Genomic DNA, 53,749 nt, shown 5'->3' with positions numbered 1-53,749 from the left:
GGGTCTTCAACCCGCCGACAATCAGGAAAGCGGCGCGCAGGCCCCGCTTGCTACCTCCGATTGGCTGATCCGCCGACCAGCGAATTCTCCAGCGATCGCGGCAGGTGGCTCGGTACAAGCGCTCCCTTTCTGACTGCAGCCAGGCGGTTGGCAAAAAATCCACCTCGCGTTAACCATGAATTTGCCTTTTCGCGGTAAGAGGGGGATCGGGCGCTAGCATGATCGATGAGGGCGCGGATCGAGGCGCATTGCCGAGGGGCTTTTGACCGGAATGAAGAATTACGTTGCCCAGCCCGACTGGTCGGATTTCGACGACATGTGGCTGTCGAATTACGACGATGCCAATTATGGCAACAGCCTCAGCGCGGGCGTGCTCGGCCGCACCCATTCGCTGATCGAAAAGGATAAGCGCCTCAAGGCGCATTACGGCACGGTGCTGGAGATCGGCGCCGGCACTATGGCCCACTTCCCGACCGTGAAACACGGGTTCGACCGTTACATCGCAACGGACGGCAATCCCAAGGTCGTCGATTGGCTCAAGCAGCGCGACTGGGATCCCCGGGTCGAAATCCTGCAGGTCGAAGGCGCAAAACTTCCCTTCGAGGATGACAGCGTCGACCGCGTCATCGCCACCCATGTGCTGGAGCATGTGTCCGAGCCGGTCGAGGCGCTGCGCGAATGGACGCGCGTGATCAAGCCGGGCGGTGTGCTGTCGCTGATCTTGCCGTGCGATCCCGGCTTCCTGTGGCGCATGGGTCGCTCGCTGGGCCCGCGCAAACAGGGCACCGAAGCGGGCCTGCCCTATGATTATTACATGGCCATCGAGCACCGGAACCCGATCCACAATTTGCGGCACATCGTCGGCTTTCATTTTCCCAAGCGGACCGAGAAGTGGTGGCCGCTGGGTATCGCTTCACCCGACCTCAACCTGATCTACGGCGTCAATTGCTACGTCTGAGCGCAGCCAGCCAATCGGGACACACGTCATCCAACTCCGCTATATCCTGTCCGCCGGACGTACCGGCACAGTCTTCCTCGAAGGACTGATCAACCGCCAGTTCGGGGCCGGCACGGCGCAGCACGAGCCGGGCGAGACGCGTTACCAGATGATGCTTGCCAATATGCGCAACGACTGGGGTGTGGGCGGCGCGATCCTGGCTCCGCTGTTCCGTCGCTCGCGCGATCGCAGGCTGGCAGAGCGGGGGGATAATTATGTCGAGATCAACCCCTTCCTGTGCCCGATGACCGACCTGCTGCCCGAAGACGGCAAGGCTCTGCATGTCGTCCACATGGTGCGCGAGCCGGGAGACTGGGCGACTTCGATCACCAACTTCAAGGCATCGACCCGCTTCCGCGACGTCATCGACCATGTACCCTTCGCCAAGCCCTATCCCTCGCCGCGCCCCGAAGGGTGGTCGGCCATGCCCGAGATCGAGCGGGCTTTGTGGCGATGGCAGTGGTGCAACTCGAATATCGCGAAAATAGCCCCTCGATGCGAAGCCTACTCGCTGGTGCGATACGAGCATCTGTTCTCCTCCGATCACGCAACGGTGCGGCACACGGTCGATACGGTCTCGCGCACTCTGGGCATGGCCCGGCCGCTCACGCTCGATCCGGCTGACCTCGACCGGCGCGCGAACCCATCGCAGGGCGATCAGGCACGCCCCGCGCAAGACGTGATCGACCGCATCTGCGGCCCGCAGGCGGCCAGATATGGATATTAGGCGGATCGCGTTCAGGACCGCCGCCGCGTTGCTTATTAGCGGCTTGCTGCTGGCGCTGCTGGTCCGTGTGGCGGACATAGAATGGCGCGACTTTGCTGAGGTCAGTCCCGGCGGTTTCGCACTGGTGCTTGCGTTCCACCTCCTATTGCTCGTCACCCGAGGCATACTGATGAGCCAGCTGGCGCGCTGCGGAGAAGGCCACCTTGCCAGCCATAGGGCGTGGATACGCCTCGCTGCGCGCCATCAGTTCCTGTTCACCATCTTGCCGACGGGTCTGGGAGACCTGCTCTTCCCCGCACTCGCCAGGCGCTTGGTAGGCCATTCGGCAGCCAGCGGTTTTGCGGTGATCGTTCAGATGCGCGCCCGCGACCTGATCGTCCTGCCCGCATTCGCGCTTGCCGGCGGGTTATGGATATCCGGCCTTGAATGGCTGGGCGTTGCCGTCGCCCTCACAGCCGCACCAGCCTTGTTCTTTGCCGACAAGCTGTTCCGGATAGCGCTGGAAATACTGCGCAAGCCCCTGCCCGAAGGCAGGATCGCCGGCTTCCTCGAAACCGCAGCGGGTCCCGGCCCCGCCGGTCCGCCGGAGAGGCTGCGTCTTGCTGCCACCAGCCTCTTGATCTGGATATTGGCCACTTGTGCGGTACTCGCAGCATTCTCTGCCATAGACGAACCGGTTTCGGTTGGCGTCGCGGTCCTCTTCCTCGCGGGAATCAATTTCTTCGGTGCGCTCGCGCTATCGATCGGCGGGCTTGGCGTTGCCGAGGCGGGAGGAGCTGCCGCACTGGTCCTGGCCAATCGCGGCGTAAAAAGCGCTTCTGCGCTGGCGCTGGTGGTGCGGCCCATGCTGCTGGTATCGATGCTTGCAGCCAGCCTTCTTGTCGACTTCGTCCTGACGATAGACAAACGGTTCGGCAGCCGTATCTAGTCCGGCTCGGCGAGCCGCTCCCGGTCCCGCTTCGCCAGTACCGTCAAGCTGCCCGCGCGCGAGTTCATAGTCTCGTTCGGACTCTTCGATATGTCGTAATGCAGGAATGACAGCAGCAGCTGGAAGCCGACCAGAACCGGGGTGACGCTGAGCATCACGGTGCCGGTGGTCGCGGGCATTCCGGTGCGCGAGCTTTCGATCCATTCGGCGATCCCGAAGACGAGCCCGAATGTGAGCAGGACCAATCCTGCCAAAAGGCTCAGAGAAGCGACGTCGAAATTGCGCAGGAGGTAGTTGTAGACCACCCGCTTGAAGAAATTGCGCAGGTGCAGCAGCGGAAATGTCAGCAACGAATGCGTGACGCTCAAATTGCTCTGCTCTTCGCCGTAGATCGCTTCCATCGGCTGGTCGACGACCAGCGCCCCGAAGGTGTTGAGACGGAACAGCATGTCGGATTCAAAGAAGTAGCGCTGGTGCAGCTTGCCTAGCGGCAGGATGCGTACCGCTTCGGCGCTGATGGCGGTGAACCCGTTGGTCGGATCGGACAGGTTCCAATATCCCGAGGAAAGGCGCGAGAAAAAGGTCAGGCCCGCATTGCCTACCAGCCGCATGACCGGCATTGCGCGGACGCTCTCGATATCGAAGAAGCGGTTACCCTTCACATAGTCCGCATGGCCCGCGAGTATCGGCTCTGCGAGGCGCGGGGCGAAGAACGGATCCATCTGCCCGTCGCTGTCGATCTTCACCATTGCTTCCGCGCCCAGTTCCAGGGCCTTTCGATAACCGGCTACCGTCGCACCGCCTACGCCGAGGTTCTTCTCGTTGGTAACGATCGCAATGCGCGGATCGGCTTTCGCCAGCTGCTGAAAAACCTCTGCCTGCCCGTCATCGCTCCGGTCATCGACGAGGACGATCGTGCCGATTTCGGACGGCACGGCGGATACCACTCGGGCAATGGTCCTGCCGGCGCGAAAACACGGGATGACCACGGCGATGTGATGCGCTGAAAGGTCCGGCTTGGTGGCTGCGATCATCGATCAGTTCCTGCGTCGCACATAGGCTTCGAATTCGGGGCTGGGCGAATCTATGCGCCGGTAGTCCTTCCACGCTTCGCGAAAATCCTCGTCTTCATTGTAGAATTCGAGGAAATCGAACGTGCTTGAACCAATTGCGTGGCGGATTTCGGCCTTATCGACAAGCACCAGCGCGGGTTTTCCCGCGATATCGCGGGCCATGGCCGCGCGCTCTTTCTGCTCGGCAAAGGCAAGGAGCTCGGCATCCTTTTCCGTGCCTTCGCGAAGCCTGACGACTGCGGGCAGGAATATCCGGCTGTTGCTCGCCGAACTCCAGCGGCGGTCTGCATAGATACTGACCGGAAAGCCCGGGTACGGATGGGTCGAAATGGCAAGGTAGGTTTCCTCGCGATCGACGTGATCCCTCACGAAATCGGTCAGTTCGGCTTTGGGCTCGAACAACTGCCCTCCCGGCTGGCTCGCTTTAAGCCACAGCACGGGCGTGACAAGATTGATGGCAAGAGCGAAGGCCACGACAACCCGCTGTATCCGCTGCCTTGAAGGATCGAGATTGCGCAAGAGCAATGCGTTGGCAATCAATCCGAGTGTGAATGCAGGGTAGAGGTGGTACGAATAGTATTTCGCCTGGATCACGGCTGCCAGAAGGAATGGCACGCTTGCCAGCAGGCAAATGAGAGCCATGCCCGAGATGTTTTGCCGCGAACTCCACGCCATCGCTCCGCCCAGACCCAGGGGTAATAGGTACTGGAGAGTGATCCTGAGCCAATGGCCCGGGGAAGCTTGTTCAAATGCCCAGTAGACCTTCGAAATGTCCGGTACTGCTTCGAACAGCCATTCTCGTGCGAAAAGCAGGATTGCTGCAGCATAGACAATACCCGACAGCACCGCGCCGATCGCTTCGGGCCGCCAGAGCAAGGCAAGCTGGCGTCGGCGCAACAGCAAGGCTGCTTCGACAACGAGGGGGACGAGCGCGAAATATGGCTTGAGTGCGATCCCGAGCCCCGCGGCTACTCCGATCGCAAAGGCGAAGCGGCCAGAGAGGACCGCCCCGTCATAACGCCTGCCCGCTGCCAGCAGGTAAGGCAGCGAAAGCATTGCGGTGATATGTTCCCTTTGTCCGAAATCCCTATACGCGCCCAGTGTGAAGAGAAGTGCGCAAAGCAGGAGGATCCCGCAGCGAAAAATACGGTTATGACCGCCTTCGCGCAGCAGCCGGTCCGCGGCAAGGAGAGAAAACAGGGCAAGAGCGACAATGAAGGCACGAAATGCGTGTTCGACAGGGAGGCCGGTCAACCGGGCCAGTGCATTCGGCACATGATATATCCACCAGACTAGTGGCGGGTTGGCCGCCACGATATCGCTGCCGAACCAGCCACCGTCGAGCAATACGCCCGAACCGTAAAGCACCCAGGACACATCGTGGTTCAGGAATGTCCGGCTAAGCAGCAGGACGCCCACAAGTATCACTATCAAGGGAATAACGATCAGACCGCCGAGCCGGTCCGCACCTCGCTCATCCCGCTTGCCTCTGAGAGACATTCAGCGTTCCTCCCTGCGACCCTTGGCGAGCCTGCATCGCCCGGATGGGCCCCACAGTGAATCTCTGCGCGGCTGCCCGTCCGAAGCCGGCCGGGCAGTCTCCCTAGGCAGGCTACATCCTGGATCGCTGCAGGACAGTCTGCACGCGTCACTTATACGCGAAAGATTGTAAAGGAAGCGTAGTCGTGGTGCTGTCCGTCAAATCGCAACTTGTCTCCGGTCGACGTAGCTATCCCCTACCCATGGAGCGGTCAGGCCATAATTTCGGGATCGAGGAAGGCGCAACTGGGGTACTGAAGCCTCCGAAACGTTTCGGTCACGGAGCCTGTGACGGAGCGGGGAGCTTGCGCCGATCGATCAATGCTTGGGTCAAACGCGCATTTGTTATTTCGCCGAATGGGGATCGATTTTGGACACCTCGACGATCTTGTCTGCCGGAATGCCCGCCATTTCGGCCGCTCTGCGGATGTCGTCGGGATTTCTTGCCTCGTAAAGACAGTAGGTCTTTGTCTGGTCAGCATTCAGGAAGGAATACAACCATTGAACTCCCGCCTGTTCGTTGATCCCGCCGATCGCCTCCACGCCTTCGGGCGTAATTTCCAGTTTCTCGGCGAATTGCCTTTCAATTAGAAACAAGGGCATTACTTGGTCCTTTCTTTTATCGGTCGGCGTCAAAGCCAGCGAGGCCCACATGTCGCGCATACGCCGCCGCGGCAGTACGGTTCTTGCTTTCTGTCTTACCCAGGATGTTACGGACGTGTGTCGCTACGGTCGGCAGGGTGATACCAAGATTTCGAGAGATCTCCGCATTGCTGGCACCGGCAGCGATTTCGCGCAAAACCTCAACTTCTCTCGCCGTCAATTCGTCAAACCCGTGCGAGCAACCCAATTTTCGCAGCGTAGCCGAAATTCGGGTAAAGCGGTTGACGAGAGAGGCCATGCCGGCCGAGTGCGCTAGGCCTGCAAACTTGGCTTCCAGGTCTCTCGCACGCTTGATGCCTGTAGGTGTCCCCTCGACCAGCAAGACATCGCAATAATCACATGCAACCCTCAATATCATTGGCTTGCTGTCCCAGCTCTCGGCTTGCTGCAATGCTCGTTCGAACAATTCTTTCGCGTCGGCAAATCTCCCCATGCTCGCGAGCAATTGCCCCAGGGCCCGATCGACCGGTCCAAAGCAGAGCGAAGCGGGTCCGGAGATGATCGCGTTGCCGGATTCCGCCTCCATCATGGAAAAGATATGCTCGCAGGGAGCCGAGGTCCGAGTATGCCAGATCGTTTCTGCCATAAACGCGAGGGTGAGTATGAACAGATCATCCTTGGGAATGGCATTTAAACCGCCCTTCAGAATATCGTCTAGCTGGATACGAGCCGCGTCGAGTTCATCGATTTCGGCGAGAAGGAGCATATATCCGGGGCGCCAGATGTTCTGTTCTGCATCTTTCCCGAGACTTCTTGCGAGACCTGCAACCTGCTGTAGCGCACCGCGCTCTCTTTCAATCAGGAACATCTGCATCCCATAAACACCCTGGGCGTTTGCGCCCGAGATCTTGCGTCCGATTGCCAAAGCTGCCGAGGCGGAGCGAATGGCTTCCGCAAGATCGCCCTCCAGCATTGCCAAGGTAGTCTCCCAGTGCTGCGAAACATACTGAAAGTGGGGCTGCGCCAGTTCTCGTGCGAGTCCCCTGAGTTCGAGGTGTGTCTCCCGCAGACTTTCAAAGTTACCGACTTGGGCCGAACAGGAGCCGAAATCGACCAGCATGGTGGCAAGCCGGAATTTGTCTTCGAGCTTACGCGCAATCGCAACGGCCTCGCGGCACACGGATAAGCGCAAATCGACCGATCCGGGAAGTGTGTTGAAGGCGCAGGTACCTTGGTCGAGCGCATCGCATAGCAAGGCTTGGTCACCCAGCTCGCGCGCCATTTCGATGGCGCGTAGCCCCTGCTCTCGTGCAGCCTCTAACCGACCGCTCCACTGTATGGCGCGAGCGAGACTGCAGTGCAGCTGTACCACGGTCTCGTCTGGAATCTCTTCGGCGTGGTTCAATGCCAGCTCAAGATGCTCGATGGATTCTTCGCTTGGCAGTCCCGGTTGCCATCGTGCGGCTTCATACTGCAGAGTCGCGGCAGCGAACCGCGGCCAGTCACCCGACGACCGCGCCCAGCCAGCTGCTTCGCGGGCTGTCCTGATTGCCGCGAGATTGTCCCCGGCAGACCTTTCGGCCTCGGCGAGTTCGAGTGCGACATCGATCTTGCCTGTCACATTATCGATCCCCGGAACCGAAAAGCACTCAAGCGCCAATCGAAATTGCGCGGCAGCATCGTCGTACGCTGTAACGCTCATCGCGTGTTTGGCGGCCTTGCGCGCAAGCTCAATGACCCTTTGCGCCCCAACGAAGATTTGTCCTTCAAACGCGTGATAGGCGAGCGCGGATAGGGAATGCGGGTTTTCGGACCCATAGACAGCTTCGATCGCCGCAGCGGCATCCGCGTGGGCCCGCAGCCGCTGGATGGGCGCCAAGCGATCATACAGCACCTCGCGGATCAGAGCGTGATTGAATTCCCAGCGACCAAGTGCTGCTTCGGTGGGGCGCGCAAGGCCGCACTTTGCTGCCTCGTCCAGAAGCCGGGGATGAAACTCTGTGTCGAGCCGCATGAGCACGAGTTGCTCGAAGGTCCGACCTAGTATGGCTGCATTCATGAGTGTCTGCTGACAGCGGTGGCTGACTTGCTCGAGTCGAATGGCGATCGCCTCGGTGATGCCCTCGGGCACGGTTATCCGATCCGGCAACACCGCAACGCCATCCGCAATATGTCCTTGGTCGAGCAGCGATTGAACGATCTGCCTGAGGAACAGTGGATTGCCTTCAGTTTGACGGTGAAGGCGCCTTATTATCTGTGCTTCGGGCGTCCATGACGCCAGCTCGCGGCAGAATTGAGCGGATTCCAGTTGGTCCATCCCGCGCAAAACCATACGCTGTGCCCGCAAGGCCAGCGTCGACTGACGCGCTGGTCGGCCGCGCCCAATGGAGGGTTGCGTTTCGCCATCGCGAAAGGTGATGACGATCAGGATCGGGTGGTGGCGTACCTCGCTGGCCACGATATCAAGAAGCTTGGCCGAGGCGATGTCGGAATACTGGATATCGTCGAAGAACAGGGCGAGCGGGTGCGATGCTGCCGCCTCCCTGAGGAGACGCAGCAAGCGATCGAATATCAGCGGCTGCGAACGCGATGTCGAACGAACCTCGCTTTGGGTCATCGCGTCCACCAGTGCCATGGCCTCCGGTGCACATCCAGTCGCGTCAAGTTGACGGCAAACCTCGATCCAGCCCCAGAATGGAGGACAATCGGATTGCTCGGGAAATCCGACCCAGCACGTCATGGCCCCACGATCCTCGGCCAGATGGCGGAAATGATTGACGAGGGCCGTTTTACCAATTCCCGCGCTTCCGGAAACAACGAGCGTTTCCCCGGAGCCCTCATTCAGCCCATCGAGCAAGGATTCGAACTGGTCGAACTCCGCGCTGCGCCCGACGAAACCGTGCCCCAAAATCATCTCATCTCCTCATACTGCGACGGGTCGACTGGAAGGTCGAATGGCAGGATAAACCAAAATAAATACAACACCTCATCATAATTGATGATGCGCCTGACCACGCCTCCGTCAACAGTTGCAGTGTTCTTCATCGATCACCCCGGCGTTTCATTTCAACGCCGAGGGAGACTGAAGAAGATGCAGGGAAACTCAGACCCTTTTGGAGGATTCAACTATGAAGAAGATGCTTATTCTGACCGGCGCCTTGGCAATGGCGGGTCCGGCTCTTGCAGACACCGGCGAGACGCAGGGCGGCGAAGCCGTGTTGGCCCCGGTGGTTCTCACTGACGAGGTGCTCGATCAGATCACCGCGGGCGATCTACTGCTGCCCAATGGCAAACTCCAATTCGAAGGAATCGACAATCCCGGCAAGGATGCAGACACGTTCATCTGCACCGACCTCGGTATGTGTCACCCGACATTTGGGCGTAGTCTGACGGCGATATTCGAACTGTTTGGCAAGGAAACAGGCTCGGGTGGCCAAGTCCCCGGGCTCGAAGGCCCTTGGGCAGCAGGTCGCAACGACAATCCGATCGAATGCGTGGACTGCCCCTAAGGTAGTCGGAACCGCTTTGGGCGCGGCTTGAATCCTCTGCGGGCCAGCCGCGCCAATTTCACAAAAGGAGTGAGACCATGCAGGGTTACCTTGCCGGTGCGGCGGGTTTTTTGTTGAGCCTGGGTGCGAGCTCACCTGCAAATGCCGACGCCGGACCGGTCCGCTCACTGGTCGAACTGCGTCAAACCGGCGTTGTAGTACAGCAATGGGACCTGAGTTGCGGCGCTGCGGCGCTCGCCACTCTGTTGCGCTACCAGCACGGAGAAGCCATTACCGAAAGAGAAGTGGCCGCGCTCCTTGTCGACCGGCCGGAATATCTTGAGCACCCGTGGATCGTGCGCGCTCGGCATGGCTTCTCGTTACTCGACCTGCGCAGGGTTGCCAGACGACTTGGCTATGAGGGCATCGGCCTTGGAGGATTGTCGCTAACTGAACTCGACAAACGCGCACCGGTGATCGTGCCGGTCAATCTCACCGGCTTTCCCCACTTCGTGATCTATCGCGGTCGTATCGGACAGGAAGTCCTGTTGGCCGATCCGGCCTTCGGCAACCGGACGATTGTGGCAAGCCGCTTTGAGCGAGCCTGGATCGAAAACGCACAATTGGGAAGAGTTGGCTTTGTCGTCCGACCTTATGGTCTCGCCGACAACGAAGCGCCCCACCAGGGTGAACTCGCACTCGACGAACGCGCCTTCACGATGGTGCGGCCATGAGGAGAATGCGCGAACTCTCAGCGCTTCTCGTTGTCGCGCTGTGCTTGGCCCAACCCGCGAGAGCACAAGACGAGCCCGGCGCGAACGCCGATCTGGCCGAAATGCTTGCACAGCGCGATGCAGTCATCGCCCAACTTTCCGCGAGGCTGGAGCGACTGGAGCGCCTCCTGCTCGTAACGCAGCAGGCCGAGCGACACCCCCCCTCCTTGCTCCCGACCGAACCCATTCCAGCAGACGTCGAGCGGGCACTTGAGAAGACCCTGATCCAAGGAGGAACGGCACTGATCTCCCCTGGCTCGATCGAGATCACGCCCTCGTTCGGCTACGCCTTCGACGCAAGAAGCGACCCGCTGCTGGTCATGGTCGGCGGTGTGCCCGAAGTGGTTTCGAGCGAACAGCGCCATTCCTTTCTTCAAGCTCGCCTTGGCGCCCGCATTGGCCTGCCAGCCAATTCACAGCTCGATGTCTCCATTCCCTATCGCTTTGCCTTTCGCGAGGACGTGCTGAGTCTGGCAGGTAGCCCGGTTGCCAATGTCGAGCGCAATGCATCGGCTATCGGTGATGTAACCCTTGGACTCAGCCACGTCATTTCTGGTCGCGACCGGTCCACTCCGCGCGTGATTGGGAGCGTCAGTGGCAATCTGGGTACAGCCGACAGGGAAGCCGGAGAAGGATTGCTAGGAGGAGGTTTCCCCGGCATCGGCGCCGGGCTTTCGGTTAGCCAGCGGCTCGATCCGCTCGTCCTCGCCGGACATGTTTCCTACGACTCGCGTTTTTCGGAGGGTGGGATCGATCCGGGTGATCGCTGGGGTTATTCGCTAGCGACCTATCTGGCAGCATCGCCCGAAACGTCGCTGCGGATACGCTTCGACCAGCAGTTCTTCGAGGATGTTCGCCTGTCCGGGCAGCGCGTCGAAGGCACAGGCGGAACCTCCGCCTCGGTCTCCTTCGGTGCATCGGTGATCGCCAGCCGACGGATGTTGCTGGATCTCGGGCTATCGGTTGGGCTCACCGAGAATGCTCCCGACCTCGCCGTTACCTTATCCGCGCCGCTGGAGGTCAAGCGATGAAAGATATCCTCGTTGCACCGGTGCTGGCTTCTGCCATTTCCTTGCTGGCTCAACCGGTACAGGCACAAGACGCTCCATCCACAGACGCAATCCTCGAGCGGCTTGAGCGGCTTGAAGAGGAGAACGCTTCCTTGCGCGAACGGATCGATACGCTCGAGGAAGAACGGGCGCAAAGTGAGCCGCTTTCCGAAGATTCGGCGACAGCGTCAGGGGCAGAGCAGCAATCCGATCGTCTAGTCGGCACCAACGCTTCTTATGCAGCGCGTATTCTCGATCATGCCGAAGGAATAACTGTGCGACCGCTGACGCAGTTGCAAGCCGTTGAGGCAGGAGAACTCGAACAGCTTGTAACTGTTTCGGGTGGACTGACGGTGCTTGCCAATTGGCAATCCAGCAACCGAGCCGACACCTTCGGCTATCTGATGCGTCATCCAACATCGAATAATCAGGTCGGCAAGCAGGTATCGGAAGCGGTGATCCACAGCGCTCAGCTCGCCGTCACCGCTCGTCTGCCGGGAGACTTCAACGGCTATGCCGAAATGCTTTATGACCCACAGCAGAGCTTCGGCAGCGGTACAATCACGGGGCTCACGCGCAACCAGATACAACTCAGGCGTGGCTGGGTGATGTGGGGCAACCTTGAGAAACGCCCGGTCTACGCCCTCATTGGTAAGCTTGACGTACCATTCGGGCTGATGGACACCGTCAGTCCGTTCACCAATTCGACCAGCTATCACGCCTTTGGTGGGCTCGCCTATGGCGCTCAATTCGCCTATTTCGATCATGGATTGCATCTGCGCGCCATGGCGGTGCAAGGGGGTGCCCAGTTCCGCGCGGCAAATGCGCCTGTAAGAGGCAGCGCGGTACCATCGAAAATCAATAATTTCGCGCTGGACGGTAGCTACACATTGCCCCTCGGCAACCGGGATACGCTGCTGGCCGGCGCAAGCTATCTTCATGGCAGCGCATATTGCCAGGCTTACCCGGTAGTGCACTTCATGCCCTGCGAGGACAATGTTCCGGCTTGGGCTGCCTATGCCAAGGTCCTTTCCGGCCGCATTACCTTGCTTGGCGACTATGCAAGCACGACGAAGGAATGGCCTGGCTCGGCGGTTCCCGAACCGACGAACCCGCTCAGCCAATATGCCGCGCGCAAGACCGAAAGCTTCACAATCGGTGGCCGGTATGGATTTGGCCCACCGACCGCACCTCTCGGCCAATATCGCCTGGCCCTCTCGGCAGAATTCAGCCGCTTCAGGGCCGGAGCCGACGGGGCCCCTTGGGAAAAGCAAGACCAGTGGGTCGCTGGAGTGTCATATTATCCCGCGGCAAGCGTCAACCTGTTTGCCGAATATATCCATGTCGACGGCTTCGTGCCCCTCAACTTCCTCAGCGGCGGAAACCTGCCAAATGGTGCAAGCTGGTCAAGCCAGGAAGCCAATACGGAGGTTCTTCTGCTAGGAGCACAGGTGAACTTTTAGAGCGGACTCGTTCGCTTTTCCATCATCCAAACTGGAAGAACCGGATCGTGTCGTTACCAAAGTGGCAGCTTTCTTTTCATGAAGCGCCATAAGCGGACGGTCCGCAAACAGCCCAAAAGCTGCCGTTGTGAGGGGCTATCGCTGAATGACTGGAATGGGCCAGAAGCGGACTTTCCGCTTCCGGCATGAGAATGGAAACTGGAGAAGGCGCGGCATGTCGGGATTGGTCCGCGCTAAGCCGCCTGTTCCGCAGTGAAGCCGCAATACCCTGTAAATAGATACTAGTGCTGGGGGTGGGTGGCGGAGAGGGAGTCCGCCTAACACCGTGTAGAGGGATTTGATTTTTGTTGATATTTTTTCAAGTGCAGGAAATTCTCCCACATTTTTTCCCACGCTACCGGCGCGTTACCTGCTAAAACGAGCCATCACGGCAGCCATCTCGATTGCGCATTGCTCATCCAATTTCCAATATTCGGCCAAATGGCGCTGCCACGTGCGCTCCCACATGCCCTTGGGTTTGAATATCGGCTGCTCCCAGCCCTGTTCGCATCCCAGCTTCTTTTGCAAGCGGAACAAACGCTCGAATGGTCGGTCGCGCGGCACATCCCGTTGCGACTGGTAGCCTAGTCTCCATGCTTGCCGAGACGCAAAGATGTCGCCGCCTTGCGGGAGGTAAAGCTTGCCAACGCGGCGGGCGCTCACAGGACACAGCATCCACCATCGCTTACCGCCGTAATTTGGAACCGTGTGCGTCAGATAGACCGTCTGTCGCTTTTCCAGCCGCTCCCCTTGGCGCGTATTCGTATAGGACAATTCCAGGCGCTCGCCTCCAACCTCGTGCATAAATGCCGTATAGCCAATCCAACCGGACGGCTGGTCGCCGCAAGTCCAGTGCAGCTCTCCACGGATTATGGAGCCTTCGCGCGCATGGTTCGTGCGCAACATCCATGCCAAATCTATCCTCAACGAGCTATCCGCTAAGGGTCGCCCGCTTTGCCGTCCCGATCCATATCCGCCCATGCTCGAAATCTAGCATCAGCGGACTCTCTGACCCAGTTATTTTCCTAAATCATCAACCAATTTCGACAAATGGGACGGCTGGGAGCAGACTTTCTGCTAACGACCCGATTGCGGACTTGACGATTGAGCGCCATTATCAGCCTGTGCCGCAACCTCCTAACAAACACGAGCGGATGGAAATTCGGAAGAAGCTTGGTTACCGCAAGGTCCAAGGGTTTACTCCGCCTGCAAGAGAAGGCGGCCCAGCCTATCTCACCGCTCACGCATGTTTCGATTGTCGAAAATCGTGGAAGCTTTCCGAAGAGAGCGAAGCCACCTGTCCAGATTGCGGTGAGGAAGCACACTATATGGGTCGATCCTTCAAAGCGCCGAAAAAATCGGACGTGAAACAATGGAGGAAGGTGGAGTTGCTTTGGTTAGCGGGCTTTCGATTTCACACGAACACCCGATCGCGTAAAATTGCCCCCTATCCCGAGCATCTCCGCGAGGTGGAGAAGTTCATTCTCGACAATCCGGACCATCCGTTCCGAGAGAAACGGTAGTGTCTGCTTCCCACCCAGTTCGTGACTGATTTGCCGAGCTAGCGCTGTGTCAGGAGCGGACGGGCTGGTGACGACTCGATTTTGGAAATTACGCGCGTAGCTCAGTGACATAGTTACTCAGAGCGTCGGCAACTTCATTTGCCCGTTGCTGAATGCCCGGTGCCTCGCCAAGGCCCATGTAATCAGTTTCGATACTGACCAAGTAGCTCGCCACTTCCTGTCGGCTCGCGCCGTTCCACAGGCGCCCAGCCGCTTGAAGTAGATAACGGTCGTATTCATCTTCGGGCCAACCTTCGGTCCCACTCATCCCGATTGGGTCCCACTTCGCCCAACCAATTTCGCGAAGTCTAGAAAGCTTGAACTTGGGGCGACCAGTCATCCGCAAATCGTACACGCTCGATGTCCGTTTTCCACCCATTTCGCGACTGATTTGCGGGGCATAACGCCAGCCAACAGCAGACAGTCGGCTAACGACCCGATTGCGGACATCGGCACTGGTGTCCAAAACATGGTAATGACTAAAGAAGATTCGCTCGACCGTTATTTAGCTCCCGGCACAATGGTTCGGTTGCGAAACCCGACTGACGGCGAATACGAACACGGTGTCGTCGTCCACTGTTGGGGTGACGACGACATTGACGCCTATGACTGCTTCGTTGCGTTCTTCGGTGCTGAGGTGCCGAGCCGCACGCCAAGCGATAAGCCTTACGTCCTTCGCTATGCGGCGAGTTCGCTGCAGGTCACCCAACCTTCACCTCACGCCCTGATGCTCCGCGACACCGTGATAGAAATGAAGGAGCATCTTGAGGGGCTGTCTGGTGAGACTGACTTCGACCGTGGCTACGCAATGGCTTACGACTTCGCCACGAAAACGCTCAAGCGGCAATGCGATGCTTTTGGTCTGCGCGAGGACTTGGGCTGGATGGAACCTGATGTGTCGAAGTGGCTACTCGATGACTAGCGTCCGCTTTCCACCCTTTGACGACGCTTTCCCCGAGCTAGCGGTGTACCAGAAGCGGACCAGCCGCTAACGACCCGATTGCGGTCATTAGCTTACTGAGGAAGCGCAGCTAGAAACTCGCTGATTTCGGTGCGCGCTGCTTCCTCCGCATTTTCCTCGGCAACAGTCTCACTGTAGTCGAACGCTAGATAGAACTTCCAAAACTGTTTCGGCTCTTCAACCTTTCGACTGCGATCAGTGCAAAACTCCATCAACACCCCGAAGAGGTCATTGGCTGCCGCATCGCAAAAATCCCAGTCAAAGTCGCGGTCCATATAGCCACGGGAGAGTAGGACTGCGATTTGATCGAACGTTTCTTCAATCGAAAGGTCGCTCTCTTTGGCCCAGAGTAGGACGTCCTCTTTACGAACGCATCCTCCCCAACCGGTTCGCGATACTCCTCCGTCATAGAGCACACGAATATCTCTCAATGCTTTATCGACCATCGGCTGAGCTTATTTCATTCGCAGAAGGAAGCAACGCAATGTCCGCTTCCCACCCACTTCGTGACAGCTTCGTCGAGCTAGCCAAGTCCCAGGAGCGGACGGGCCGTTAACGACCCGATTGCGGTCTTAGCGACGATTAGCTAGACCAAGTTTGGCTCTGACACGGTCGGCGTGGGCGAAACAGCAATGCTTCGTCTTGGCGGGTTCGACTCCCGCCCGTGAGTCCCTCCCGCTCAAAAATCTGCTGGTGCATATTCGTTCTGATGGATGTGTCGGCTTTCCACCCAATCTCGTGACGGTTTCACCGAGCTAGCGGTGCGCCAGGAGCAGACGGGCAGCTAACGACCCGATTGCGGACCTGAGAGTAGTGCGTGTAACCGCCCAGGTGCGACCAGTCGTATGCTGCGGGTATTGGCAGTGTTCGCTGCTATCTTGGGCATCACAATGGTTGCAATGTTTGTGGCGAGCTAGCACAACTCAAGGCCAATTGTTGCCAGCTGGGTGTGTCGACAGCTTTGGGGCGGAGTATTTAATAGATGAAACTTGAGGCAAATATATTTTTTTTGGCAACTAGCTTAATTGCTGCGGCATTTCTCAGTTTTTTCTCTGATAATTTGCCCCTAACATTACTTTTTGCTTTTTTCAGCGGCCTTTTTTCTGAGCGGGTTTCCAATCTTCTGACGGCCCGCAAAAATAGATGAATTATTGCCCTTCTAGGCGACGCTTTTACCGAGGTGCGAGGAGAAGACGATCGGCTGACGACCCGATTGCTGACCTCAAGTTAGGCCCGCTCCGTCAGGTCGTTGCCACATTTGGCGCAGGTTTTTGCGGGCCACGGATAAACCCAGAAGTAACCTCTGATAAACAGCGATCGGCGGCACTTGGGGCAGCTAATGAAGTAGAACTTCAATCCAAAATAGAGCACCCACATTATCGCGAGTGGAGCAATTATCCATTCGATATCGTCAAAATCGAAACCAGCTATGGAAGTCGCAATTGGGATGCCCCAGACAATGCCTAAACCAACCAGAATGGTCTGGAGAGAATGGCGTTTTCCTCTTTGGTAGGCGCTAGTTCCAGGTGAACTTTTCATTCGACTTCAATAGATCAAACTTGTCCGCTTCCCACCCAAAATCGGACATTCACGGCTTTTCTGGAAGGTTGAAAGCCGACCGTCCGCTTTTCCCCTCGCGCGCGGGCGAGAAACTGTATTAGCGATTTCGCTCGGGACTGGCACCGCTCCCGACATCTTTTGATCAGGAGATTATCCCTCCCCCCTCGCTTTCGCGCCGATGTTCTGCGTCCAGCCGCAGCGCTTGCCGATGATGCGCCCACCCATCCCCGAGCGGGTGAGGTCCAGTCGCTGCCCGGTATCATTGGAAGATGCTTTCAATAGATAGCGCACGACTTGGCTTGCGTTTCGTGTGTGGCGGTCTCCATTTTCCGCCTCTATTTTAGGGAGTACACCGCCGACTATCGTAATGCGGCTCACTCCATGTTGCCACTTACCGCCAGCCGCTTCGATCCAGCGCCTTGTGCGGCCGTGCAGGCGCATACCGGCTGGCAGGTGCATCAGGATGTGGACATGCTCGCCTTTGTCACTCGCACGCTCACGGACCCAAAGCGCGGTCAGAACTCCGTCCTCCCGCTTTGCCTGTTTGCTGGCAAGAGCAAGCACCTTGGAGACAAACCTTGCCCCGTTCTCGGCTTCAATGCCCGCCTTGCCGTAGTGGATTGTCCAGTGACGCTGGAACGTGCGGCCCGTCGAGATTGCATAGGCTGCAGCATCAAGAAGCGCTCGCACCTGCTCGTCAGTGAGATGGTCGCTGGCTCTGTCTGCCCTATTCCTAGCGCCTCCCCAGCCGCAATGCCGTTCGCAACTCGTAGTATAGCTATAGTTTGCAAGCGCCGTGCCAGATTGGCGCGGGTCGCGGTTATCTGCCGTTTGTTTATCGGCGCGCCCTTTTGTCGGCGGGTCCGTTCTGCCCATCACGGTCAAGTTTCAAGTTGAGGTTAGCGGGGCACACTGTCCGGCTGGATCGATGCGCCCCGCGTTTGGATTTAGCCGTGCGCCTTTCCATCCAGCTGGTCAGCATAGGACAGAAGGGCAATGGCGAGGTCGCGCACATTCTCAGGAGGAAGAGTCACGCCCTTCTTGGTCGGCTTGTCGCAATTCTCGCCTGTCCATAGACGAACTTCGAAGAATCGCTTGCCATGAAAGCTCCGCTCGCCAGCAATGAGATTGCCTTCATGCCGGGCAAGCTCCCACACTGGCTCGCCAGTAAAACCGGGGAGCGATCCGGCAGGCTTCCTCGCCTGTTCCTCGCCTGTTTTATCAGGCAATCGCTTGTTGCATTTTGCATCCGGTTTCCCGATACCACGGCGGTAGGCGGCTTCCACGCTTGTCGACACGCCCTCGGTCGTTGCCGCGACCGGGGGCATTTCGTTTCCAGCTTCTTCCAACATCACGCTGCCTCCCCACCGTAGCCGGGCAAATTGGCAGCCCAGCGTTCTGCATCCTTGCGAGCAATGCGTGTCGCAGAACCAAACTTGCGAAGCTTCAAGCGTCCAGCATTGACCTCGCGATAAAGCGAGGTGCGACCGATGGAGTAGCGGGAACAGAAGTCCGCCACGGTAAGCAGTTCCGGTATTTGAGTCATAGTCATAGTGACCTTTCGTTGTGCCTCGTTCGCCGCAGGAACGCAGCGGAACATCAAGGCAACATCACTATGAGAGTGATTCGGTCTGTAGGGAACCGGATGGCGCCAAGCGAATGAGGATAGCCATGTGGATAGATTCAAATTCCAGCGATCTTGCAAGCGAGCGCCACAAGGCCAAGCTGTGCTATCTATTATCGATTTCTCTAGCTGAAATATCTGTCAGACAACGATGCGAACGATCTTTTGATCGCCAATCCCGTCACAGTAGTCAGCCCAGGAAGCCATTAATTCTCTTCGCTTTTCCAACATAGTTCCTCGCTGGTAGGCGGCCACGGTCTTGTCGCTTACCGCATGGGCGAGCGCCGCTTCTGCCAGATCAGCCGGAAAGGTCGTCTGCTCCGCAACCCAATCGCGGAACGTGCTCCGGAAGCCGTGCGGTGTTTCGCTCCTGTCCATATCGCGCATCGCTTTCGTGAGAGTCATGTCGCTGAGCGGCTTGCCACGCTTCATGCCGGGGAAAACAAGGGCTGGACCGTCACCATCGCGCCGGTGCGCTTTCAAGCGTTTGAAGAGATCAACCGCTGGAGTGGAAAGCGGGACAACATGTTCGCGCCCCGCCTTCATGCGCTCGGCTGGAATAGTCCAGGTGGCGGCATCCAGATCGACTTCGTCCCAAGTCGCTAGCCTCACCTCGCCCGAGCGTGCGGCAGTTAGGATAACGGCCTCCAATGCCAGCCGCCCCATGCTCTCCGTTTCCCGTAAAACACGCATAAATACGGGAAGCTCGGCATAAGGCATCGCTGCATGGTGGCGGACCTTTGCACGCTGCTTTGGTAGCGCCTTGTCGATCACAGGCATTGCCAGCGAGCTATCGCGGTATCCCTTGGCGACTGCCCAATCGATCACTGTTCGTATCCTCTGCCGCAATCGGCGCGCGGTCTCCGGCTTGGCGAGCCATATTGCTGCCAAGGCATCGCGAACCGCAGCCGCGTCTATCTGCGCAACCGAGCGATCGCCAAATGCGGGGAAGGCATAATTCTCCAGCGTGGAGAGCCACTGCGCTTTGTGCTTCGCGTTCTTCCAGCTTGCCTTGTGCTCGGCATGCACGAGCTTCGCAGCTTCGCGGAACGTAGGAATACCAGCCGCCTTGCGGCGCTCGGCAACGGGATCGATTCCCGCCTCTACTTGCTCTCGAACCGCAATGGCCCGCTCACGCGCCAGCTTCAATGGAACCTTGCTGGCGCTACCCAGTCCGATGTCGCGACGCCGCCCATCTTTCTGGATTCGCACCATCCAGCTTTTCGCTCCGCCTTTGCCGACAAGCAGGAATAAACCGTCCCCGTCGCCATAGCGTCCCGGCTCGCTCGCTGCCTTCACCGCCGTCGCTGTCAGACTGCCCATACATTTGCTCCCACACTTTCTACCACACACTAGCGCGGCTGGGGAGGAACAGCAAGCAACAGGCCGGAACGAGAAGGGCCCGCAAATCCTAAGGATTGTATTGGCTGGGAGAACTATCAGGAAAAGCCAGAAAAGGCCGAATGGCGGAGAGGGAGGGATTCGAACCCTCGATACGGTTGCCCGTATACTGCATTTCGAGTGCAGCGCATTCGACCACTCTGCCACCTCTCCGCATGTCGGGTGCGCTTGATTGGGCCTTGGCCCCGGGTCGAAGCGAGCGCGCCCATTAGCCGCCCATATCGCCCTTGCCAACCCCTTTCGCATGCGAAATCGGGGGATCGTTCGCCCCGCACCCTTGCCTAATTGCCGCAGCGCACCATATTCTTTGCATTCATGGACAGGGCATCGTTTTTCTCCGCACAGGCCGGCCGCACTCTCGAGGCGCCGCGCCGTATCCGCACCCGTTTCGCCATCGGCGACGTTGTTCGGCACAAGGCGTTCGATTTTCGCGGAGTGATCTTCGATATCGATCCGGTCTTCGCCAATAGCGAGGAATGGTACCAGTCGATCCCCGAAGAGATCCGGCCGGACCGCAACCAGCCCTTTTACCACTTGCTCGCCGAGAGCGACGAGAGCGATTATGTCGCCTACGTCAGCCAGCAGAACCTGATCGCGGATTCGCTCGCCGGCCCCGTCTCGCACCCCGATGTGCACCAGTATTTCGAACAGTTCGAGCACGGGCGCTACCGCATGCGCCGCCGCCTCACGCACTGATTTCCAGATAGGCTGAACGGAATGGAGCCGGATTGCGCAAAGGCGATCCGGCCCCCTCCCGTGACGAATTCAGGGCTAGATCGTCCGCCCCGGGAGTACTCTTGCGCAAAAGCCGCCAGCTTGGGGTCCGGCAGCATGCGGAATTTCCGATAGGGAGCGTGGTAAGCTTCGAAGGTTAACGAGCCGCAAGCGCGCGCAAGAAAATTTGCGCTTATCGCTCCGTTCTATTTCGCAGCGCGGTCAGACCCGCGCGCCCTGGATCAGGCTTTCGACCACCGCCGGATCAGCCAAGGTCGAGACATCGCCAACCTTGTCCGGCTCGCCTTCCGCGATCTTGCGCAGGATACGCCGCATGATCTTGCCGGAACGGGTCTTGGGCAATGCGGGCGCAAACTGGATCGCGTCGGGCGAGGCGATCGGCCCGATCTCCCCGCGAACGAACTGGCGCAACTCCTGTCGCAATTCCTCGCTTTCGGGCTCGCCCGCATTGAGCGTGACATAGGCATAGATGCCCTGCCCTTTCACATCATGCGGCATGCCGACCACGGCTGCCTCGGCCACCTTGGGATGCGCCACGAGAGCACTTTCGACCTCTGCCGTTCCCATGCGGTGGCCCGATACGTTGATCACATCGTCGACACGTCCGGTGATCCAGTAATAGCCATCCTCGTCCCGCTTGCAGCCATCACCGGTGAAATATTTGCCGGGATAGGTGGTGAAATAGGTCTGGAAGAAGCGGTCCGCATCGCCCCACACCCCGCGCATCTGGCCGGGCCAGCTTTGCGTAATGCACAGGTTGCCTTCGGTCGCGCCCTCCAGCAATCCGCCATCGTTATCGACCAGCACCGGATAGACACCCGGAAGCGGTTTGGTCGCACTGCCGGGCTTGGTCTCGACCGCGCCGGGTACGGGCGCAATCATCGCACCCCCGGTTTCGGTCTGCCACCAAGTGTCGACGATTTCGCAGCGCCCCTCGCCCACGACCTCATGATACCAGTTCCAAGCCTCGGGATTGATCGGTTCGCCGACCGTACCGAGCAAGCGGATTTGCGAGCGGTCGTGGCGGGTGACCCAGTCGTCACCTTCGCGCATGAGCGCACGGATGGCGGTGGGAGCGGTGTAAAAGATGGTCACGCCAAGCCGGTTCGAAGTCTCCCAGAACCGACCGAAGTCGGGATAGTTTGGGACACCATCGAACATCACCGTCGTCGCTCCATTGGCGAGCGGTCCGTAGACGACATAGCTATGCCCGGTGACCCAGCCGACATCGGCGGTGCACCAGAAAATATCTTCATTTTTCGCGCCAAACAGCATGTCGAAGGTCAAGGTGACCCAGAGTAGATACCCGCCGGTGGTATGCATCACCCCTTTGGGCTTGCCTGTCGAACCGGAGGTATAAAGGATGAAAAGCGGGTCTTCCGCGTTCATCCTTCCGGGCGGGCAATCGGCGCTCACACGACTTCGCAGATCGTGCCACCAGCTGTCGCGGCCCTCGACGAAATTCACCTCGCCTCCTGTGCGGCGAACCATGATGACCGCATCGACCGGTGATTTCTCCAGCGCCTTGTCGGCATTGGCCTTTAGCGGGATCTTCTTGCCACCCCGCACCCCTTCGTCGGCTGTCACGAGCAGCTTTGCACCGCAATCGGCGATCCGGTCGGCAAGGCTGTCGGGCGAGAAGCCGCCGAAGACCACCGAATGGACCGCCCCGATCCGTGCGCAGCCCAGCATGGCGAATGCCGCCTCGGGGATCATCGGCATGTAGAGAACCACCCGGTCGCCCTTGCCTACGCCGCGATCCTTCAACGCATTGGCAAAGCGGCAGACCTCTTCGTGGACCTGCCTGTAGGTGAGCGAATAGCCCTCTCCCGGCTCGTCGCCTTCGAAGATGATGGCGGTCTTGTCGCCACGCTCGGCGAGGTGGCGGTCGAGGCAGTTGACGGTGACGTTGAGCTCCCCGTCCTCGAACCAGCGTATGCCGAAATCCGCCTCGTCGAACGAGCTACGATTGGCCTTGGTCGGGAAAGTAATCCAGTCGAGACGGCCCGCCTCCTTCAGCCAGTAGCTTTCGGGGTCGCTGTCGACTGACTGGTGGCGGGTGGCAAGTTCGCTGGCTTCCATTGCGCTCGTCTCTCCTTCTCGGCGACGATCATATCGGGAAGGTTGGGCCGCGCAATGGTGCAGGCTGGCAGTGTCGTACTACGCCTGCCACACTCCGTCGTGAAATGTCGGAAGTGACGTGAATTGCGACTGGAAGGATGGCGGAGCAGGAGGGATTCGAACCCTCGATACGGGGTTACCGTATACACACTTTCCAGGCGTGCGCCTTCGACCACTCGGCCACTGCTCCGCGTTCCCGTTGGGCCTGCCGCGCTTTGCGCCACTTGAGGCCCGGGTTCTCGAACGCGGGCCTCTAGCGACAGTTGATGGTACGCGCAACAGCGCGGCTGGGCCAAAATGCGACGAACCGTGGGAACCCGCCCACGCGCGCAGGCATTATTTCGGGTACACCCCCCAAGTTGCGGTGCTGCGCGGAATGGCATTCCCTGCGAACATCGCATCAGAGCCCCTTCCCGCCCATCAAAACGCGCGCGAAGGGGCTTTTCTTTTGTGGCAATGCTGGCAAGCTGCCGCGCCATGACCAACCACCTGATTTCGCTGGCTGCAGCGCTCGCCCTTGCCACTCCGCTCCTTGCGCAGGACGATGCCGAAGCGCCGCCGCCGGGACCTTACGAGATCGTCGAGCAGGCAGCTGCGGAGGAGTGGATTGCCATCCCTGCCGAGGACCTGCTGGTCATGACGCTGGCGCCCGACGCTGATGGCAATGAGCGCCAGGTTGTAATCCAGCTGATGCCCGCCCCATTCAGCGAGGACTGGACCGCCAATATCCGCACTCTCGCACGGGCCGGCAAGTTCGACGGAAATGCGGTTTTGCGGGTGCAGGACAATTACGTCACGCAGTGGGGGGACCCGGCCAGCATGGCGGACGATTTCGAGCCTCTGCCGACCGAAGGTCTGCGACCTACCAGCTCCGCCAATTACACAATACCTGCCGATGCGATCGGCCTGCCGCGCCTGCTCGCCGACAGCCAGCGCGCCCGCTCGCTCGAAACCGATGAGCCGGTGATTGCGGCCGACGCCACCACCGGCATGATCCTCGCCAACGGGCTGCTCGATTCCTATGCCCAGCTCTCGCTGCCCTACAAGGGCTGGCCGCTCGCTTCCAATTACGGGAAGGACGAGAACGAGGGCAATGCGCGGGTCTGGCCGGTCCATTGTTACGGCATGGTGGGCGTCGGACGCGGGATGGCACCCGATGCCGGCGATGGTTCGGGCCTCTATACGGTAATCGGACATGCGCCGCGGCATCTCGACCAGAATATCGCGCTCGCCGGGCGCATCGTGGAGGGCATGGAGCATTTGAGCGCCCTGCCGCGCGGCAAGGGCACACTCGGCTTCTACGAGGACGAAAGCAAGCGCACGCCGATCCTGACCGTGCGCGTCGCCGCCGACCTGCCCCAGGACGAGCGACCGAAGTTCGAATATCTCGACACCGAAGGTCCCAGCTTCGCGCGCTACGCCGATGCCCGCGCCAATCGCCAGCCGCCGTTCTTCATCGTGCCAGCGGGCGGCGCGGATATCTGCAATATTCAGGTGCCCGTGCGTCGCATGGCCGAATGAGCGAGAGGCTCTCCTGCGCCCTGCCGCTGTCGCGCTGGCAGGGCGATCGCGGGACCTATCACCTTGTGACGATCACCGGCGAAGCGGCCGCAGCCATCGCCATGCACGAGCGGCTGCACCGGCTCGAGTTCGGCGCGCGGCGCGGCTTCGGCTCGGTCAAGGTTCTGGCGCGTATTGGCGAGACGGATTGGAAAACATCGGTCTTCCCGCAACGCGAGAAATCCGAATGGGTACTGCTCGTCTCGAAGAAGGTAATGCGGGCCGAGGAACTCGCCGAAGGCAACTTGCTGGGACTCGAGCTGGAACTCTTGTGAGCGGTGGCCAACATCACAAGGGTCTCGCATGGGTTACTGCGGGAGGGTTGGCAGTCGCCGTGATTGCGGCGATCGGCGGGATCGCGATGCCTCCTGGCGAAACGCTCTGGCACCTGATAGCAGCACCTGAAGAGGACGGGGGTTGGGATTTCGTCCGGATCGATGGCATCGATGTCACCGATGAGAACTATTCCATCGGCATTAGATGGAGCGAGATCGTCGGCTATCACGACGGCTGCAATTCCTGCGGAGTTTCGGGCGAGAGCGAGGGCATATATCACATGCGCACCTGCACGCTGCAGGCCTGTGCCGAGCAGCCCAACGAAAGGCTGTTCCGGCTCTTCCTCGCAAGTAATGTGAGAATGCTACCTGCCGGCGATCGCCTGTTTCTGACCGTACCCGGTCACCGCGCAGAACTGGTCCGCAACAGTCACGACTAGAGCTTTTCCATCAGCTCGATGCGGTTGCCGAAGGGATCGGCGATATCGCCGCGGCGATAGCCTTCGAGATCCTTGCCCGGTTTGAAGGGCACGCCCAGCGCTTCGAGCTTGGCGACCAGCGCGCCGAGGTTCTTGACCAGTAACGCCGGATGCGCGCGGCGGGCGGGCAGGAAACCGTCCTCTACGCCGCAATGGATGGTAATACCCTCCGCCTCGAACCAGCAGCCTCCGTTGATGGCGAGATGGGCGGGCTTGGCGACTTCGGTGAGGCCCATCACGCCGGTCCAGAACTTGCGCGCATGCGGTTCGCCGCCATGCGGCATGGCGAGCTGGACATGGTCGATCCCTGTAAGAAGGCTCACAGTGCGGGCCTAGCGCTGCCGAGGTTTGAGTCAAAAAGGCTCAGGGCGAGAAGCGAAGGCGCAGGCAGATGAGCATCTTCCAAGCCTTTGCGCCGAAGCACTGGGCCTTTTTGGCCAAATCTCCTCGAGACGTCGGAATGGCTTCGATCTCGCACAGAACCCCGCTTGCCCGTGCGGCGTGCACGCGCTGCGCGAGCTTCCGCACGATATCTTCGCCATTCCGCCGCCTCGGCAGCGCTAGGTCTGCACTGTGAGCCTAAGCTCATGCGCGCTCCGCCTGCGCCACCGCATCGCTCGCGCGCAGCGCGCTCAGGATGCGCGTGAGGTGGGCAAGATCCTGTACCTCCAGATCGACCTCATAGGTGGTGAAGGGATGGTCGAGCTGCGTCTGCTCGAGGCTTTTCACATTGACCACGTTCTGCGCAAAGATGCCGGCCATCTCGGCCAGAGTGCCGGGCCTGTCGTATAAGGTAACGCGCAGGCGGCCGACGGCACCGCGTGACCGTCGGCCCCAGCTGAGATCTAGCCAGTCGCTGTCGATTCCGGTGGCAAGCTGGTGGCAGTCGATGGCGTGCACCTCGACGCCCTTGTCCTGCTTGCGAAGGCCTACGATCCGGTCGCCCGGTACCGGGTGGCAGCATTCCGCAAGGTCGTAGCCCACGCCGGGAGTAAGCCCGCGGATGGAAAGCGACTTGCCGCTACGCAGCCATTCATCGTCCTCGTCGGCCATGCCTTCGGTGGAACCCGGCATGAGCGCTTCCATCACCGCGCGGTCGGTAATCTTGGCAGCGCCAATGGCGTAGAAGAGGTCTTCATCTTCCTCCATGTCCAGCCGCTTCAGCGCGTCGCGCAGGGCCTTCTTGCCGATCTTGGCAGGCACTCGGGTGACGATCTCGTCGTAAAGTTTCTGGCCGATCTCGGCGACTTCATGGCGTTCCTTCAACCGTACTGCGCGGCGGATCGCAGCGCGCGCCTTGCCGGTGATGACGAAGCCCAGCCAGCTCATCTGCGGTTCGGCATTCTTGCCCTTCAGGATTTCGACGACATCGCCATTGTTGAGCTGGGTACGCAGCGGCATGTGCCGCCCGTTGATCTTTGCGCCCACCGTTTGCGTACCGAGCTCTGTATGGACGGAAAACGCGAAGTCGACCGCGGTCGAGCCCTTGGGCAGCTGGTGCAATGCGCCCTTGGGCGTAAAGGCAAAGATGCGGTCCTGGTAGATCGCCATACGGGTGTGCTCGAGCAATTCCTCGGCATCATGGCTCGCATCGACGATTTCAATCAGGTCGCGCAGCCAGCCGACCGCGCCATCGGGCCGGTCACCCTGCTTGTAGGCCCAGTGCGCGGCAAGGCCGAATTCGTTGGTCTTGTGCATTTCGCGCGTACGTATCTGAACTTCGACGCGCATCGACTTGCCATAAATCAGCGAGGTATGGAGCGACTTGTACCCGTTGGTCTTCGGGGTCGAGATATAGTCCTTGAACTTGCCCGGCAGGAACTGCCACGTCGTGTGAAGGACGCCCATCGCGCGGTAGCAGTCGGCCACATCCTCGCAGATAACGCGGAAGGCCATGATGTCGGTCACCTGCTCGAAGCTGACATGGCGCTCGGCCATCTTCTTCCAAATCGAATAGGGGTGCTTCTCGCGGCCCGAGACCTCGACCTGTAGACCTGCGTTGGCGAGCGCATGCTTCATGTCGAGCGCGATCGCATCGACCTGTCCGCCATCCTCGTCGCGGATCTGCTGGAGGCGCTTGGTGATCGTGGCGTAGGCTTCGGGTTCGAGCTGTTCGAAAGCGAGCAGCTGCATCTCGCGCATGTATTCGTACATGCCCACGCGCTCCGCCAGCGGGGCATAGATATCCATCGTTTCGCGCGCAATGCGCTGGCGCTTTTCGGGTTTCTTGATGAAGTGGAGCGTGCGCATGTTGTGCAGCCGGTCGCCCAGCTTCACCAAAAGCACGCGGATATCCTCGCTCATCGCCAGCAGGAACTTGCGCAGGTTTTCCGCTGCGCGCTCGTTCTCGGGCATCTGCTCGATCTTCGAGAGCTTGGTAACCCCGTCGACCAGCCGCGCGACATCCTTGCCGAAATTGGCCTCGATATCGTCGATCGTCGCCAGCGTATCCTCGACCGTATCGTGCAGCAGCGCGGTGGCGATAGTTTCCTGGTCAAGCTTCAAATCGGTCATCAGCCCGGCGACTTCGACCGGATGGCTGAAATAGGGGTCTCCGCTCGCGCGCGTCTGCGTGCCGTGCTTCTGCACGGTATAGACGTAGGCGCGATTCAGCATCGCCTCGTCGGCGTCGGGGTCGTATTCGAGGACCCGCTCTACGAGTTCGTACTGGCGCAGCATCGTGAGAGCACGATGGCGGAAAAGCCGGTTCTATTGCAACGCAAAAAGAGCGCTGTGACTAATCGCCTCCGCTCATCACCCGGTCGACATAGTCGCGCGTCACTGAATGGTAACTGCCACGCGTCTCGGCATAGATGCGGGTGGCTATCGGCCGGCCCCAGTCGCCCTGGTCCCACAAGACCTGGAACAGCGGGCGTACGAACTTGGCACGGCCTACGCGGGCAAGAAATGCCTCCGCCTGCGGGACTGCAGGTTCGTAGCGGTTTTCCAGCGCCATCTCGAGCCAGAGGAACAGGATTTCGTTATTGCCGGTGCCCGACAGGCCGAGTGCGATATCGAGGGCGGCCAACTGTTCGTGCGAAAGTTCGGCGGGAAGGTTGTCGAGGAAACGAATTTGCTCGGCTGCGGTCCAATTATCCCAGGCTGAAGGGATCGTGCCCGAGGCGGCATAGGCGGACACCGCTCCGTCCACTTCGGCAAAGGCTGCAGGGTCCGGCTTTGCTACATTCGACGGCAGACCGGGACCGAAAATCCATTCCCGCAGCATCAGCGCCCCTGCCTCGGCATCGGAACGAACGAGGTTTGCCATCATGTCTGCGAGGAAGAGCTCGCTGGTCGCGGGCTGGAAGGCGTGGTTGTCGAACCACTGCTGCAGCCAGGCATCGAAGCGCTCGCGCCCGACGATGCGCTCGACAGTGCGCAGGAAAAAGGCGCCCTTGTCATAGGCGATCGCGCTGCCGAGTTCGTACTGGCCATCGGTGCTGAGCGCCGTGCCGGGTTCGTTCATCCCGACCTCCTCGAGTACTTCCTGGATGTTGGCATACATCAGCGCGGCTTCCTGTTCGGCGCGCTTCTTGCCGTAGACTTCCTCCACGATGCGGTTTTCGAAATAGGTGGTGACGCCTTCGTTCAGCCAGCTGTCGCCCCACACGGCATTGGTGACCAGATTGCCCGACCAGCTGTGCGCAAGCTCGTGCGCGACGAGGCCGTTATTCGACCGGTCCCCCGCGATGAATGTAGGCGTGAGGAAGGTCATTACCGGGTTCTCCATGCCCCCGTAAGGGAAGGCCGGCGGCAGGACGATCATGTCGTACCGCCCCCAGCGATACTCGCCGTAAAGCTTCTCGGCGGCGACGACCATCTGCTCGGTATCGGCGACCTCGGCATGGGCGCGGTCGAGCACCGAAGGCTCGGCCCATACTCCGGTCCGCGGACCGATGGCGCGAAAGTCGATGTCGCCAGCAGCAAGCGCAATGAGATAGGGCGGGACCGGCTTGTCCATCGAGAAATAGTGCGAGATGCGATTGGGCGGCGGCGGAGTGGGGTCGGCCTTGTCGCCCTCGATCCCGCTCATCACTACATCGATTTCACCCTCGGCCGGGATGACCGTGCTGATCCAGGCCTCCCAGGTTTGGCGAATGCCGGGGCTATCCTGCGTCGGGATCCATGTCCGGTTGAGGATCGCCTGCCCTTGGCTGAAAAGGAACGGCAGCTTGCCGCCCAAAGTCTGCTCGGGCGTCAACCACTGTAACGCCTCCGCGTCGGGGCCGCTGCGATAGGCGATCTTGATCCGACGTTCATCGCCCATCCGGATCGTGAGCGGCGCGCCCTTGCCTTCCTCCTCGACATGGGCGCCGATCGTGAAGGGAAGCGCCTTGTCGCGCATGTCCGTGACGCTGACGATATCGAGCCCGTTGATATCGAGCACGATCTCGTGGGCATCGGGCCTAGCCAGCACATCGAGCGTTGCCGTGCCGGACACGCGCTGCGCTTCGAAATCGAGTGCCAGGTCGAGCGAGACATGCGTAACCCGCGCGATCTGCGGCTGGGCAAAGGTCAGCGTGTCGAGCGCTTCGGGCCCGGTCAGGATTGGCGCGACCATCGGCTCCGGAATGGCCGTCGAGACCTGCGGCTGGGTGGTTGCAGTGGTGCAGGCTGAGGCGGATAGCAGGATCGCAAGGCTGGATGTGAGGCGACGCATTATGATTTCTCTCCGGCAAATGTCACCGGCAGACCCGGCAGCTGTTTATACGCGCCGCGCCCTATCGGCGATCCCGGCACTCCTTTCCACCCCGATCATTGAAAACGTATCCAAGGGGCTGGCGCTTCGACGTCGGACCGTTAATGTGAACGTTCACAGATAAAAATCGGAGAGCCTGATGATCCGCAAAGCCATTTTCGCTGCAACCACTGCCGTCACACTGGGCCTTTCGAGCGCCGCCTGCGCACACGCGGACGATGCCGGCGCGGCCCTCGCCGAAGCGATCGCTCCGGAACGCGAATTGATCTTCGCGGATGAATTCGACGCCGGCAGCCTCGACCGCGACAAGTGGATCGTCATCGGCACCGATTTCTGGGTCAATAACGAACAGCAGGCCTATATCGATGATCCCTCCGTGATCGCCTTCACTGAGGACGCCACCGGTGCCGATGGCGGTGCGCTGGTCTTGCGCCCGGTCTTCAAACCCGGCGCAGACCCCAAGAAGGAGCGCAACGCGCCCTTCGTTTCCGGCCGCATCGAAAGCCAGGGCAAGTTCGACTTCATGCACGGTCGCGCCGAAGCCCGCATCAAGATGCCCGACAATGTCGGCGTGTGGCCCGCCTTCTGGCTGCTCGGTTACGACCAGTGGCCCGGCACCGGCGAAATCGACATCATGGAATATGTCGGCGAGAAGGACTGGATCGGCGTTGCGCTACACGGCCCGGGCTATTCGGGCGAGACCCCGCTGGTGAACAAGTTCTTCTTCCCCGAGGGCATCGACGTCACCCAATGGCACACCTACGCCGTGGAATGGACCGACAGCCAGATCGACTTTCTGATCGACGGCCACGTCCACTACCGAGTGACCAAGCCCATGGTGGTGAATTATGGCGAGTGGCGGTTCGACAACGACAAATACCTGATCCTGAATTTCGCCATGGGCGGCGCGTACCCGTTCAAGACCAATCGCATCGAGGAGCCCTATAATGGCATCCCGCAGGAGACGGTCGACGCGGTTAAGCGCGGCGAGGTCGAGATGCTGGTCGACTGGGTGCGGGTGTACGCGCCGGTGGCTAGGTAGATGCGCGGCCGATGGTTGGCCCCGGTAGCGCTTGCGTCACTGTCGCTGGGTGGCTGCGGCGGCGGTAGTGGCAATGCGTCAGGACCGGTATCCACTGCAACGCCTGCGCCCACGCCGACGCCCTCGCCCACGGGAACCCCAACCGAAGTCTTCGCCGACGAATTCAATGCCGCCGAACTCGACCGTTCGAAGTGGAACGTCGTGGGCATGGATTTCTGGGTCAATAGCGAACAACAGGCCTACCTCGACACGACTGACACCATCTTCATTCGCAGCGATGCCGAAGGGGCCGAGGGCGGCGTGCTGGTCCTCAAGCCCATCTATCGCCCCGGGGTCGATACGCGAAGCGATCGCAACGCCGATTTCATTTCGGGCCGCATCGACAGTTCGGACAAATTCGATTTCGAGCATGGAAGGGCCGAGGCGCGTATCCGCATGAGTGATGCGCAAGGGTTCTGGCCGGCCTTCTGGCTGCTGGGATATGGCGCATGGCCAGACAGCGGCGAGATCGACATCATGGAATATGTCGGCGAGAAGGAATGGGTGAGCTCGGCACTCCACGGCCCCGGCTATTCGGGCAACACCCCGATCAACGCCCGTTATACCTTTCCTGCGGGGCAGGATGTGACCGCATGGCACACCTATGCAGTCGAGTGGGATTCCAATCGCATCGTTTTCGAGGTCGACGGCAACGCCTATTACACCGTCACGAAAGCCGACGTCGAACGGTATGGCGCGTGGAGATTCGACAACCGGAAATATCTCATCCTGAACGCGGCGCTCGGTGGGACCTATCCGAATGGCGTGAATGCGGTGACCACGCCCTATTTCGGGCTTCCGCAAGCCAGTGTGGACAGGATCAAGGCAGGCGAAGTCGAGATCGAGATCGACTGGGTCCGCGTAACCCAGCTGCGCTAGGTCAGCTCCAGGTCGCCTCGGGCGGCAGGCTCATCAGGATGGCGTCGATATTGCCACCGGTCTTGAGGCCGAACAGCGTGCCGCGATCGTAGACGAGGTTGAACTCGGCATAGCGACCGCGCCATTCCAGCTGCTGCTGCTTGTCTTGCGGCGTGAACTCGCTTTCCATGCGGCGGCGAACCAGCTTGGGGAAGATGTCGAGGAATGCCTCGCCAACATCCTTGGTGAAAGCGAGATTGCGCTCGAAACCGGCTTCGTCCTCGCATTCGAGGTGGTCGTAGAAAATGCCGCCCACACCGCGGTGAACGCCGCGGTGGGGGATGTAGAAATACTCGTCCGCCCACTTCTTGAAGCGTTCGTAATAGGTCGGGTTATGCGCAGCGCAGGCGGCGCGGAAGCGCGCGTGGAAGTCCTCGGTGTCCTCTTCGTAGGGCAGAGGCGGGTTGAGATCCGCCCCGCCCCCGAACCAGGCGGCCTGCGTCGTGAGGAATCGGGTATTCATGTGGACTGCCGGCACATGCGGGTTCGCCATATGCGCGACAAGGCTGATGCCGGTGGCGGTGAAGCCGGGGTTTTCGGGCGAAGCACCATTGATCGAGGCGGCGAATTCGGGCGCGAAATTACCACGCACGGTCGACACGTTGACGCCTACCTTCTCGAACACCTTGCCCTTCATCAGGCCCTGCACGCCGCCACCGGGATCGTCGTTACCGGCCTCCTCGCGCTCCCACGGCGTGTACCGGAAGGCAGCTTCGCTTCCCGCCTCGCGCTCTATGCTTTCGAACTCGGCGCAGATGCGGTCGCGCAAGGTCTCGAACCAGTTGCGGGCAGTTTCGGTCTGGGTGGTCCAATCGGTCATAACGAAGCCCTTGCCATCGCGATAGCAACGCGGCAATAGCACCCGCATGGTTCCCCTTTCGTTCGCTGGCGAGGAATGGCTCCTCACCGAAGGCCGTGCGCTTTACTGGCCGCGCGAACGCGCGTTGCTGGTCGCCGATCTGCATCTTGAAAAGGGCAGTTTCTTTGCGGGCCACGGGCAGATGATCCCGCCCTACGACAGCCGCGAGACGCTGGAGCGCGTGGCGCTCGCCATTCGCGAAACGGGTGCGCGGCGGGTGATTACGCTGGGCGACAACTTCCACGATTCGGATGGCTCGGCGCGGCTGGAACCCTACGCCTGCGGGATGCTGGAGGCACTGACCAAGGCCGTCGACTGGGTCTGGATCACCGGCAACCACGATCCCGACATGGAAGCGCGGTGCGGCGGCACGCTGGTCGAAGAGATCGAGCTGAACGGCACTATCCTGCGCCATCGAGCCAGGAAGGGCGAGACGCGGCCCGAGCTGTCCGGCCACTACCACCCGCGCCTGCAGCTCAAGATCCGCCAACGCATGATCCGTCGCCCCTGCGCGGTCGTCAGCGCCAATGAAGGGGCCGACGGCAAGCCTTCGGGCCGCATGATCCTGCCCGCATTCGGGGCATATACCGGTGGGATGAACGCCGCCGACCCGGCCATACTGAAGGCACTGCAACCCGCAGAAAGGATCGATGCGGTAGTGCCTGCGAAAGGCAAATTGGCGCGCTTCAACCTCTGGTCAAAAGCCGCCTAAGTGCAACTCACGCGCGTAAAACCGCGCGCGTTTACCCTAACCCCCTTCCGAATCTGCGGAACAGCGCCTACATGGGCGCATTCTGAAGAGGCACCAAAAGGAGATAGCCCCATAGCCCGTCCACCCCGGCGCAGCATGCAAATGCCCGTAAAAAGCGGCCCGCGCTACGATAACATGATCAATGTCCCCAAGGTCCGCGTGATCGATCACGAAGGCGAGAACCTGGGGGTGATGTACACCCGCGAAGCGACCGAGCAGGCCAACGACCTCGGCCTCAACCTCGTCGAAGTGTCCCCCAATGCGGACCCGCCGGTGTGCAAGTTCCTCGACGTCGGCAAATATCGCTACGAGGCGCAGAAGAAGGCGAATCTCGCGCGCAAGACGCAGAAGACGCAGGACATCAAAGAGGTCAAGATGCGCCCGAACATCGACGATCACGATTACGACGTGAAAATGCGTAACGTGAACAAGTTCATCGAAAACGGCGACAAGGTGAAGTGCACGCTGCGCTTCCGTGGCCGCGAAATGGCGCACCAGCAGCTTGGCATGGACCTCCTGAACCGCGTCCGCGACGATGTGGAAGAGATCGCCAAGGTCGAAAGCTTCCCGCGTCTCGAAGGTCGCCAGATGGTGATGGTGCTCGCGCCCAAGTAAGGGCCGCAACTGATTGAGACAATTGAAGGGCAGCTATCCAATTAGCTGCCCTTTTTATTAAATGTTAAATTATCACAGACGCCAAACCCCCGAATAGTTGAGGTTGTACAACCGCGTGCGAAATATCCACGTCGCGTTTCGCTACATCTCTAGACAAGTTGGACGTCTTATCTAACGATCGCACGTCGCATGCTGCGGTGCAAAGTTACAGGGGTCGATACATGGAATTCAAAGGGATTGCGGCGATGCTACTCGCCAGTGTGGCGCTTGCCGCTTGCGGCGGTGGTGATAGCTCGGGCAGTGGTGGCGGATCGATCGGCTCGCCGTCGCCTTCGCCATCTCCTTCACCATCTCCTACCCCAACATTCAATTACGAGAAGTTCGACGAACTTTCGGGAGACCAGAGCTTCTATACGGCTTGCGTCGGCTCCAACCCGGTATGGATCGGCACCGGTTCGGGAGACGTGCCGCCTTCGATGATGGGCATTTCCGTTTTCGGGCAGGATGATCTGGTAAACTACAATGCGACCGACGAGAGCTGGTTGGTGCGCATCGTCAATGGTCAATCCGAGACTTTCCTTCCGTCCGACCTAGCGACTTCCACCGGTCCGGTGAGAATCTACAACCGCACCACCGATTTCAATCTCGAGGTCCTGGAGATTGAAACTTTGGGAACCGGTTCGATGCTGCGCGAATATTCGCGCGAATTATTCTTCTCATTGGCAGACAGCTATTCCGAACTCGGGACCTCTTACTGCTCGATCGGGATTCCGACAGATCCGGAGGATCTCCCTCCCGAGACGGTGGTGACCTATGACGACTTCGATTTCCGCGGAGCGATGTACGAGAAGGTCGGAGACAAGGTCGAATCGCGCAGGATCATCGGAGGAACGGCGACGGTTACGGGCAATACCGAGACAGGTGCTTTGGATGTGAGCTTCAGCCTCGAGGTTGAGATCACCGGTGGCGGCTCCCAGTTCTATGGGCCGTTCAGCGGCGAAACCGGGACATCGGTGGACACCGACCGCGTGGGTTATTTCGGTCAGGTCAACGTGGGCGGGACGCCCGAATTTTTCGTTTCAGGCGGCTTCTTCGGACCGCAGGGAACGGAAACGACCTTTGTTTTCGCAGGAAACGTCGATCAGGACTTCGATGGTTATAACGAGCGCTACTTCGTCGGCCGGGCATCGGCCAAGCGCTAGGATACAGATGGGGACGGCGAGCCGCGATGGCCTCGCCATCCCCGCAATGCCGAGATAGTCTCTCCTCATCGAGGGAGAAATCTAAAGATCATGAATGCGCGAATGGTTGGTCTGGCGATTGGCGCGGCTGCACTTCTTGCGAGCATCGTCGCTCCCACTCCCGCCGGCATGAGCCGAGAGGCGTTTATCGTGGCCGGTCTCGTCGTGCTCATGGCGGCCTGGTGGATGACCGAGGCGATCCCGCTGACTGCCACCGCGCTCATGCCCTTCCTGGTCCTTCCCTTTGCCGGCGTGATGACCGCCAAGGAAACCGCGGGCGCCTATTATTCGGACATCCTCTTTCTCTTGCTGGGCGGGGCCTTCATCGCGCTGGCGATCGAGCGCACCGGCCTGCATCGGCGTCTGGCGCTTGCCATCCTGACCGCCATCGGTGGCAGGGGCGGCCAGACCGGACTGCTGCTCGCCTTCATGATCGCTGCGGCGATCCTGTCGATGCTTATCTCCAACACCTCGACCGCACTGATCATGATGCCGATGGCGCTGGCCGTGCTGGCGGGAGGCGAGGTGGGCAAGGCCCGCGAGGATGGCGAAATCGCCACCGAAGGTCTGGCGGGAGCGCTCCCCATGGGCATCGCCTTTGCCGCCAGCATCGGCGGGCTCGGCACGCTCGTCGGCTCGCCTACCAATGCGATTGCCGTGGGCCTGCTCGACACAATGATCGGCCATAAGATCAGCTTCGCCGAATGGATGGCCTATGGCCTTCCGATCGTGCTGTTCGGCATCCCGCTCGCCGCCTTCCTCATCGCCCGCGTCCAGCAGGTTTCCACCCATCCCTTCGATGTCGCGGCAGCGCGCGAAGCGGTAGTCGACGAGGCACCGATGGGGACGCCGGAAAAGCGCCTCATGGTGGTTGTCGCCATCACCTTTGCCGCATGGATGACGCGGCTGCTGGTCGGGCCCTACCTCCCCGCCGGATCATGGACCGACGGGACGATAGCGATCATAGCCAGCCTTGCGCTGTTCCTCCTGCCCGATGGCACGGGCCGCCCCCTGCTGGTCTGGAAGGAAGCGGACCGCGCGCCATGGGGCGTGATCATGATGTTTGGCGGCGGCCTGGCACTGGCATCGGGAATGGGCGCGAGCGGGCTTGCCGAATGGCTCGGGAATGCGCTGCTGCCTCTCGAGGCCTGGCCGCTCGTGCTGGTAGCAATCGCCGTAGTCGCCATGGTGGTGCTGATTACCGAATTCGCCAGCAATGTCGCGACGGCCAGCGCGATTATCCCGGTTGTGGCGGCGCTTGTGGTGGCGCTCGAGGTCGATCCGGTGCTGCTCGCGATGCCCGCTGCGCTGGCTGCCAGCTGGGGCTTCATGCTTCCTGCCGGGACAGGGCCGAATGCCATTGCCTGGGCCACAGGCCGCATCAGGATCGCGCGCATGGTGAAGGCCGGGTTGTTGCTCGATCTCGTCGGCATATTCCTGATCGTCGCGGTGGTGTGGGCAATGAGCGCAATCGTCTGACCACGGAGTTGATTCCGCTCCCTGTCCGCAATAGTGGCACGGGCCATAACGGCCATGCGGTGGAGAGGCGTTCCTGCGGAGGTTAGGAACGGGCGCCCCGGATAGGCCACCGGCTCCCGCCTTCCTGGGAGCGTGTCACTAGGAAGGATGCTCTTCGCATGAGCGACCACGAAATCGACCCCACGTCCCCGCGCATGGCGCCCAGGCCCGAAGTCACCAAGATTGCGGGGCGCGAACTCAAGCCCAGCACGCTGATGATGGGCCACGGCTTCGATCCGACGCTGTCCGAAGGCAGTCTCAAGCCGCCGATCTTCCTGACCAGCACCTTCGCCTTCCCGAGCGCGGCCGATGGCAAGCGTCATTTCGAAGGCATCACCGGCAAGCGCCCGGGAGGCGCGGACGGCCTCGTCTATTCGCGCTTCAATGCGCCCAATCAGGAAATCCTCGAAGACCGCCTGTCGATCTGGGACGGGGCTGAGGACGCGCTCTCCTTCTCTTCCGGCATGACCGCGATCTGCGTGCTGCTGCTAACCTATGCGAGCCAGGGCGATGTCATCGTCCATTCGGGCCCGCTTTATGCCGCCACCGAAGGGTTCGTCGCCAAGTGGATGTCGCGCTGGGGCGTGAGCTATGTCGACTTCCCGGCCGGCGCCACGCGCGAGGAAATCGACGCGGTCCTCGAAAAGGCCAAGGCCAAGGCTGACGAGCAGGGCGGCAAGGTCGCGATGGTCTACCTCGAGAGCCCGGGCAACCCGACCAATGCGCTGGTCGACGTGCAGGCCGTTCGCGCCGCGGTCGATACGGCGAAGCTCGATTGCCCGATTGCCATCGACAACACCTTCCTCGGCCCGCTGTGGCAGCGTCCGCTCGACCATGGCGCGGACATCGTCTGCTATTCGCTGACCAAATATGTCGGCGGCCATTCGGACCTCGTTGCGGGCTCGATCGCGGGCGCCAAGAAGTGGATGGACCCCGTGCGCATGCTGCGCAACACGATGGGCGGCATCTGCGATCCCAACACCGCGTGGATGCTCCTGCGCAGCCTCGAGACGGTCGAACTGCGCATGAGCCGCGCGGGCGACAACGCCGCCAAGGTCTGCGAATACCTTGCGAAGCATCCCAAAGTCGAAGGCCTCGGCTATCTCGGCATGATCAAGGATGCGCGACAGCAGGACATTTACGATCGCCATTGCCTCGGAGCGGGCTCGACATTCTCGTTGCTGCTTAAGGGCGGCGAGGCGGAGTGCTTCCGCTTCCTCGATGCGCTCAAGATCGCCAAGCTCGCGGTCAGCCTCGGCGGGACCGAAACGCTCGCCAGCCACCCCGCCTCGATGACGCATCTCTCGGTGCCCGACGAGCGCAAGGCGGCGCTGGGCATCGGCGACAACCTCATCCGCATCTCGATCGGTATCGAGGATCCCGACGATCTGATCGCCGATTTCGAACAGGCGCTGGAGGCAGTCTGAGCAAGATCGGCTTCCTCGCCTGCGCCGACACGCTGCCGGGGGATGGCCCCCGGCGGGGTGATGCGTTCGAGCACGATATCGAGGTCGCCGCGCTACGTCCGGCGTTCGATAAAGCGGGACTGGAGCTGGTCGAAATCGACTGGCGCTCGCCATTGGGCGATTTCGAGGGCATGGCGATGGTGCTGCTGGGCACCGCGTGGGACTATCAGGACCACCCGACCGAATTCCTCGTGAAACTCGAGGCGCTGGCTGGCAAGGGCATCAAGGTCTGCAACCCGCCCGCCGTCGTGCGGTGGAACACCGAGAAATCCTATTTGCGGGAGCTCGAGGAGCGCGGCGCAACCGTAGTCCCGACCATGTGGCTGGGCGATGCCGGGCGGCAGGATGTCCGCGTCGCCATGGCCGATTTCGGCGTCGACCGTGTCGTCGTGAAACGCCAGGTCGGTGCTGGCGGACTTGGACAGCATAGTTTCACGCAGGACACCCTGCCCGGCGACCGCTGGCAGATGGGCCGTGCCTGCATGATCCAGCCCTTCCTTCCCAGCCTTGTGGTAGAAGGCGAATACACCTTCGTTTTCATCGACGGGGAGTTCAGCCACGGCGTTCTCAAGCGCGCGGCGGAAGGCGAATACCGGATCCAATCGCTATTCGGGGGATACGAAGCGGATTATTCGCCCGCTCCCGACGACCTGGCCAAGGCCGAGGCAGTCGTGGCGGCACTGCCTTTCGACAACCTGCTGTACTGCCGCATCGACATGGCGCGCCTGCCTTCGGGCGAACTCGCCGTGATGGAGGCCGAGGCGATCGAACCCTATCTCTATCCAGAGCAGGGTCCCGGTCTGGGTAAAAAATTGGCAGAGGCTGTGGTTAAGAGGCTAGCCTAGAGCTCTAGCGTGTTGCGGATGACTGCGCTCAGCTTGTGCATGAATTTTACGCCCGCCTCGTTACCACGCACCCACATGATCTGGCCGGCAAGTTCGTTGCGCTCGTCGATCTCGAAGAAAATGGTCTGGCCCTTACTCACATGGCCATCGAACAATTCGATGCGGCAACCCGTATGGGAGATATCGCACAGAATTGCCTGCGCACGCGCCACCGGCGTGCGGCAATTGAGGACGATATTCGATCCCTGTCGGTTGGTTTCGCGTGTTTGCATGGTAGCCCTTCCAGTCGCGCGCTAAACCTAGGCCCCAATTCGCAATAAATGGTAAACCGCAGCTTCATCTTTCAAATAAAAGATGGAGCCTAGCCCTTCCATTCACGGCGTTCTTCGGCAGATTTAAGCACTTCATAAGCCAGCTGGTACTTCTGGAACAGGTCGGCGGCTTCCTTGTCCCCGGGCTTCACATCGGGATGGACCGCCTTGGCCTTCACCCGCCACGCTTTCTTGATCGCATCGAAATCGGCATCGGCTTCGAGCTCGAGGATTTCCAGTGCGCGCATCTCGTCCGCACTCCGCGAGCCGTCGCCCGAGCCACCCCAGCCATAATGCTGCGCCTCGGCATAGCCGGCGTTTTCGGAACGCTCCGACTTGGCGCGCGCCTCTTTCTCGGCCTTGTCGAGGCCTTCGAAATAGTCCCACCGCGAATTATATTCGGCCGCATGCTTCTGGCAGAAATACCAGCGCTCCGGGCTGTTGGGCGACTTGGGCGCCGGGCAATCGCCCTTCTCCTCGCAGCCGTGGCGATCGCACAGGCGCACGGTCGCTGCCTCGCGGCTCTCGTCATAGCCGCGCCAGCGGGGGAAGCCCCAGTCGTTGGATCGCCGCGCCTTGGGCATCAAAATGTCGTTCGTCGAGCGGACATGGCGGTCAATCTAGGGATGATGGCATCTTTCGCAAGCTTGTGGGAACCAGTTGCAATCTGAAATGTTGCATTGCAACGAACCGTTAAGAAACTCCCGTCTAAGGCAGGACCATGAGCAAGCAGTTGACCCTTTCCGCCACCTTCGCCGTCTTGAGCACGGCCGCGCTCGCTCTGGTTGCGACGCTGGGCACGATCGGCACCGCGCCGGAAAGCCACCTTTCGGGCCAGGCACCCATGGGCGGATACGAAATCTCCCGCTAAGCGCCCCTGCTTCGACAAAGAAAAAGCCCCGGCGCAAACCGGGGCTTTTCTTTTGCCTGAAGACCGTTCGATCAGTTGATCGTAACGGTCGCCGCGCGGCGGTTCTGGGCCCAGGCTGCCTCGTTCGATCCGAGCGCGACCGGGCGTTCCTTGCCATAGCTCACGGTACGGATCCGGCTGGCTGGAATGCCGAGCGAAACGAGATAGTTCTTCGCCGCATTGGCACGGCGCTCGCCCAGCGCGAGGTTGTATTCGCGCGTACCGCGTTCGTCGGCATGGCCTTCGATGGTAAAATTCACGTTCGAGTACTGGCTGAAATACTGCGCCTGCGTCTGCAGCTTGGCGCTGTCTTCGGCATCGATGTTGTAGCGGTCGGTATCGAAATAGACGACCGTATTTGCCTGGCCGACCGCAGCAAGGAAGTGCTCCATGCTGCCCACGGCAGGGCCGGTAGGCGTGGGCGTAGGCGCCGTCACCGTCTCTTCAGGCGGCGGCGGCAGTTCTTCCGGGGCCTTCTTCGCGCAGGCTCCCAGAGCGAGAGCCGACGAAAGCATTACGGCAGTTACGACACGGGTATTCATAGTGCTGTCCCCTTTTAAACAGCGGTGGAACTCTTATCGGCCCCCGGTTTCATCCGTCCCCACGGATTATCCAATGTTCTTACGGCAGGATCGGTCCCCAGGACGGGTCCGATGCATCCACCGGCGTCGGCAGGCGGCGCTCGTTTTCGCCGGTCAAGTCGACCTGCCAGAGCGAGGTCGCGCCAGAATTGCGCGCCGTACGGAAGAACTGGATGATGCGGCCGTTCGGCGCCCAGGTCGGCGCCTCGTCCTGCCAGCCGCGCGTCAGCGTGCGCACATTGCCACCCGAAGGTGTCATGACGGCAATGTTGAAGCTGCTTGCATTGGTAAAAGCGATCTGGTCGCCGCGCGGGCTCCATTCGGGCGTCGCGCAACGCGATCCGCCGAAGCTGATGCGGCGCTGGTTCGAACCATCGGCATCCATCACATAGCACTGCTGCGCGCCCGATCGGTCGCTTTCGAAAACGATCCGGCTTCCATCGGGTGAGAAAGACCCGCCGATATCGATGCCCGGCGTATCGGTCAGCCGTTCGCTGCGCCCACCGCTCGAGGAGACGCGGTAGATGTCGGTATTACCGCCTACGGCCATCGAATAGAGGATCCAGCGACCGTCCGGGCTCCAGCGCGGAGCGAAGGTCGGGTTCTCGCTCTGCGTAATCAGCGTCTGCTTGCCGGTGCCGATATCATAGACATAGATGCGCGGATTGCCGTCGATATAGCTGAGGTAGACCAGCTTCTTGTAGTCAGGGGAATAGCGCGGTGTCAGTGCAGTCGACCGGCCGGTGGTAATGAAGCGGTGGTTGGCCCCGTCGCTGTCCATGATCGCGAGACGCTTGGTGCGGTTATCCTTGGGTCCGGTTTCCGCGATATAGGCGATACGGCTGTCGAAGAACGGGCTTTCGCCGGTCAGGCGCGAATAGATCAGGTCGGCACATTTATGCGCGGCGCGGCGCCAGTCGGCGGGCGACACGACCCAGCCCTCCGCCACGAGGCGGCTCTGGAGCTGCATGTCGTAGAGGTAGCACCCCACGGTCAGTCGGTTGTCGCTGCGCGCGCGCACGTAACCATGCACCAGCATCTCCGCCCCGCGCACACCCCAGGTGGACCAGACGGGCGACTGGATGTTGTCGAAGCTCGGACGCGGGAGCGAGTCCGGGCCGGTCGGCTTGAACAGGCCGTTATTGCGCAGGTCAGAGGTGATCACGCGTGCGAGCTCTACGCCCAGAGCTTCGGTGCCGCTCGCATTGGCGGGGGTCGACACATTACGGTCGGTCGCGAAGGCGGGGATCGCAATGCCCAAGTCGTCGAGATTGCCCTCGAAGCTGACCGAACCCGACAGGCCCTCATCTTCCTCGATGGTCTCGACATCCTGCCCTTCGGCAACCGGTTCGCCGAGGTCCTGGTTCTGCGCAGCCAGCGGGGCAGCCACGATTGCGAGCGTCGCGTAAATCAGTTTCTTCATTGGGAGAGCTTCCAGTCGAAATCCACGGTGATGAGTTTCCAGGCTTCGTAATATTCAGCCGGCAAATCGAACGGTGCGGCGAGCTGGACGGCACGTACCGCCTGTTCGCCATGCCGCGATGCCTGTGCACGATTGGTATCGTTGACGCCGCGCTGTCCGACTACCGAAGGGCGTCCGTTGAGCGTGCCGTCGGGATTGAGGCGGAACCGCACCTTCGTGACGATCTGCTCGACCTCGGGCCCGCTCGGCGGGGTCCAGTGCGGGCGAAGCTGGCGACCGACAGCCTGGAACAGCGATGCCTTGGCACTTGACCCGATTTGCGAGGCGGGTGTGCGCGTTTCGTTGGTACTCGTGCTGCCGCCGCTGCCGGTGAGGAAGTTGTCGCCGATGCGCGAACCCTTGGGCTTTTCGGTCGGCTGCGCCTTGGGCTGCTCGCGCGGGGTTTCACGGCGCGGGGTATTCTGGCGCGGCGTCGGGCGCTCGACCACGGGGCGGCTCGGCGCTTCGAGAATCTCGGGCGCGGGCGCGGGCACGTCCGACAGTTCCGGAGCGATGGCCGCCCGGCTTTCGGGTACGGGGTCGGGCGCGGTCGCCTCGAGGCCGACATCTTCGGTGAGGTTGACCGTCATCCGCTCGACCGGCTTGGCGGCGGGCGGTTCGAAGAACGCACGGATCACAAGCACGGCGAGGAGCGCGACATGCAGCGCCACGGCGACGATAAGCCCCGTCTTCTCCTCTGCCCTGATGCCCGCTCTCTCCATCTTACGCGCTGGCTATTCCTCGCTAGCTGAACCGGCGTTGACCGGCGGCGAAGCTTGCCCGCCGTTGGTAACCAGCGAAATACGGTTGAGACCGGCGCGATTGAGCTCGCCCATCACTGCCATCACCCGGCCGTAGTCCAGCGCGCGGTCGGCGCGCAGCGTCACATCGGGACCCTCGCCGACTTGCGGGATCGCTTCGAGCGCCTGCGGCAATCCGCCCACCGGCACCTGGTCGTCGTCGATATAGACATAGCCTTGGCTATCGATGCTGATCGAGACCTGCTGCTGTTCCTGCGGCAGCGCATTGGCGCGGCTGTCAGGCAACTGGATCGGCACGCCTGCGGTGAGCAGCGGGGCCGTAACCATGAAGATGATCAGCAGCACCAGCATCACGTCGACGAAGGGCGTGACGTTGATTTCGGACATAGGCCGCCGACCGCCGCGACCTCTCCGGCGGCGCGTGCCTTTACCGGAACCGAGCGCCATCGCCATGTCAGCGCTGCTCCAGCTGGCGGCTGAAGCTGGCGTGGAGCTTGTCGGCGAAGCGGTGGAGGCGACTTTCAAACCGCTCTACAGTATGGCTGAAACGGTTATAGGCAATCACCGCAGGGATGGCGGCAAACAGCCCGATGGCGGTCGCGAACAGAGCTTCCGAAATACCCGGTGCGACCACGGCGAGCGAGGAGCTTTCCTGCGCGCCGATCTGGAAGAAGCTGTTCATGATGCCCCACACGGTCCCGAACAGGCCCACAAATGGTGCAACCGCGCCGACAGTCGCAAGAAAGTTCAATCGCTCGGCAATATCGTCGGCTTCCTGCGCGACCTGGCTGTCCATCGCGGCGAATATCCGGCTGCGCACTGCCTCGCGGTCACGCACCTCGCCCTTGGTCGAGCGGCGCCATTCGGCAACCCCGGCCTGGGCAACGCGGGCGGAGGGAATGTCCTTGTTGGCGCGTTCGGACATGAAACTGTCGAACTGGTCGGCCTGCCAGAATTCGGTCTCGTAGCGCGACTGCACCTCTTTCAGCTTTCGCATGCGCAGGCTGAAGGAAACGATGATCATCCACACCCAGATGCTGGCGAGGATCAGGCCCGCCATCACCGCCTGCACGACGATATCGGCATCGAGGAAGAGCTGCACCGGGTCGAGCCGGGTAGGCGCGCCGACAGAAATAAGTGAAAGTGCGGTCATTGGTCCTCTGGTGACTGGACGAAACGCGCGAATGCCGCGCGCCATTCCTCGGGCTGCCGGATCGGCCGCCCATTCGGTGAAACGAAACCGACGCGCAAGTGTGCCTCGGCCAGCAATTCTTCTGCGCGAAAAGCTTTCTGGTGCATCCGGCAGGATGCGGCCTTCAGCTCGGTGCAGCGGGTTTCGATGGTGATGTCGTCGTCAAGCTTAGCGGGGCGCAAATACTTGAGGTTAATCTCCGAAACGGCATAGGCGCCCCCGCCTTCCTCGATCGCGGCGCGCTGGTCGATATCGAGACGGCGCAAGAGGTCGGAGCGGGCGCGCTCGAACCAGCGCAGGTAATTGGCATGGTAGACTATGCCTGAAAGATCGGTGTCCTCGTAATAGGCGCGCACGGCATAGAGATGCGTGTCGCCATCGATTACGCCGTCGGGGGGATTGGGCCTCGCGTCCATTGCTTGCGCGTCTAGCGTAGCGCGGACTCGCGGTGCAACGCCAAACGACGAACCGAGTCTGGCGAGCGACTAACGGCGCGCAATCATCGGGCCCAATGGCTGCCCGCCGAAGATATGGACATGCAGGTGCGGAACTTCCTGTCCGCCATGCGCGCCGATATTGGCCATCATCCGGTAGCCCGGTTCGACCAGCCCCTTGTCGCGCGCGACCTTGCCGACCGCACGCACGAAGCCCGCGATCTCCTCTGCCGGAGCCTTCTCGCTGAAGTCGTCCCAGCTGACATAGCGCCCCTTGGGGATGACCAGCGTGTGCACTTCGGCCTGCGGGTTGATGTCCTCGAAAGCGAAGGCCCATTCATCCTCGTAAACCTTGGTCGAGGGGATTTCGCCGCGCAGGATTTTCGCGAAGATATTGTTGTCGTCATAGGACTGCGTGGGATCGATCGGCATGCGGCTATTGCTCCTCCGGCTTCCTGCTCGCCTTTTCCTCATGCCCCGACACGCCCTCGCGCCTCTCGAGCTCGCCCATGACTTCTTCGAGCGAAATGCCCTTGGCGGCGAGCACGACCATCAGGTGGAAGATGCTGTCGGCCGCTTCGAGGATCAGCTCCTCCCTGCTGCCCGATAGCGCCGCCACGCAGGTTTCGACCGCCTCCTCGCCGAACTTGCGCACCATGATCGGCAATCCGCGATGGTTGAGGTGTGCGACATAGCTTTCGCCCGGATGGGCCCGGCGGCGTTCGTCGATCGTGGCTTCGAGGCGGGTGAGGGTGTCCATGGCGCTATCCTACCTGTGTCATCCGCGCGCGGGCAAGCCTGCCGCACGCAAGGCGCGGTGCGCCTCGCCGATCGAATGCTGGCCGAAATGAAAGATCGAGGCGGCGAGCACGGCGCTGGCATGGCCCTGTGTCACCCCTTCGACGAGGTGGTCGAGCGTGCCGACGCCGCCGCTGGCAATGACGGGGACCGATACACTGTCGGCAATCGCGCGAGTCAATTCGAGGTCGTAGCCCTGCTTGGTCCCGTCGCCATCCATCGAGGTGACGAGCAGTTCGCCTGCGCCTAGTTCGGCCAGTCGCTGCGCATGTTCGACCGCATCGATGCCGGTCGGTTTGCGCCCGCCGTGGGTGTAGATCTCCCAGCCGCGAAAACCCTCGCCCTCGGTCCTGGCACGCGCATCGACGCTGGCGACGACGCACTGGCTGCCGAATTTCTCGGCGATTTCGCGCACCAGTTCAGGCCGCGAGACGGCTGCGGAATTGACCGCCACCTTGTCCGCGCCTGCCAGCAGAAGCGCGCGCGCATCCTCGACGCAGCGCACCCCGCCCCCGACGGTCAGCGGCATGAAGCACACGGCCGCCGTGCGCCGCACCATGTCGAGCAGCGTACCGCGCCCTTCGTGGCTGGCGGAGATATCGAGGAAGCACAGCTCGTCCGCCCCGGCACGGTCATAGGCCTGCGCCTGCTCGACCGGATCGCCCGCATCCTTGAGGTCGACGAAGTTGACGCCCTTCACCACACGCCCGTCGCGCACGTCGAGGCAGGGGATGACGCGGATACGGACAGTCATGTCAGCCACGTCCAGACAACGCCGGAAAAATACCAGAGGACAAGTAGCATGAGAAAGATTTCGAAGCCGAAGTTTATGAAGAAGCGCGCCGGCTCATCGGCAAGGACGGCCGGATTTCTGCCGCCCGCGGTCCGTAAATTCCAGGCCCGCAGCACGATACGCGATTGGCCAGCAAGCAGCGCGAGGACTATTACAACGAAGAGGAGTTCGAAGATGATCATCAGTCTGGCTCCACCGTTCCGGTAAGCACCTGCTCGCCGAATTCGAGCCGCACTTCCTCTCCTATATCGAACTGCGGCTTGCCGTCGTTGACCATCCCTTTCGCTCCGAAGGCAACCTTGCCGAATTTCGCCTCGAAGTCCGCAACATGTGCGCCCTTGTAAAGTAACCTGACAGGCCCGCTGTAGCGTCCGGGAAGTCTGCGCAAGTTTAGCGAAAATCGCTCCTGCCCGTCGCTCCAGCGCGACTGATCGAGATCGCCATGATAGCCTGCTTCGGATCGAAATTTGCATTCCACGTCGTGCGTCTTGAGTACGCCGGGTTCGGTGATGATGACGCTCGACGAATTCTTCGCCTTTCGCAGCATCCAGATGAGAGCGAAAACGATGACGAGGGTGGCGATTGCGCCAGTCATGAGCGCGCCGCCACCGCAAGGGCGGCGGCAAGGTCCAGCCGCCCGTCATAGAGCGCGCGACCGGTAATCACGCCCTCTATCCCCTCATTCGCATGAAGCGAGAGGACGTGGATGTCGTCCAGCCCCTTCACCCCGCCGCTGGCGATAACGGGAATGTCGACCTGGCGGGCCAGGTCCACCGTCGCCTCGAGGTTCACTCCCTTGAGCAGCCCGTCGCGTCCGATGTCAGTAAAGAGCAGTGCCGCGACGCCCGCATCCTCGAACCTGCGGGCGAGGTCGACCACGGGGACATCGGAGACATCCGCCCAGCCCTCGGTCGCGACCATGCCGTCTTTTGCGTCAACCGCGACCACGATGCCGCCCTCGAATTCGCGCGCCATGTCCTTGACGAACTCGGGATCCTTCAAGGCCGCCGAGCCCATCACGATGCGCGATACGCCCGCATCGAACCAGCCCTCGACATCCTCGCGCTTGCGGATGCCGCCGCCCAGTTGGACGTGGGCGGGGAAGGCCGCGACGATCTGCTCGACCGCCTCTCGGTTCTGCGCCGATCCGACGAAGGACCCATCGAGATCGACTACGTGCAGATGCTGCGCGCCTGCCTCGGCGAAGATGGTCGCCTGCGCGGCCGGGTTGTCGCCATAGACGGTGGCGCGGTCCATATCGCCTTCGGCAAGGCGCACGACCTGTCCGGCCTTTAAGTCGATTGCGGGGAAGACGATCATGGCCGCCACTCCAGGAAACGAGAGAGAAGTTGCAATCCGTAGCTCTGGCTCTTCTCGGGATGGAATTGCACGCCGAGGATATTGTCGCGGCCAACGGCTGCCACCAGTCCTCCGCCATGATCGGTCATGGCAAGCACATCCTTCCCGCTGTTTGCGTGAAAATGATAGGAATGGAGGAAATAGGCCTCGCCCGGCTCGACCACATCGTGCCCCTTGGCGTGCGGGGTGATCGCTACATCGTTCCAGCCCATATGCGGCACCTTCACGCTGGTGTCGGTCGGCTGGACCAGGCGCACTTCGCCCTCGATCCAGTCCAGCCCCGGCGTCTCGCCATGTTCGAGCCCGCGCGTCGCCAGCAATTGCATGCCGACGCAAATGCCGAGAAACGGTGCGCCGCCCACGAAGACGCGCTCGTGCATCGCCTCGATCGCGCCCTTCTCGGCGCGCAGGCCAGCCGCGCAGGCTCCGAAGCTCCCCACGCCCGGCAGGACGATCCGGTCGGCCGCGCGCAGCACATCGGGATCGGCGGTGACCTTCACTTCAGCACCGACCCGCCGCAGCGCGTTCTCGACCGAATGCAGATTGCCCGCGCCGTAATCAACCAGCGCGATAACCTCAGCCATTAACCCGTTCCAATCCGCAAAGGCTGATAATTCGATCTAACACTTCGATCTCACCGCGAAGCGACAACGGCGTCCAGTTATCGGACCAGATTTCAATGCGATCTCCGGTGTCGAGTGTCCAGCTGCGCCAAACGGCATCGACGGATCCGGCATGCCCCTGGCCACCCTCGCCTTTGATCGCCTGAAGTTCTGTCAAAACTGCAACAATGGAGCGGACGGACGCTCTGGGATCCCCGGTTCGAATCTCGATCTCAACCACCCAATTGTCCCTTGGTCGAAGGAATGGCACCGCCCTTGCGAGGGTCGATCTCTACCGCCGCGCGCATGGCGCGGGCGAAGCCCTTGTAGATAGCCTCGCAGATATGGTGGTTGTTGGTGCCGTAGAGCAGTTCGACATGCAGCGTCAGCCCGCAGGTCTGCGCCACCGAATGGAACCAGTGTTCGATCAGCTCGGTGTCCCATTCGCCCAGCTTTTCCTGGCTGAACCCGGCCTTCCAAACGAGATAGGGGCGCCCCGAGATATCGAGCGCCACGCGCGCCAGCGTCTCGTCCATCGGCGAATAGGCGCTGCCATACCGCGCGATCCCGCCCTTGTCGCCGAGCGCTTCGGCCAGCGCCTGGCCCAGCGCCAGCGCCGAATCCTCGGTCGTGTGGTGCTGGTCGACATGCAAATCGCCATTCACCTTCATGGTCACGTCGATCAGCGAATGCTTCGAAACCTGTTCGACCATATGGTCGAGGAAGCCGATCCCGGTGGACACATCGTATTTGCCCGTCCCGTGGAGGTTCACCTCGACCAGGATTTTGGTTTCCTCGGTGTTTCTTTCGATACGGCCTGTTCGCATGGGTGGAGCCTATAGGCGGCTCGTCACCGCGCGCAAGGAATTGCAACTATCGATAGGGTAAAGACCACCTTAAACCGCTTGACCGCAGCCGCGCGCGGTTCCAATTTGCGCGGCATGAGCGAAGATACGCCAGACAGCCTCATCCCTTACGACACGATCGTGCAGGAAGCCCTGCGCGCCGTGGTTGGCCGGGTGCTCGGCGAAATCGAACAGGGCGGCAGCGAATTGCCCGGCGCTCACCACTTCTACATCACTTTCAAGACGCACGCTCCGGGCGTGTCGATCCCGGTACACCTGCGCGAACGCTTCCCCGACGAGATGACGATCGTGCTCCAGAACAAGTTCTGGGACCTGAACGTGCGCGAAGACGGTTTTTCGGTCGGCCTGTCGTTCAACCAGATCCCGGCAGAGCTCGACATTCCCTATTCGGCGATCACGCAATTCGTCGATCCGGCGGTCGATTTCGGGCTGCAGTTCCAGGCCACTGTCGCCGACATGGCGCCTGCCCCGACGGATGAGGCGGGCAATGACGAGGAACAGGCCGATGGCCTGCCCGTTGAAGGTGCGGAAGACGGCTCGAATGTCGTCACGGTCGATTTCGGCCGGAAGAACTAGGCGCTGGCCCTTCGCGGCCCGCCACAGCAACGGGGCAGGCATGGGACTATCGAGCAAAGAGGCACCGAACCACCTTACCGACAAGGTGAGCGACGGAATTGCGCGCGTCGAGCGCGAGTGGTCGGACGAAAACGGCGTGCCCGGGCCCAGCACCAATCCGTCGACCAACCTGATTATCAACGATATCCTGCTGCGCAGCGCAGGAAGACTGACGCGCCACACGCTGGAAAAGGCACTGCTCGGTCGGCAATATGGCAGCAAGTTCGCCAAGGAAGTGGTCGAGAACCGTTCGCTGGTGCAGACGCTGGCCGCATATGGCGTGACCAAGATCGCGACCAAGTCCGTACCGGGCGCGCTGCTGGTCGGCGGCGGGTTGCTTGCCAAGGTCATCTTCGACCGCAGCACCTCGCGCCGCAGTTCGCGCCGCAAGGGCGAAAAGGCCCTGCGCAAACAGTCCAGGGGCGAGACCGCCGTTTGAAACCGGCGCGGTCGGGGTTGATTCCGCCCCTCCCCTTGCGCCACTAGCGCGCATGGCCGAATCCACCGACAAACAAGAAGACGCACTCGCCCGCCGCGGGCTGATGTTTATCCTCTCCTCGCCCAGCGGGGCGGGCAAGACCACCATCAGCCGCATGCTGCTCGAGGCCGATCCGGCAATCAAGCTGTCGGTCAGCGTCACCACCCGCCCTCCGCGCCCGGGCGAAAAGGACGGCGTGGATTACTATTTCGTCGACGATGCCACCTTCGACCGGATGGTCGAGGAAGACGATTTCTACGAATGGGCGCACGTCTTCGGCCATCGCTACGGCACGCCCAAGGGCCGCATCCGCAACGCTCTCAAAGAGGGCCAGGACTTCCTCTTCGACATCGACTGGCAGGGCACGCAGCAGCTGAAACAGAAGGACGACCAGGATGTCGTCACCGTCTTCATCCTGCCGCCGAGCCTTGCCGAGCTACGCCAGCGCCTCGAAGCCCGCGCGCAGGACAGCGCCGAGGTGATCGACAGCCGCATGGAACGCGCCCGCGGCGAAATCAGCCACTGGGCGGAATATGACTATGTCGTGATCAACGACGATGTACAGGCGTGTTTTGCGAAAGTGCGCGAAGTGCTCGATGCCGAGCGCATGCGCCGGACGCGCCAGACGGGGCTGATCCCCTTCGTGCGGGAATTGATGGCTTAGGCGCCCCGCCGCGCAGCCATGATGCGCTTGTTGCGGTTCTCGACCAGCCTCAACGCGCGCATCACCGAAAAACTTTCGTCGGTTCGCCCCTCGTGGCCCAGCAGCCAGAGTTGCTGGTAGAACCAGTAAATGCCGGCGAAACCGCTCACCGCCTTGATAACCTGAAAGCGTTTGAGGAAGCCGAGCCACACGGGCAGCAGGTCGACCCGATCCTCATAGCGCGGCAAATCGTCGGCGCCCTCCATCAATTGCTTGGGCCCATCCGTCTGGACGCACAGCGGACGGCCGAGACCGATCACATCGGCCGCGCCGATAGCGAGTGCCTGCTCCATTGCGGCCCGCGTGCGAAAGCCACCGGTCACCATCAGGGGCACCGACACGGCATCCTGCATCGCCTTGGCGAAATCGACGAAATAAGCCTCGCGCGCGGCGGTCGTGGGCGCAACGTTCTGAAACGGCTCCTCTTCCACCCCTTCGATCCCCATCAGCTTGGGCTGTTCGTAGGTGCCGCCCGATATCTCGATCAGATCGACCGAGGCGGCCTCCAGCCACTGGACGACCTGCAGGCTATCCTCGAAATCGAACCCGCCTTTCTGGAAGTCGGCGCTGTTGAGCTTCACCGATATCGGAAACGCAGGGCCCACGGAATCGCGTACGGAGGCAACGATTTCCAGGAGGAAACGCGCGCGGTTTTCAAGGCTGCCGCCATATTCGTCGTCCCGTAGGTTCACCCGTGGACTGAGGAATTGCGAGACGAGATAGCCGTGCGCGCCATGCACCTGCACGCCGGTGAAGCCGGTATCCTTGCAGGCCCGCGCGGCGATCGCCCAGCGTTTCACCAAGTCCGCAATTTCGCCTTTCGTCAGCGGTTCGGGCTGGCCGAACTGGCCGCCAGGCAAGGCGAGCGCCACATCGGAAGATGATTTGGGTGCCGGATTGACCAGCTTGGGGGTCTGGCGTCCGCCGTGACTGATCTGGGCCCAGAGATGGTTGCCCGCCCGCGTCCCCGCCTTGGCCCACGCCACCAGTCGCGCCGCCATTTCGGCATCGGGCTCGCGGTCGATCACGACGTTGCCGGGCCTCTCGAGGTGGTCCTTGTCGATGATGATATTGCCGGTCAGCAGCATGCCCGCGCCGCCATCGGACCAGATGCCGTAAAGCCGCTCGAGCTCGGGCGTCGGGCGGCCATCCGGCGTGGCCAGCCCTTCGGTCATAGCACCCTTGGCGATGCGGTTGGGAAGCGTCGCTCCGCAGGGCAGTTCCAGCGGGTCCGACAGCTTCACCATGGCTTCATCCTCCAGCTTAGCGCCCTCCGGCCGGGTCCGCGAAGTGGGTCGGCAGGTGCGCGTTCACGATGCCGCCGTCGACCGCGATGGTTTCGCCCACCGTGTAATCACCCGCACGGCTGGCGAGGTAGACGCAGCTTCCGCCCATGTCGAACTTGTCGCCGACGCGCTTGTTGGGGATGCCCTGCGCGCTCGCCTCGGCATGGTCGCGCGCGACCTTGTTCATGTTCGAGGGGAATGCGCCCGGCGCGATGCCGGTGACATAGACGTGGTCCTTCACCAGCCGCGCGGCCATGCGGCGCGTGAGGTGGATGAGCGCGGCCTTCGAAGCCTGGTAGGAATAGGTTTCCCACGGGTTGATCCTGAGGCCGTCGATACTGGCGATGTTGATCACCTTGCCCGGCTTGTCCTGGCTGGCATTGGCAGTGAGCAGCTTGTGGAGCTTCTGCGTCAGGAAGAACGGCGTCTTGACGTTAAGGTCCATGACCTTGTCCCAGCCTTCTTCGGGAAAGTCGAGATAGTCCGCCCCCCAGGCCGCGCCCGCATTGTTGACGAGGATGTCGAGGTGGTCCTCCCTGGACGATAGCTCGGCCACCAGCTCGTCGATGCCTTCCATGGTCGAGATGTCCCCCTGGATCGGCACGACCTTCTCGCCCAGTTCCTCGGCGGTCTCATGCAGCTCGCCGCCCTTGCGCGCGGTGATGTAGACCCGCTCCGCACCTGCGGCGAGGAAACCCTCGACGATCATGCGTCCGATGCCGCGGCTCCCGCCGGTCACCAGCGCAACGCGGCCTTTCAGGCTGAACATGTCTTCGAGGGTCATTTTCTTTCTCCCGTTTAATAGCCGCTCATCTCGGCCACACGGCCTGCGTGGTAATACTGGTCACCGAGGAATTCCTGCAGCGCCCGGTCGCGTTTCATGTAGAGGCCGATATCGTATTCGTCGGTCATGCCGATGCCGCCATGCATCTGCACGCCTTCCTTCACCGCAAGGCCCGCGGCTTTGGCAACCTTGGCCTTGGCGACGCTGGCCATCAGGTCCGCCTTCTCGCTGCCGCCATCGAGCAGCTGGGCTGCCTTGATGGTGACCGCGCGGGCGATCTCGACTTCGGAATAGAGATGCGCGGCACGGTGCTGGAGCGCCTGGAATTCGCCGATGAGCTTGCCGAACTGCTTGCGCTGCTTGAGGTAGTCGACGGTCATGTCCATCGCGCCCTGCGCAACGCCGACACCCTCGGCAGCCGCACCCACGCGGCCCGCCATCAGCATGGCGTTCAAGACCTCACGGCCCCCGTCGACTTCGCCGATCACGGCATCGCCGTCGAGCTCGACGCCGTCGAAGGTGACATGGCTCGCCATCGAGCTGTCGACGAGGCGCACGCTGTCGTGGCTCATGCCCGATGCGTCCTGCGGGACGGCGAAGAGCGTGACGCCGTCAGTGTCGCTGTCGCTGCCCGAAGTGCGCGCGGCAACGACGATCATTTCGGACGAGGCGCCGTAGACCACGAAGTCCTTCTTGCCCGACAGCTTGAAGCCGTTGCCCGACTTTTCCGCCCGGCAGGCAATGGTTTCGGGACGGTGCTTCGCGCCTTCATCGATGGCGACGGCATAGACCTTCTCGCCCTCGATCAGGCCCGGCAGCCAGCGCCCGCGCACATCGTCGCCGCCATGCTTCAAGGCAGTTGCT

The 53,749-nt window shown here is 61.1% G+C and carries 62 protein-coding genes and 2 tRNA genes (2 of these 64 running past the window's edge); 26 read left to right on the top strand and 38 right to left on the bottom strand.

Features of this window, described 5'->3' with window-relative positions; translation table 11 throughout:
- The 4 genes from K3178_RS01475 to K3178_RS01460 form a co-directional block, all read left to right on the top strand.
- A protein-coding gene (locus K3178_RS01475) for a molybdopterin molybdotransferase MoeA (protein ID WP_221569619.1) crosses the window boundary here: on the top strand, positions 1-133 show its 3' end. It extends 1,052 nt beyond the left edge of the window; only the last 133 of its 1,185 coding nucleotides appear in the window; its start codon lies beyond the left edge, outside the window; its stop codon occupies positions 131-133.
- 138 nt (positions 134-271) lie between these two features.
- Positions 272-958 carry a class I SAM-dependent methyltransferase gene (locus K3178_RS01470; protein WP_221569618.1) on the top strand — a complete coding sequence of 229 codons (687 nt, stop codon included), beginning with the start codon at positions 272-274 and terminating at the stop codon, positions 956-958.
- A gap of 148 nt (positions 959-1,106) precedes the next feature.
- A complete protein-coding gene (locus K3178_RS01465) occupies positions 1,107-1,724 on the top strand; it encodes a hypothetical protein (RefSeq protein WP_221569617.1) in 618 nt (205 codons plus the stop codon).
- Positions 1,714-2,652 (top strand): lysylphosphatidylglycerol synthase domain-containing protein, encoded by a 939-nt coding sequence (locus tag K3178_RS01460; RefSeq protein ID WP_221569616.1) that lies wholly within the window; start codon positions 1,714-1,716, stop codon positions 2,650-2,652. Before K3178_RS01465 ends, K3178_RS01460 begins: the two co-directional genes overlap by 11 nt.
- Here the strand turns inward: K3178_RS01460 and K3178_RS01455 are convergent.
- The 4 genes from K3178_RS01455 to K3178_RS14275 form a co-directional block, all read right to left on the bottom strand.
- Positions 2,649-3,686 (bottom strand): glycosyltransferase family 2 protein, encoded by a 1,038-nt coding sequence (locus K3178_RS01455; RefSeq protein ID WP_221569615.1) that lies wholly within the window; start codon positions 3,684-3,686, stop codon positions 2,649-2,651. The two genes, K3178_RS01460 and K3178_RS01455, sit on opposite strands and share 4 nt — an antisense overlap.
- Before the next feature lie 3 nt (positions 3,687-3,689).
- Positions 3,690-5,225 (bottom strand): hypothetical protein, encoded by a 1,536-nt coding sequence (locus tag K3178_RS01450; protein WP_221569614.1) that lies wholly within the window; start codon positions 5,223-5,225, stop codon positions 3,690-3,692.
- Between the two features lie 384 nt (positions 5,226-5,609).
- Positions 5,610-5,867, bottom strand: coding sequence for a DUF4242 domain-containing protein (locus K3178_RS01445; protein WP_221569613.1), 258 nt, complete (start codon positions 5,865-5,867; stop codon positions 5,610-5,612).
- 16 nt (positions 5,868-5,883) lie between these two features.
- Positions 5,884-8,781, bottom strand: coding sequence for a helix-turn-helix transcriptional regulator (locus tag K3178_RS14275; RefSeq protein WP_221569612.1), 2,898 nt, complete (start codon positions 8,779-8,781; stop codon positions 5,884-5,886).
- A 214-nt stretch (positions 8,782-8,995) separates the two neighbouring features.
- Here K3178_RS14275 and K3178_RS01435 point away from each other — a divergent pair, with 214 nt between their 5' ends.
- The gene (locus tag K3178_RS01435) at positions 8,996-9,376 is read left to right on the top strand and encodes a hypothetical protein (RefSeq protein ID WP_221569611.1); all 381 of its coding nucleotides are present in this window, start codon (positions 8,996-8,998) and stop codon (positions 9,374-9,376) included.
- A gap of 77 nt (positions 9,377-9,453) precedes the next feature.
- The gene (locus K3178_RS01430; protein WP_221569610.1) at positions 9,454-10,089 is read left to right on the top strand and encodes a C39 family peptidase; all 636 of its coding nucleotides are present in this window, start codon (positions 9,454-9,456) and stop codon (positions 10,087-10,089) included.
- A 17-nt stretch (positions 10,090-10,106) separates the two neighbouring features.
- On the opposite strand, the gene K3178_RS01425 is transcribed toward K3178_RS01430, so the two are convergent.
- Positions 10,107-10,286: a hypothetical protein gene (locus K3178_RS01425; protein ID WP_221569609.1), complete on the bottom strand. Its 180-nt coding sequence runs from the start codon at positions 10,284-10,286 to the stop codon at positions 10,107-10,109.
- 9 nt (positions 10,287-10,295) lie between these two features.
- Here K3178_RS01425 and K3178_RS01420 point away from each other — a divergent pair, with 9 nt between their 5' ends.
- Together K3178_RS01420 and K3178_RS01415 are read left to right on the top strand one after the other, a co-directional pair.
- Positions 10,296-11,159, top strand: a complete 864-nt coding sequence (locus K3178_RS01420; protein ID WP_221569608.1) for a transporter — start codon at positions 10,296-10,298, stop codon at positions 11,157-11,159.
- The gene (locus tag K3178_RS01415; protein WP_221569607.1) at positions 11,156-12,640 is read left to right on the top strand and encodes a hypothetical protein; all 1,485 of its coding nucleotides are present in this window, start codon (positions 11,156-11,158) and stop codon (positions 12,638-12,640) included. Before K3178_RS01420 ends, K3178_RS01415 begins: the two co-directional genes overlap by 4 nt.
- 405 nt (positions 12,641-13,045) lie before the next feature.
- Here the strand turns inward: K3178_RS01415 and K3178_RS01410 are convergent, their stop codons facing one another.
- Positions 13,046-13,594, bottom strand: coding sequence for a hypothetical protein (locus K3178_RS01410; protein ID WP_221569606.1), 549 nt, complete (start codon positions 13,592-13,594; stop codon positions 13,046-13,048).
- Between the two features lie 182 nt (positions 13,595-13,776).
- On the opposite strand from K3178_RS01410, the gene K3178_RS01405 reads away from it, so the two are divergent.
- Both K3178_RS01405 and K3178_RS01400 read left to right on the top strand, forming a co-directional pair.
- The gene (locus K3178_RS01405) at positions 13,777-14,202 is read left to right on the top strand and encodes a hypothetical protein (protein WP_221569605.1); all 426 of its coding nucleotides are present in this window, start codon (positions 13,777-13,779) and stop codon (positions 14,200-14,202) included.
- A gap of 514 nt (positions 14,203-14,716) precedes the next feature.
- Positions 14,717-15,163, top strand: a complete 447-nt coding sequence (locus K3178_RS01400) for a hypothetical protein (RefSeq protein WP_221569604.1) — start codon at positions 14,717-14,719, stop codon at positions 15,161-15,163.
- 92 nt (positions 15,164-15,255) lie between these two features.
- On the opposite strand, the gene K3178_RS01395 is transcribed toward K3178_RS01400, so the two are convergent.
- From K3178_RS01395 to K3178_RS01370, 6 genes are all read right to left on the bottom strand, one after another.
- Positions 15,256-15,648: a hypothetical protein gene (locus K3178_RS01395; protein WP_221569603.1), complete on the bottom strand. Its 393-nt coding sequence runs from the start codon at positions 15,646-15,648 to the stop codon at positions 15,256-15,258.
- Between the two features lie 1,264 nt (positions 15,649-16,912).
- The gene (locus K3178_RS01390; protein WP_221569602.1) at positions 16,913-17,452 is read right to left on the bottom strand and encodes a hypothetical protein; all 540 of its coding nucleotides are present in this window, start codon (positions 17,450-17,452) and stop codon (positions 16,913-16,915) included.
- A gap of 257 nt (positions 17,453-17,709) precedes the next feature.
- Positions 17,710-18,048 carry a PC4/YdbC family ssDNA-binding protein gene (locus tag K3178_RS01385; RefSeq protein WP_221569601.1) on the bottom strand — a complete coding sequence of 113 codons (339 nt, stop codon included), beginning with the start codon at positions 18,046-18,048 and terminating at the stop codon, positions 17,710-17,712.
- Between the two features lie 65 nt (positions 18,049-18,113).
- Positions 18,114-18,314, bottom strand: coding sequence for a helix-turn-helix domain-containing protein (locus K3178_RS01380; protein ID WP_221569600.1), 201 nt, complete (start codon positions 18,312-18,314; stop codon positions 18,114-18,116).
- Between the two features lie 213 nt (positions 18,315-18,527).
- Positions 18,528-19,709, bottom strand: coding sequence for a tyrosine-type recombinase/integrase (locus tag K3178_RS01375; protein ID WP_221569599.1), 1,182 nt, complete (start codon positions 19,707-19,709; stop codon positions 18,528-18,530).
- 141 nt (positions 19,710-19,850) lie between these two features.
- Positions 19,851-19,940 (bottom strand) — tRNA-Ser (locus K3178_RS01370).
- A 162-nt stretch (positions 19,941-20,102) separates the two neighbouring features.
- On the opposite strand from K3178_RS01370, the gene hspQ reads away from it, so the two are divergent.
- Positions 20,103-20,483, top strand: coding sequence for a heat shock protein HspQ (hspQ, locus tag K3178_RS01365; RefSeq protein ID WP_221569598.1), 381 nt, complete (start codon positions 20,103-20,105; stop codon positions 20,481-20,483).
- Between the two features lie 240 nt (positions 20,484-20,723).
- Here hspQ and acs read toward each other — a convergent pair whose 3' ends face one another.
- Entirely contained in the window at positions 20,724-22,604 is a 1,881-nt protein-coding gene (gene acs, locus K3178_RS01360; protein ID WP_221569597.1) for an acetate--CoA ligase, read from the bottom strand.
- 138 nt (positions 22,605-22,742) lie between these two features.
- Positions 22,743-22,833, bottom strand: a tRNA-Ser gene (locus K3178_RS01355).
- A gap of 266 nt (positions 22,834-23,099) precedes the next feature.
- On the opposite strand from K3178_RS01355, the gene K3178_RS01350 reads away from it, so the two are divergent.
- Genes K3178_RS01350 through K3178_RS01340 form a run of 3 tightly spaced genes read left to right on the top strand, consistent with a single transcriptional unit; the run spans position 23,100 to position 24,918 of the window.
- Complete coding sequence (locus tag K3178_RS01350; protein ID WP_247713557.1) at positions 23,100-24,164, top strand: peptidylprolyl isomerase; 1,065 nt, start codon at positions 23,100-23,102, stop codon at positions 24,162-24,164.
- Positions 24,161-24,478: a DUF1905 domain-containing protein gene (locus K3178_RS01345; RefSeq protein WP_221569596.1), complete on the top strand. Its 318-nt coding sequence runs from the start codon at positions 24,161-24,163 to the stop codon at positions 24,476-24,478. The genes K3178_RS01350 and K3178_RS01345 overlap by 4 nt, the downstream gene beginning before the upstream one ends.
- Positions 24,475-24,918 (top strand): hypothetical protein, encoded by a 444-nt coding sequence (locus K3178_RS01340; RefSeq protein WP_221569595.1) that lies wholly within the window; start codon positions 24,475-24,477, stop codon positions 24,916-24,918. The genes K3178_RS01345 and K3178_RS01340 overlap by 4 nt, the downstream gene beginning before the upstream one ends.
- On the opposite strand, the gene K3178_RS01335 is transcribed toward K3178_RS01340, so the two are convergent.
- From K3178_RS01335 to K3178_RS01325, 3 genes are all read right to left on the bottom strand, one after another.
- Positions 24,915-25,280 (bottom strand): VOC family protein, encoded by a 366-nt coding sequence (locus K3178_RS01335; RefSeq protein ID WP_221569594.1) that lies wholly within the window; start codon positions 25,278-25,280, stop codon positions 24,915-24,917. The genes K3178_RS01340 and K3178_RS01335 overlap by 4 nt on opposite strands.
- A 262-nt stretch (positions 25,281-25,542) precedes the next feature.
- On the bottom strand, positions 25,543-27,636 hold the full coding sequence (locus tag K3178_RS01330; RefSeq protein WP_221569593.1) for a RelA/SpoT family protein: 2,094 nt from the start codon (positions 27,634-27,636) through the stop codon (positions 25,543-25,545).
- 58 nt (positions 27,637-27,694) lie between these two features.
- The gene (locus tag K3178_RS01325) at positions 27,695-29,617 is read right to left on the bottom strand and encodes a M1 family metallopeptidase (protein WP_221569592.1); all 1,923 of its coding nucleotides are present in this window, start codon (positions 29,615-29,617) and stop codon (positions 27,695-27,697) included.
- Between the two features lie 178 nt (positions 29,618-29,795).
- Here K3178_RS01325 and K3178_RS01320 point away from each other — a divergent pair, with 178 nt between their 5' ends.
- Positions 29,796-30,698: a glycoside hydrolase family 16 protein gene (locus K3178_RS01320; protein ID WP_221569591.1), complete on the top strand. Its 903-nt coding sequence runs from the start codon at positions 29,796-29,798 to the stop codon at positions 30,696-30,698.
- Complete coding sequence (locus K3178_RS01315) at positions 30,699-31,616, top strand: glycoside hydrolase family 16 protein (RefSeq protein WP_221569590.1); 918 nt, start codon at positions 30,699-30,701, stop codon at positions 31,614-31,616.
- A 1-nt stretch (position 31,617) separates the two neighbouring features.
- Here K3178_RS01315 and hemF read toward each other — a convergent pair whose 3' ends face one another.
- Positions 31,618-32,475 (bottom strand): oxygen-dependent coproporphyrinogen oxidase, encoded by an 858-nt coding sequence (hemF, locus tag K3178_RS01310; RefSeq protein WP_221569589.1) that lies wholly within the window; start codon positions 32,473-32,475, stop codon positions 31,618-31,620.
- 46 nt (positions 32,476-32,521) lie between these two features.
- Here hemF and pdeM point away from each other — a divergent pair, with 46 nt between their 5' ends.
- The 6 genes from pdeM to K3178_RS01280 all read left to right on the top strand — a co-directional run bounded on the left by pdeM (position 32,522) and on the right by K3178_RS01280 (position 38,950).
- Positions 32,522-33,226: a ligase-associated DNA damage response endonuclease PdeM gene (pdeM, locus tag K3178_RS01305; RefSeq protein WP_221569588.1), complete on the top strand. Its 705-nt coding sequence runs from the start codon at positions 32,522-32,524 to the stop codon at positions 33,224-33,226.
- A gap of 135 nt (positions 33,227-33,361) precedes the next feature.
- On the top strand, positions 33,362-33,880 hold the full coding sequence (gene infC / locus K3178_RS01300) for a translation initiation factor IF-3 (protein ID WP_221569587.1): 519 nt from the start codon (positions 33,362-33,364) through the stop codon (positions 33,878-33,880).
- 221 nt (positions 33,881-34,101) lie between these two features.
- The gene (locus K3178_RS01295) at positions 34,102-35,082 is read left to right on the top strand and encodes a hypothetical protein (protein WP_221569586.1); all 981 of its coding nucleotides are present in this window, start codon (positions 34,102-34,104) and stop codon (positions 35,080-35,082) included.
- Positions 35,083-35,172: 90 nt separating this feature from the next.
- Positions 35,173-36,600, top strand: a complete 1,428-nt coding sequence (locus tag K3178_RS01290; RefSeq protein WP_221569585.1) for an SLC13 family permease — start codon at positions 35,173-35,175, stop codon at positions 36,598-36,600.
- A 158-nt stretch (positions 36,601-36,758) separates the two neighbouring features.
- Positions 36,759-38,066: a cystathionine gamma-synthase family protein gene (locus K3178_RS01285; RefSeq protein WP_221569584.1), complete on the top strand. Its 1,308-nt coding sequence runs from the start codon at positions 36,759-36,761 to the stop codon at positions 38,064-38,066.
- A gap of 152 nt (positions 38,067-38,218) precedes the next feature.
- A complete protein-coding gene (locus tag K3178_RS01280; RefSeq protein WP_247713474.1) occupies positions 38,219-38,950 on the top strand; it encodes an ATP-grasp domain-containing protein in 732 nt (243 codons plus the stop codon).
- Here K3178_RS01280 and K3178_RS01275 read toward each other — a convergent pair.
- Together K3178_RS01275 and K3178_RS01270 are read right to left on the bottom strand one after the other, a co-directional pair.
- On the bottom strand, positions 38,947-39,222 hold the full coding sequence (locus K3178_RS01275; RefSeq protein ID WP_221569583.1) for a PilZ domain-containing protein: 276 nt from the start codon (positions 39,220-39,222) through the stop codon (positions 38,947-38,949). The genes K3178_RS01280 and K3178_RS01275 overlap by 4 nt on opposite strands.
- Before the next feature lie 89 nt (positions 39,223-39,311).
- The gene (locus K3178_RS01270) at positions 39,312-39,845 is read right to left on the bottom strand and encodes a J domain-containing protein (protein ID WP_221569582.1); all 534 of its coding nucleotides are present in this window, start codon (positions 39,843-39,845) and stop codon (positions 39,312-39,314) included.
- Between the two features lie 137 nt (positions 39,846-39,982).
- On the opposite strand from K3178_RS01270, the gene K3178_RS01265 reads away from it, so the two are divergent.
- Positions 39,983-40,132: a hypothetical protein gene (locus K3178_RS01265; protein ID WP_221569581.1), complete on the top strand. Its 150-nt coding sequence runs from the start codon at positions 39,983-39,985 to the stop codon at positions 40,130-40,132.
- Positions 40,133-40,203: 71 nt separating this feature from the next.
- On the opposite strand, the gene pal is transcribed toward K3178_RS01265, so the two are convergent.
- The 15 genes from pal to hisB form a co-directional block, all read right to left on the bottom strand.
- The gene (pal, locus tag K3178_RS01260) at positions 40,204-40,713 is read right to left on the bottom strand and encodes a peptidoglycan-associated lipoprotein Pal (RefSeq protein WP_221569580.1); all 510 of its coding nucleotides are present in this window, start codon (positions 40,711-40,713) and stop codon (positions 40,204-40,206) included.
- Between the two features lie 79 nt (positions 40,714-40,792).
- Positions 40,793-42,175 (bottom strand): Tol-Pal system beta propeller repeat protein TolB, encoded by a 1,383-nt coding sequence (gene tolB / locus K3178_RS01255; protein WP_221569579.1) that lies wholly within the window; start codon positions 42,173-42,175, stop codon positions 40,793-40,795.
- Positions 42,172-42,936 carry an energy transducer TonB gene (locus K3178_RS01250; protein WP_221569578.1) on the bottom strand — a complete coding sequence of 255 codons (765 nt, stop codon included), beginning with the start codon at positions 42,934-42,936 and terminating at the stop codon, positions 42,172-42,174. Before K3178_RS01250 ends, tolB begins: the two co-directional genes overlap by 4 nt.
- Before the next feature lie 12 nt (positions 42,937-42,948).
- Positions 42,949-43,428, bottom strand: coding sequence for an ExbD/TolR family protein (locus tag K3178_RS01245; RefSeq protein ID WP_221569577.1), 480 nt, complete (start codon positions 43,426-43,428; stop codon positions 42,949-42,951).
- Position 43,429: 1 nt separating this feature from the next.
- Positions 43,430-44,128 (bottom strand): protein TolQ, encoded by a 699-nt coding sequence (gene tolQ, locus K3178_RS01240; RefSeq protein ID WP_221569576.1) that lies wholly within the window; start codon positions 44,126-44,128, stop codon positions 43,430-43,432.
- Positions 44,125-44,583 (bottom strand): YbgC/FadM family acyl-CoA thioesterase, encoded by a 459-nt coding sequence (locus tag K3178_RS01235; RefSeq protein ID WP_247713473.1) that lies wholly within the window; start codon positions 44,581-44,583, stop codon positions 44,125-44,127. The genes tolQ and K3178_RS01235 overlap by 4 nt, the downstream gene beginning before the upstream one ends.
- Positions 44,584-44,652: 69 nt before the next feature.
- The gene (locus tag K3178_RS01230) at positions 44,653-45,033 is read right to left on the bottom strand and encodes a histidine triad nucleotide-binding protein (protein WP_221569575.1); all 381 of its coding nucleotides are present in this window, start codon (positions 45,031-45,033) and stop codon (positions 44,653-44,655) included.
- A gap of 4 nt (positions 45,034-45,037) precedes the next feature.
- On the bottom strand, positions 45,038-45,361 hold the full coding sequence (locus tag K3178_RS01225) for a phosphoribosyl-ATP diphosphatase (RefSeq protein ID WP_221569574.1): 324 nt from the start codon (positions 45,359-45,361) through the stop codon (positions 45,038-45,040).
- A gap of 18 nt (positions 45,362-45,379) precedes the next feature.
- On the bottom strand, positions 45,380-46,153 hold the full coding sequence (gene hisF / locus K3178_RS01220) for an imidazole glycerol phosphate synthase subunit HisF (protein ID WP_221569573.1): 774 nt from the start codon (positions 46,151-46,153) through the stop codon (positions 45,380-45,382).
- The gene (locus K3178_RS01215; protein ID WP_221569572.1) at positions 46,150-46,374 is read right to left on the bottom strand and encodes a hypothetical protein; all 225 of its coding nucleotides are present in this window, start codon (positions 46,372-46,374) and stop codon (positions 46,150-46,152) included. The genes hisF and K3178_RS01215 overlap by 4 nt, the downstream gene beginning before the upstream one ends.
- Positions 46,374-46,787, bottom strand: a complete 414-nt coding sequence (locus tag K3178_RS01210) for a hypothetical protein (RefSeq protein WP_221569571.1) — start codon at positions 46,785-46,787, stop codon at positions 46,374-46,376. Before K3178_RS01210 ends, K3178_RS01215 begins: the two co-directional genes overlap by 1 nt.
- Positions 46,784-47,512: a 1-(5-phosphoribosyl)-5-[(5-phosphoribosylamino)methylideneamino]imidazole-4-carboxamide isomerase gene (gene hisA / locus K3178_RS01205; RefSeq protein ID WP_221569570.1), complete on the bottom strand. Its 729-nt coding sequence runs from the start codon at positions 47,510-47,512 to the stop codon at positions 46,784-46,786. The genes K3178_RS01210 and hisA overlap by 4 nt, the downstream gene beginning before the upstream one ends.
- The gene (gene hisH / locus K3178_RS01200; RefSeq protein WP_221569569.1) at positions 47,509-48,135 is read right to left on the bottom strand and encodes an imidazole glycerol phosphate synthase subunit HisH; all 627 of its coding nucleotides are present in this window, start codon (positions 48,133-48,135) and stop codon (positions 47,509-47,511) included. Before hisH ends, hisA begins: the two co-directional genes overlap by 4 nt.
- Positions 48,128-48,394: a hypothetical protein gene (locus tag K3178_RS01195; protein ID WP_221569568.1), complete on the bottom strand. Its 267-nt coding sequence runs from the start codon at positions 48,392-48,394 to the stop codon at positions 48,128-48,130. Before K3178_RS01195 ends, hisH begins: the two co-directional genes overlap by 8 nt.
- Entirely contained in the window at positions 48,387-48,980 is a 594-nt protein-coding gene (gene hisB, locus K3178_RS01190; protein ID WP_221569567.1) for an imidazoleglycerol-phosphate dehydratase HisB, read from the bottom strand. The genes K3178_RS01195 and hisB overlap by 8 nt, the downstream gene beginning before the upstream one ends.
- 114 nt (positions 48,981-49,094) lie before the next feature.
- On the opposite strand from hisB, the gene K3178_RS01185 reads away from it, so the two are divergent.
- From K3178_RS01185 to gmk, 3 genes are read left to right on the top strand one after another with little or no spacing between them, the layout of a single operon-like run.
- Positions 49,095-49,595 (top strand): SspB family protein, encoded by a 501-nt coding sequence (locus K3178_RS01185; RefSeq protein WP_221569566.1) that lies wholly within the window; start codon positions 49,095-49,097, stop codon positions 49,593-49,595.
- A gap of 40 nt (positions 49,596-49,635) precedes the next feature.
- Positions 49,636-50,073, top strand: coding sequence for a hypothetical protein (locus K3178_RS01180; RefSeq protein WP_221569565.1), 438 nt, complete (start codon positions 49,636-49,638; stop codon positions 50,071-50,073).
- A gap of 52 nt (positions 50,074-50,125) precedes the next feature.
- Positions 50,126-50,776 (top strand): guanylate kinase, encoded by a 651-nt coding sequence (gene gmk / locus K3178_RS01175; RefSeq protein WP_221569564.1) that lies wholly within the window; start codon positions 50,126-50,128, stop codon positions 50,774-50,776.
- Here the strand turns inward: gmk and K3178_RS01170 are convergent.
- The 3 genes in view from K3178_RS01170 to K3178_RS01160 are tightly spaced (at most 16 nt apart) and all read right to left on the bottom strand, a layout consistent with a single transcriptional unit that may run on beyond the window.
- Positions 50,773-52,062: an NADH:flavin oxidoreductase/NADH oxidase family protein gene (locus K3178_RS01170; RefSeq protein WP_221569563.1), complete on the bottom strand. Its 1,290-nt coding sequence runs from the start codon at positions 52,060-52,062 to the stop codon at positions 50,773-50,775. The two genes, gmk and K3178_RS01170, sit on opposite strands and share 4 nt — an antisense overlap.
- Positions 52,063-52,078: 16 nt before the next feature.
- Positions 52,079-52,885 (bottom strand): SDR family oxidoreductase, encoded by an 807-nt coding sequence (locus K3178_RS01165; RefSeq protein ID WP_221569562.1) that lies wholly within the window; start codon positions 52,883-52,885, stop codon positions 52,079-52,081.
- A 14-nt stretch (positions 52,886-52,899) separates the two neighbouring features.
- On the bottom strand, positions 52,900-53,749 hold the 3' portion of the coding sequence (locus K3178_RS01160) for an acyl-CoA dehydrogenase family protein (RefSeq protein WP_221569561.1). 290 nt of this gene lie beyond the right edge of the window; the window shows 850 of its 1,140 coding nt (coding positions 291-1,140); the start codon falls outside the window, past its right edge — the gene reads right to left on this strand; the stop codon is at positions 52,900-52,902.

Source organism: Qipengyuania sphaerica, from assembly GCF_019711595.1.
Taxonomy (GTDB): Bacteria; Pseudomonadota; Alphaproteobacteria; order Sphingomonadales; family Sphingomonadaceae; genus Qipengyuania; species Qipengyuania sphaerica.
Note: the sequence above shows the minus strand (reverse complement) of the source record. Positions and strands in the feature narration are given on the sequence as shown.

What these genes read in the sequence shown, in the direction of transcription:
- K3178_RS01470 (WP_221569618.1), top strand. Translation starts at nt 272, where the DNA reads ATGAAGAATTACGTTGCCCAGCCCGACTGGTCGGATTTCGACGACATG.
- K3178_RS01465 (WP_221569617.1), top strand. Translation starts at nt 1,107, where the DNA reads ATGATGCTTGCCAATATGCGCAACGACTGGGGTGTGGGCGGCGCGATC.
- K3178_RS01460 (WP_221569616.1), top strand. Translation starts at nt 1,714, where the DNA reads ATGGATATTAGGCGGATCGCGTTCAGGACCGCCGCCGCGTTGCTTATT.
- K3178_RS01455 (WP_221569615.1), bottom strand. Translation starts at nt 3,686, where the DNA reads ATGATCGCAGCCACCAAGCCGGACCTTTCAGCGCATCACATCGCCGTG.
- K3178_RS01450 (WP_221569614.1), bottom strand. Translation starts at nt 5,225, where the DNA reads ATGTCTCTCAGAGGCAAGCGGGATGAGCGAGGTGCGGACCGGCTCGGC.
- K3178_RS01445 (WP_221569613.1), bottom strand. Translation starts at nt 5,867, where the DNA reads ATGCCCTTGTTTCTAATTGAAAGGCAATTCGCCGAGAAACTGGAAATT.
- K3178_RS14275 (WP_221569612.1), bottom strand. Translation starts at nt 8,781, where the DNA reads ATGATTTTGGGGCACGGTTTCGTCGGGCGCAGCGCGGAGTTCGACCAG.
- K3178_RS01435 (WP_221569611.1), top strand. Translation starts at nt 8,996, where the DNA reads ATGAAGAAGATGCTTATTCTGACCGGCGCCTTGGCAATGGCGGGTCCG.
- K3178_RS01430 (WP_221569610.1), top strand. Translation starts at nt 9,454, where the DNA reads ATGCAGGGTTACCTTGCCGGTGCGGCGGGTTTTTTGTTGAGCCTGGGT.
- K3178_RS01415 (WP_221569607.1), top strand. Translation starts at nt 11,156, where the DNA reads ATGAAAGATATCCTCGTTGCACCGGTGCTGGCTTCTGCCATTTCCTTG.
- K3178_RS01400 (WP_221569604.1), top strand. Translation starts at nt 14,717, where the DNA reads ATGACTAAAGAAGATTCGCTCGACCGTTATTTAGCTCCCGGCACAATG.
- K3178_RS01395 (WP_221569603.1), bottom strand. Translation starts at nt 15,648, where the DNA reads ATGGTCGATAAAGCATTGAGAGATATTCGTGTGCTCTATGACGGAGGA.
- K3178_RS01380 (WP_221569600.1), bottom strand. Translation starts at nt 18,314, where the DNA reads ATGACTATGACTCAAATACCGGAACTGCTTACCGTGGCGGACTTCTGT.
- K3178_RS01375 (WP_221569599.1), bottom strand. Translation starts at nt 19,709, where the DNA reads ATGGGCAGTCTGACAGCGACGGCGGTGAAGGCAGCGAGCGAGCCGGGA.
- hspQ (WP_221569598.1), top strand. Translation starts at nt 20,103, where the DNA reads ATGGACAGGGCATCGTTTTTCTCCGCACAGGCCGGCCGCACTCTCGAG.
- acs (WP_221569597.1), bottom strand. Translation starts at nt 22,604, where the DNA reads ATGGAAGCCAGCGAACTTGCCACCCGCCACCAGTCAGTCGACAGCGAC.
- K3178_RS01350 (WP_247713557.1), top strand. Translation starts at nt 23,100, where the DNA reads ATGCTGGCAAGCTGCCGCGCCATGACCAACCACCTGATTTCGCTGGCT.
- K3178_RS01345 (WP_221569596.1), top strand. Translation starts at nt 24,161, where the DNA reads ATGAGCGAGAGGCTCTCCTGCGCCCTGCCGCTGTCGCGCTGGCAGGGC.
- K3178_RS01330 (WP_221569593.1), bottom strand. Translation starts at nt 27,636, where the DNA reads ATGCTGCGCCAGTACGAACTCGTAGAGCGGGTCCTCGAATACGACCCC.
- K3178_RS01325 (WP_221569592.1), bottom strand. Translation starts at nt 29,617, where the DNA reads ATGCGTCGCCTCACATCCAGCCTTGCGATCCTGCTATCCGCCTCAGCC.
- K3178_RS01320 (WP_221569591.1), top strand. Translation starts at nt 29,796, where the DNA reads ATGATCCGCAAAGCCATTTTCGCTGCAACCACTGCCGTCACACTGGGC.
- K3178_RS01315 (WP_221569590.1), top strand. Translation starts at nt 30,699, where the DNA reads ATGCGCGGCCGATGGTTGGCCCCGGTAGCGCTTGCGTCACTGTCGCTG.
- hemF (WP_221569589.1), bottom strand. Translation starts at nt 32,475, where the DNA reads ATGACCGATTGGACCACCCAGACCGAAACTGCCCGCAACTGGTTCGAG.
- pdeM (WP_221569588.1), top strand. Translation starts at nt 32,522, where the DNA reads ATGGTTCCCCTTTCGTTCGCTGGCGAGGAATGGCTCCTCACCGAAGGC.
- infC (WP_221569587.1), top strand. Translation starts at nt 33,362, where the DNA reads ATGCAAATGCCCGTAAAAAGCGGCCCGCGCTACGATAACATGATCAAT.
- K3178_RS01295 (WP_221569586.1), top strand. Translation starts at nt 34,102, where the DNA reads ATGGAATTCAAAGGGATTGCGGCGATGCTACTCGCCAGTGTGGCGCTT.
- K3178_RS01290 (WP_221569585.1), top strand. Translation starts at nt 35,173, where the DNA reads ATGAATGCGCGAATGGTTGGTCTGGCGATTGGCGCGGCTGCACTTCTT.
- K3178_RS01285 (WP_221569584.1), top strand. Translation starts at nt 36,759, where the DNA reads ATGAGCGACCACGAAATCGACCCCACGTCCCCGCGCATGGCGCCCAGG.
- K3178_RS01275 (WP_221569583.1), bottom strand. Translation starts at nt 39,222, where the DNA reads ATGCAAACACGCGAAACCAACCGACAGGGATCGAATATCGTCCTCAAT.
- K3178_RS01270 (WP_221569582.1), bottom strand. Translation starts at nt 39,845, where the DNA reads ATGCCCAAGGCGCGGCGATCCAACGACTGGGGCTTCCCCCGCTGGCGC.
- K3178_RS01265 (WP_221569581.1), top strand. Translation starts at nt 39,983, where the DNA reads ATGAGCAAGCAGTTGACCCTTTCCGCCACCTTCGCCGTCTTGAGCACG.
- pal (WP_221569580.1), bottom strand. Translation starts at nt 40,713, where the DNA reads ATGAATACCCGTGTCGTAACTGCCGTAATGCTTTCGTCGGCTCTCGCT.
- tolB (WP_221569579.1), bottom strand. Translation starts at nt 42,175, where the DNA reads ATGAAGAAACTGATTTACGCGACGCTCGCAATCGTGGCTGCCCCGCTG.
- K3178_RS01250 (WP_221569578.1), bottom strand. Translation starts at nt 42,936, where the DNA reads ATGGAGAGAGCGGGCATCAGGGCAGAGGAGAAGACGGGGCTTATCGTC.
- K3178_RS01245 (WP_221569577.1), bottom strand. Translation starts at nt 43,428, where the DNA reads ATGGCGATGGCGCTCGGTTCCGGTAAAGGCACGCGCCGCCGGAGAGGT.
- tolQ (WP_221569576.1), bottom strand. Translation starts at nt 44,128, where the DNA reads ATGACCGCACTTTCACTTATTTCTGTCGGCGCGCCTACCCGGCTCGAC.
- K3178_RS01235 (WP_247713473.1), bottom strand. Translation starts at nt 44,583, where the DNA reads ATGGACGCGAGGCCCAATCCCCCCGACGGCGTAATCGATGGCGACACG.
- K3178_RS01230 (WP_221569575.1), bottom strand. Translation starts at nt 45,033, where the DNA reads ATGCCGATCGATCCCACGCAGTCCTATGACGACAACAATATCTTCGCG.
- K3178_RS01225 (WP_221569574.1), bottom strand. Translation starts at nt 45,361, where the DNA reads ATGGACACCCTCACCCGCCTCGAAGCCACGATCGACGAACGCCGCCGG.
- hisF (WP_221569573.1), bottom strand. Translation starts at nt 46,153, where the DNA reads ATGACTGTCCGTATCCGCGTCATCCCCTGCCTCGACGTGCGCGACGGG.
- K3178_RS01215 (WP_221569572.1), bottom strand. Translation starts at nt 46,374, where the DNA reads ATGATCATCTTCGAACTCCTCTTCGTTGTAATAGTCCTCGCGCTGCTT.
- K3178_RS01210 (WP_221569571.1), bottom strand. Translation starts at nt 46,787, where the DNA reads ATGACTGGCGCAATCGCCACCCTCGTCATCGTTTTCGCTCTCATCTGG.
- hisA (WP_221569570.1), bottom strand. Translation starts at nt 47,512, where the DNA reads ATGATCGTCTTCCCCGCAATCGACTTAAAGGCCGGACAGGTCGTGCGC.
- hisH (WP_221569569.1), bottom strand. Translation starts at nt 48,135, where the DNA reads ATGGCTGAGGTTATCGCGCTGGTTGATTACGGCGCGGGCAATCTGCAT.
- hisB (WP_221569567.1), bottom strand. Translation starts at nt 48,980, where the DNA reads ATGCGAACAGGCCGTATCGAAAGAAACACCGAGGAAACCAAAATCCTG.
- K3178_RS01185 (WP_221569566.1), top strand. Translation starts at nt 49,095, where the DNA reads ATGAGCGAAGATACGCCAGACAGCCTCATCCCTTACGACACGATCGTG.
- K3178_RS01180 (WP_221569565.1), top strand. Translation starts at nt 49,636, where the DNA reads ATGGGACTATCGAGCAAAGAGGCACCGAACCACCTTACCGACAAGGTG.
- gmk (WP_221569564.1), top strand. Translation starts at nt 50,126, where the DNA reads ATGGCCGAATCCACCGACAAACAAGAAGACGCACTCGCCCGCCGCGGG.
- K3178_RS01170 (WP_221569563.1), bottom strand. Translation starts at nt 52,062, where the DNA reads ATGGTGAAGCTGTCGGACCCGCTGGAACTGCCCTGCGGAGCGACGCTT.
- K3178_RS01165 (WP_221569562.1), bottom strand. Translation starts at nt 52,885, where the DNA reads ATGACCCTCGAAGACATGTTCAGCCTGAAAGGCCGCGTTGCGCTGGTG.